Genomic DNA, 57,671 nt, shown 5'->3' with positions numbered 1-57,671 from the left:
CTATCCATGCCGAACAAATCCAGGTCGCTATGTATACAGCACATAATCAATAGATGAGGTGAACATGAAACGAATTTTAAAAAATACAATTATTATCTCAATTATTTTAATGATGCTACTTGGCGTACTTGCCCCGATATTTGCTAGTAATCGTGATGATTTCGAATCCAATCCTGGGAAGTATGACCAGCTTTGTAGCTCGTATTCTGAGTCGTCAGCGCAAGTTTGTCGTGAATACCGTGAGTACTTGTTAGAGCGTGCTCAAAACAATCAAGCAGTAAAAAATGAAATCTCAAATAAACTTAAAGATATTGAGACGAATTTGATGGAAAATCTTGGACTTATTCAAGATTTTGAAAATCAAATCACTGTATTAGACGCGAATATAAAAACGCTAGAACTCGAAATTGCGCAAAAGGAACAACATATTCAAGAACTCCAAGTTGAAATACAAACTCGTGAGACTGAGATTGCGAAACTTGAGGAAGAAATTAAGACATATATGGTTCAGAGTCAAATGAACATGCGTGTCAACGGATATATAGAATTCCTTATGGGCGCAACTGATTTCTCCGATATTATGCGTCGTGTTGTAGGGATGAATAGTATTCGTCGCTATAATGAATCGCTTATTGATAACTTTAAGACGCAAAAACAAGCGCTAGAAGAAACAAAATCCGCGGTCGCAACTGAAATTGAGAATATCGAACTTAATAAAAGTTTGGTCGTTGTCGACAAAGAAAATATCGTATATCTTCAAGCTGGTGTACAAAAAATTTATGATGAATTAGTCATTCAAAAAGTTAACTTTGAAATGCAGGAAGCACAAGTTCAAGCAGCAATCGAACTTGACCAAGCAACTGCCGATGCAATCAATGCAATCCCTCCAACTAATGGCTTATCAAGTCCTGTACCAACCGGAAGAAAAACCGAATCAGTATGGGGATATAGCTGGGGTGGAACGCACCTTGGAGTGGATTTATCTGCTGGTTATTTTGAACCAATCTATGCTGTTGGAAATGGTGTGGTTGTTGTAACTCAAGGTGGATGTGATACTTATTCAAGTTTTGGTTGCAATAGTGGTCTTGGAAATCATCTATCAATGATTTTCGAATCAAATGGAAAAGTCTATGGTGCGTTGATCATGCATATGGCGAATGGATCATTTAAGGTTGGTCCAGGTAGCGTTGTGAGCCAAGGTCAACAAGTAGGTGGTGTCGGAAACTCAGGAAATTCTATCGGATCACACGCCCATATCGAGATATTTGATCTAGGAGTCGGTTCGGTTTCAGAAGGAGTGTCAATGTGGAATAGCACATGGCGTACTGCTCAATTTGGTTTGGGTGGTTCTGACCGTGGTCAAAGCAGTCGTTGTGAATATAAAGGTTCAACACCGTGCCGTATTGACCCAGAAGCATTCTTAGGTGTTTAAAAAAAGGTGTATCAATGAACAAATTAGTTCATTGATACACCTTTTACTATGGCATCAACAATTGCTACTGATGTTGCTTCAAATTGAATTGCTTCAAGATGTGATGGGTACATAAATGTGTTGCTCACGGATGTTTTTAAGAAATCATGAATTCCGTCATAGTAACCATCAATATTTGCAAAACCAACTGGTTTGTTGAAATATTCAATTTGATTTAATGTAATCACTTCAAAAATTTCATCCATTGTGCCGCAACCTCCAGGAAATGCGACGAAGGCGTCAGACATCTCGTTCATCATCGTTTTACGAACACTCATGTCGTCTACAATTACAAGTTCTGTAAGGCCCGGATGCGCAATTTCTTTATCAACTAAAATCTTGGGCATGACACCAATGACTTTACCATTCAATGCGATCATCTCATCAGCGATTATCCCCATAATGCCTGATCGCGCACCACCGTACACCATCGTTATATCTCTAGATACCAATGTCTTTGCTAAATTTTTTGCTTCTTTCACAATATTGTGGTTGCTCGTATCGCGTGAACCACAGAAAACAGCTAACTTCATATAAACCCTCCACTTTTAAGGTCATTATACCATGTGCGGATAAGCGTGGTTGATAAAATAGACAATGGAGGAATCAAAATGAAAACAACAATCGTATATACACATCCATGGGATGGAAGTTTTAATCATCACGTTTTAGAAGTAACGAAAGCTCAATTGCTTGCGAAAGGTCACGACGTGGATGTCATCGATCTCCATCAAGACGGGTTTGATCCTGCATTTCACGTTGAAGATTTGAAATTGTTTGGCAAAGGTGAGTACAATGATCCAAAAGCAGAAGATTACATGAAGCGCTTGAAAGCAAGTGATGAAGTCATCTTTGTATTTCCTGTTTGGTGGTATGGCGCACCGGCAATGCTCAAAGGTTTTTTTGACAAGGTATTCTTAAAAGGACATACTTACGATATGGATGAAAATCATAATTTGGTTGGGAAATTGGATATCAATAAAGCTGCAGTTTTTACAACGGGAAACATAGGCAAAGAAATCTTTGAACACATTGGCGATCCTATCAACAAAACAATGATCGAAGCGTTGTTTGGAACTGTGGGTATTACGAATGTCACGTGGCTACATTGCAAGACAGTACACATGGAAGAAACACGAAACCAGTTCCTGTCAGAAATTGAACAATACTTGAAATAAATCCCTTAACTGGGATTTTTATTATGTGCTGTGATAAACTTAGTACATTGAGGTGGAATCGTGGATAAAGAAGAAAATAACAAACATCAAATTCGTCTAGAGCGTCATAAATGGCCTGACGAAATTAACCGAGAAAAAAAGAAAAAGAAGGTTATCATTGCGACTGCATCAGCGGTGGTTATTGCATTCTTGCTAGGATGGCAAGGAAATAGGCTTCTTAATAGTTTTATAGGTAATGGTAAGAACTCAGAGGCACTTGCTCTTTTTGAACGTGTCTACTCAGATGTCCGTTCAAGTTGGTTCTTTGTGAATGATATGGAAGATCCTGATAAGACGTTGGTTGAAAATGCCATCAAAGGAATGTTGCAGCGTAATGGTGACCAACATACTGTGTATATGACGGATGAAGAAACGAAGAAATTAAATGATTCGATCAATATGTCTTTCGTCGGTATCGGAGTTACATATATGGAAGCTGCTGACACAAATATGGTCACCAACGTTATCAAGGGGTCGCCTGCTGAAGCAGGTGGAATCTTGGCTGGTGATGTAATTTCAAAAGTGGACGGTGTCTCAACATTTTCAAGTGACATCCCCATTAAAGAAATGATTCAAGTGGAAGCGGGACAGCCGATTAAGGTGGAAGTCTTAAGAGCGGGCAAACCTGTTACTTTGGAGATCGTTCGTGGTCGTGTTGAAGCATTAGCGTTTGGTGAAGTTATTGAATCAGGGGTTGGCTATCTCGAAATGAAATCATTTGGACGTGGTCTTGCTGATGTAACGGAATCGATTTTAAAAGATTTTAAAGCCAAGGGCGTCAAGAATTTAGTTATCGATTTACGTGACAACGGTGGCGGCTATTTGGATGCGATTCAGGATGTTGCGCGATTATTTCTTGATGAAGGGGCCATCGTTTATCAAGAACATTTTACGAATGGTAAAACAGAAACTTATACGGTTAAAAATTCAGTCGCATCAAATTACAAGTTTGACGATATTACGATTTTGATTAATGAGGGGACTGCAAGTGCTTCAGAGGTCCTTACATTAGCCTTAACCGAAAATCTCGGAGCGAAGACAGTCGGTATGAAGAGTTATGGAAAAGGGACAGTCCAAACGCAACGAATATATGGCGACAGTTCCAACTTGAAAATCACAATTGCGGAATGGCGCAGTCCCAATGATATTAGTATCAATAATGTTGGTATTTTACCAGATCATGAAGTTAAGTTACCGGATGTATTCTACGCATCATATCCGCTCATTGGAACTTCAGAATTTGCCTATGATACGGTCAGTGTCGCAGCATCTTATGCTCAACATGCGCTAACATATCTTGGACATCATAATGGGCGCACGGATGGTTACTATGATAGTGCTACACGTGACGCGATTTTAACGTATGCAAATGCGGAAACAATAAATACTGATGGAACAATTAACCAAGCACTTTTACAACGGATGTATAGTTCTGTCTTATACACTTGGAATGGTAATCGTGCCGTTGATGACGTTCAACTCATTAAAGCATTGGAGGTCGCGAAACATGGATCATAAATTTAAACTAGAATCCCGTTTTGAACCAAAGGGCGATCAAATTAAAGCAATTAAGGAACTAACTGAAGGTATTCTTGCTGGTAAGAAAGATCAAGTACTGTTAGGAGCAACGGGTACTGGTAAAACGTTTACGATTTCACAGGTCATTCAGGAATTGAACCGTCCTACACTTGTATTTGTTCATAATAAGACACTGGCGGGTCAGCTGTATTCTGAGTTTAAAGAGTTTTTTCCACATAATCGTGTTGAGTATTTTGTTTCGAACTTTGATTATTATCAACCAGAAGCATATTTACCAGGATCGGATACGTATATTGAGAAGAGTTCGATGATAAACCAAGAACTTGATATGCTACGTCATGCGGCTCAAAACTCTGTCTTACAACGTCGTGATACAATTATTGTTGCTTCAGTTGCGAGCATTTATGCTACTGCCGATCCCGAGTACTATAAGGCAATGCTTTATGTCATGCGAGTTGGCCAAGAGATTTCGCGTGAAACACTGTTGATGGACCTTGTTAAGCGCCAATATGTTCGGAATGATATTGAACAATCACGGGGAACCTTTCGAGTTCGTGGCGATGTCGTAGAAATTGTACGTGGGGATACGGATGATATCGTTGTTCGTGTCGAATTCTTTGGTGATGAAATTGATCGTATCGTTGAAGTTGATCGCATTACAGGTAATGTAAAGCAAGGATATAAGATTTATGATATATTTCCTGCAAACGAATACGCTCGTGATATGGATCAAATTAAAATTGCTGCAGATGCAATTGAGGAAGAGTTAAAAGAACGTCTAGAGTATTTTAGAAAGGAAAATAAACTTGTTGAGTATCAACGACTTGAGCAACGAACAAAGTATGATTTAGAGAATCTTCGTGAGTTTGGGATAACTTCGGGTATCGAAAACTACTCAATGCATATTGATGGACGACCACCGGAGCAAAGACCATACACGCTGTTCGACTATTTCCCAGATGACTATTTGTTTGTGGTGGATGAGTCGCACGTTTCCCTTCCGCAAATTCGTGGAATGTATAATGGTGACCAATCCAGGAAACGAACATTGGTTGAATTCGGGTTCCGCTTGCCGAGTGCATTGAATAATAGACCGATGACCTTTGAAGAATTTGAAACCGTCCAAAATCAAACAATTTATGTCTCTGCAACACCGGGCGACTATGAGATGGAAAAGGTTAATCATGAAATTGTCGAGCAAATTATTCGACCAACAGGATTGTTGGATCCGACCTTAGAAATTAAGCCAAGTCGTGGCCAAGTTGATGATATTGTTGATCAAATTTTAGTGCGTCGCGAGCGTAACGAACGTGTGTTGATTACGACGCTTACTGTAAAAATGGCGGAAGATTTAACCAGTTACTTATTAGAAACTGGTATTAAAGTAGCATACATTCATCATGAGACCAAAACGTTAGAGCGTATTGAAATCCTTCGTGATTTGCGTTTGGGTAAATATGATGTTCTCGTTGGAATTAACTTACTTCGGGAAGGACTTGACCTCCCTGAGGTAAGTTTAATCACAATTTTGGATGCAGATAAAGAAGGCTTCTTACGTTCGTATCGGTCCCTTGTCCAAATCGTAGGACGTGCAGCGCGTAATGCGAATGGTCATGTTATCATGTATGCTGACAAAATAACTGACTCAATGCAACGTACAATTGATGAGACGAAACGTCGACGTGATATTCAAATTGCGTATAATGAGGAACACGGTATTACACCGACTACTATCATCAAACCAGTTCGTGATATTATTGCTGGAAAAGAAACTGCTGCTCTAACTGCCAAAGTTAGAAGTGGAAAACGTGATAAGAAAGCAATTGTTGAATTGATTGAGCGTCTGGAGAAAGAAATGCGTGAAGCGGCCGCTATTCTCGATTTCGAGCGCGCAGCGCAGCTTCGTGATGTCATCATGGAAATGAAATCAGAAAATCTATAGCAACCTTCGGGTTGCTATTTTTGAGTGAAACATTCTTGAAACATATAGTATTTATTGCAATTCGTTTTGCGAGCAACATGAATTGACCGTATAATGAAACAAATGGGAATGGAGAATCACTATGCACCAAAATGAACAGTTGATGGATATCGTTAAAGATATTGCGGCACAAAGCCCATACATCTATGTTGTAGCAATGAATGGCTCCCGCGTGAATACGAATGTAGGCGCTGATGCTTGGCAGGATTATGATGTGGTTTATATTGTTGAGGATGTTTCAATCTTTGTGAAAGATCGCAGTTGGTTGGATTTTTTTCCAAAACGCTTAATTATGCAAGTACCAACGGACATGGGAAGTGATCAACCATGGCCTACTTTTTTGATGCAGTTTGAAAATGGTGATCGTGTTGATTTAATGTTCGTCCCAGTTACAGATTTAGCGATGTATTTGCAATCAGATTCGCTTGTGAAAATAATCATGGATAAAGAGGGCATGATGGAGGGATATGACTTACAAGAACCCGATGATTCTAAATACTGGATTCAAAAAGCAACACACTCAGATTATCAAGATAGTGTTAATGAATTCTTGTGGCTATCGCTCTATGTAACCAAAGGATTGAAGCGGAAGGAGCTTTTGTACGCTATTGATCACTTATCAATCATGCGGGACGAGTTATTGAAAATGATGACATGGATGGTAGGTAACAAAACAAATCATAAAATCAGTCTTGGTAAGAATCATCGTTTGTTGAAAGTATTCATCGAAGAAGATATGTGGGCGCGATTTATGACGACCTATAATTTATCAGACGCAGAATTGATTTGGGATGCGTTAGAGACGCTATTGTCACTTTATGAAATTGTTGCTGATCGCGTGGCGGATAGCCAACATTTTACATATGATCGTGGCCAATATCACGCGATTCGAAATACAATTCTTGCGTTGCGCAGAGACACAAATCTCTACTCAATCCATGATATAATAAGAGATGCAAGTTTGGAGGTATTATGAACAACGATAAAATTGTAATTAAAGGTGCAAAAGAAAATAACTTAAAAAATGTAAGCTTGGAAATTCCACGTAATAAATTGGTAATCATGACAGGTCTATCCGGTTCCGGAAAGACCTCACTTGCTTTTGATACGATTTATGCAGAAGGGCAACGTCGCTATGTTGAATCACTCAGCTCATACGCACGTCAATTCCTGGGAAATATGGAAAAGCCTGATGTTGAGCTAATTGAAGGATTGTCGCCAGCAATTGCGATTGATCAGAAAACAACGAGTAATAACCCGCGTTCAACAGTCGGAACTGTAACTGAAATCTATGACTACTTACGTCTTATGTATGCCCGTGTTGGTGTTCCATACTGCCCAATTCATGGGATTGAAATTACCTCGCAAACAATCAAACAAATGGTTGATCGCATTATGGAATTTGAAGATCAAGCACGCCTCGAAATCCTAGCGCCAATTGTTAAGGATCAAAAGGGAGAGCACAAAGAGCTTCTAGAATCCATGCGCAAAGAGGGGTTTGTCCGCGCATATATTAATGGAGAAATGGTTCAACTCGATGAACCTTATACAGTTGAAAAGAATAAGAAAAATTCAATCTCAATTGTTGTCGATCGTATTATCAAGAAAGAAGACAGTCGCTTCCGCTTGAGCGACTCGCTCGAAACAGCAATAAAAATTAGCGATGGAATCGTAAATGTTAAAGTCGGATCGGAAATCCATGTTTTTTCTAGCAAATTTGCATGTCCAGTCTGTGGCTTCAGTGTTCCATCGATTGAACCGCGCCTTTTCTCGTTTAACTCTCCGATGGGAGCGTGTCATACATGTAACGGATTAGGTATTACTCAATCTGTTGATGTTGATTATCTCATTCCTGATCCTACGTTAACGATTATGGAAGGTGGCATTCGCTACTACAAAAATATTGTTGGTAGTCAAAATATTGAGTGGCAAACATTCGAACAATTGATGAAATTTGCGAAGGTTAATGCGGATACACCAATCAATAAAATTCCGAAAGCAAAACTCGATATTTTACTGTATGGATCGCAAGTCCCAGTGAAGTACATCATTGAATCACGTTCGGGGAATGTGTTCCATAGAACAGAAGTAATTGAAGGTGTTGTGAATCTTATTGAGCGTCGTTTCCAGGAAACAACCTCAACATCATCTCGTGAGTGGTATGGTTCATTCCATAGTGAATCAACATGTACAACGTGCCATGGTTCTCGTTTGAATCAAAGTGCACTGAGTGTCAAAGTTGAGAACACAAATATTAGTGAATTTACCCATCATTCAATTCGTGATGCACTTCATTTTATGGAGCATTTGGAACTTGAACCGATGAAAGCCGAAATTGCAGAACTTGTAATTCAAGAAATCGTAGGACGTTTGTCATTCCTAAAAGATGTTGGGTTGGATTACTTAACATTAGACCGAATAGCAGGTAGTCTTTCAGGAGGTGAATCTCAGCGTATTCGTCTCGCAACGCAAATTGGATCACGCCTTACAGGTGTTCTCTATGTTCTGGATGAGCCATCTATTGGACTTCATCAACGCGATAATGCCCGACTCATCGAAACCTTGAAAAATATGCGTGATTTAGGGAATACACTTTTAGTTGTTGAGCATGATGAAGAAACAATGGAAGAAAGTGACTGGATTGTTGATATTGGACCTGGTGCTGGAGCACTCGGTGGTGAAGTTATTGCGAATGGGCCATTGTCAGAAATCATTGATAATGAAGCATCATTAACTGCTGCATATCTAAGTGGTCGCCGTAAAATCCCAACTCCGACGAAGCGTCGTAAAGGAAACAAACTTGCGATTGAAATTGTTGGAGCAAGTGAAAATAACTTAAAGAATCTAACGATAAAATTCCCACTCGGTACACTTACAAGTGTGACTGGGGTTAGTGGAAGTGGTAAATCATCGCTGGTTAATGAAGTATTAAGCAAAGCAGTCTATCAATCATTAGGTCGTCAACGTATCAAACCAGGAAAACATAAGCGTATTAAGGGACTTGAAAACATTGATAAGCTAATTACGATTGATCAAAACCCGATAGGTCGAACACCACGTTCAAATCCGGCAACGTATACAGGTGTCTTTGATGATATCCGTGATCTCTTTGCGAAGACTCAAGAAGCGAAGATGCGTGGTTATGATAAAGGCCGTTTCTCATTTAATGTAGCAGGGGGTCGTTGTGAAGTCTGTAAAGGTGATGGTGTCAAACGCATCTCTATGCACTTCTTACCAGATGTTTATGTTAAATGTACAGAATGTGATGGGCGCCGTTATAACGAAGAAACCCTGCAAGTCCGATACAAAGATAAAACTATCTATGATGTCTTAGAAATGAGCATCGATGAAGGCGTTGTTTTCTTTGATGCAATTTCTAAAATTCGTAAAGGATTGCAAACGTTGAGTGATGTAGGACTTGGTTATATTAAGTTAGGGCAATCAGCAACAACACTATCAGGTGGAGAAGCACAACGTGTAAAACTTGCGAGTGAGCTTCAACGTCCATCAACAGGAAAAACAATGTTTGTTCTTGATGAACCAACAACAGGATTGCACAGTTATGATGTAGAAAAACTGATTGGTGTACTCCAACATATCGTTGATAATGGGGACACAGTCGTCGTTATTGAGCACAACCTTGATGTAATCAAGAATGCAGACTACGTTATTGATTTAGGACCTGAAGGTGGTGACGGCGGTGGAACACTTGTTGCCAAAGGAACACCGGAAGCTATTATTAAAGTGGCCGAAAGTCATACAGGACAGTATTTGAAAAAAGTATTAGATAAGGGGTAGTTATGGAAGAAAGAAAAACAACAACAGTACGTGTACTTGTTGAACATTTAAAGCTTACACAATTAACCGGAGATGATGCATCATTAAATCGTTTGGTCACAGTACCCAATACGAATCGTCCTGGACTTGAATTATCCGGATTCTTCGATTATGCGGAGAATAAACGGATCGTAATCATCGGTAAAAAGGAAACAGCATTTATTAAAGGTTTACCAGAATCTGAACAATTCAAACCATGGGATTTTCTGACATCGGAAGAAACACCGCTTATCTTAATTACAAGTAGTAATCCTTTGCCGAAAGTCCTAGCTGAAATTGCGACTGAGAAAAATTTCCCGGTATTCCGCACAGAACGCGCAAGTTCAGATGTCATGGTCGATATGGTAACATTTTTAGATGAAGAACTTGCTCCAACAACAAATGTTCATGGAGGACTCATGAATGTCTACGGTCGTGGTGTACTTATTATTGGTGGCAGTGGAATGGGGAAATCGGAGCTAGCTCTTGAACTCATCAATCGTGGACACTCATTGGTCGCTGATGATCGTGTTGATATTAGTCGTGTCAAAGATATGATTATTGGCTCAGCACCTGAACTTTTACGCGGAATGTTAGAGATTCGAGGAATCGGAATCATTGATATTACAAAAATGTTTGGGACTCATGCTTACCTCGAAGCGAAAGAAGTTGATTTCGTCGTCGAACTTGAAAAATGGGACGATTCAAAAGAGTACAGACGCGTTGGAATAGAACAAGATGCTCATTATGATGCCTTTGGGTTACAAATTCCACACCTAGTATTCCCAGTCCGAGAAGGTCGAAATATGGCCGTATTGGTAGAATCGGCAGTGCGTGATTTCATTCTGAAACAACGAGGCGTTGACACTGCTGCGGAATTTGATGCCCGCGTCATGAACTTTATTCAAAAACAAAATGAGGAGCATAAATAATGATTGAATTTTTTCCAAACACTAAAATATTTTTAGAAATAGGACCTGTATCGATTACGTGGTATGCAGTACTTATCATGACAGGAGCAATTATTGCTTTCGTTATCAGTAAACGTAATTTACTAAAAGTGGGTTATAAAGCGGATGATATTGATGATATCTTTATTGGAACGCTATTAAGTGGATTTGCTGGAGCACGTATCTGGTATATCTTGTTCTTTGACTTTAAACAATACCTCAAAGACCCAATGATGATTTTCAAAATTTGGGAAGGTGGACTCGCAATTCAAGGAGGCCTCATTGCCGGTGCAATTTTCTGCTATTTCTATATGAAGCGTAAGCACATTAATTTTGTTCAAGCGGCAGATCTAATTTTACCTAATGTTCTGATTGCACAAGCAATTGGTCGTTGGGGAAACTTCATGAACCAAGAAGCATTTGGTGGTATCGTTCCAGAGTCTTTCTTTAGTGGATTTCCAACATTTATCAAAGACATGATGTTTATCAATGGGAATTACCACCATCCAACATTCCTCTATGAAAGTGTTGCTAATATCGTTGGTTGGATTCTCATCGTGCTCGTTTTGAAACGCTTCAGTCGTGTCAAACGTGGTGATCTAACATTTGCATATCTTATGTGGTATGGTGCTACACGATTCTTTATTGAGGGGCTTCGAACAGACAGTCTTTATTTCTTTAATATTCGTATCGCACAATTAATATCCGTTATATTCTTGCTTGTTGGCTTGTTTGGATATCTTGGTGGATTTCAAAAAATTATTGGAAAACCAAAGCCAATTATCCTTTGGGATTTTGATGGAACGCTTGGAAACACACAAGAACTTATTATTAAAACATTTAAAAAAGTATTTGAAATCCATAAACCAGACTATAACTTAAGTGATGAAGAAGTTCGTTCATTCTTAGGGCCTACACTAGAAGATACGTTTAAGAAGCATTTTGATGCTGAACGCGTGGATGCCATTATTGATGAATACCGGGAAATAAATATTGCTATGCATGCGGATTACGTCACCGAAATGGAACACGCAACAGAAGTTTTAACAACTCTAAAAAATGATGGCTACCGTATGGGAATTGTCTCGAATAAACAAACTGCATCCCTTATGGTTGGTGTCGAACTTCTCGAAATGCAAGATTTCTTCGAAGTTGTATTGGGAAGCGATCTCTTCAATCCTGAGAAACCTGATCCTGCAGGAATTGATCTTGCCCTAGAACAAATGAATGTCGATAAAGGTGGTGTTATCTATATTGGAGATACCCCAAGTGATATCATTGCTGGACAGCGGGCAGGTTCATTTACAATTGGTTACGTATTTGATAAAATGCGTGAGAAAGAACTTCGTGAGACCAATCCAAATCGTGTGATTGATGACTTACGCGAAGTTCAAGAAATTTTGAAGGAGGATCATGAATGGACAATAACTATGATGTAATTATCATTGGAGCAGGACCTGCGGGGTTAACTGCGGCAGTCTACGCTGGGCGCGCTGGTTTGAAAACAGCAATGTTAGAATATGAAGCACCTGGTGGAAAAATGATCAAAACAGATATTGTATGTAATTATCCTGGAGTAGATAATGTTTCAGGTGTAGACTTATCCATGAAAATGTTCGAACATTCCACAGCCTACGGAGCTGAATACATCTATGGTGAAGTATCAGAAATCGTCGATGAAGGGGAATGGAAAATCGTTAAAGCGAGTGGCACTGAGTATAAGACACATGCTGTAATTATTGCAACCGGAACCAATGAACGCACATTAGGTTTTGCTGATGATGAACGTCTCTTAGGAAAAGGGTTGTCATACTGTGCAGTTTGTGATGGCGCATTCTTTAAAAACAAAGATGTCGTCGTCATCGGTGGCGGCAACTCTGCGCTTGAGGAATCGGTATACTTAACACAATTTGCAAACAAAGTTGACCTTGTAATCCGTCGTGACGTATTCCGTGGTGACGAAGCAAATCAACGTCAAGTACTCAATAATCCCAAAATTAATGTAATCCGTAAACACGTTCCTGTAGACTATATTGTTACAGACGAAGGAAAAGTTGGCGGTATCAAATTTAAAGATGTTGAAACCGGTGAAGAATTAGACGTTGCATCGGAAGGAGTCTTTCCATATATTGGTGCGATTCCAGCAACGGGATTCCTAGCAAATCATGAAGGTATGGTTGATGACGAAGGGTATTTAATTGTAAATGAACAATTGGAGACTGTCATTCCTGGAATCTTTGGTGCAGGTGATGTTATTCAGAAACACCTACGTCAAATCGTTACTGCAACAAGTGATGGTGCGATTACAGCACAAAACGCATTCCACCATATACAAAATCTAAAATCTAAGGTATAACCTTAGATTTTTGCTATAATAGAGGTAAGAGGTGTTAATATGAATCATCTAAATAAACCAAAAATTGTATTAGTAACCGGACTTTCAGGTGCGGGAAAAACCAGTGCAATGGCTGTCTTAGAAGACATGGGCTATCATTGCATAGACCGCTTCCCTGCTGCTTTGATTGATAATCTTATCGATGAAATTATTGCAAAGAAAACGCCTGGATATGAAAATGTTGCATTATCAGTAACTGCAAAAGATTTTTTTAAATTCTATAAACGTTTAAAAGGTATTGATGCCGAACTTACGGTACTCTTCCTGGATGCCTCAAAAGAACAGCTGCTTTTACGATACAAATACAACCGTCGTAACCATCCGCTTGTGGTGGCAGGGCTTGCAAATAGCCTTGAAGAAGGACTTGATGCGGAGATAACAGAGTTTTCAGAAATTAAATCATTCGCAAGTATTATCATAGATACGACATTCTTAACAGCGCAAAATTTAACACAAAGAATTCAACGCTTCTTTAGTGTCGAAGGAAAACAAACGCTAAATATTAGTTTCATTTCATTTGGGTATCGTAAAGGTTTACCACGCGATGCAGACCTTGTTTTCGATGTACGTTTCTTAAACAACCCATATTGGGAAGAATCGCTTCGTGAAAAAACTGGAAACGATGTCGCAGTTTACAACTACGTATTGGATGATCCCAAAACTCAAGAATACTTAGAATATTTGAAACCATTTTTGGATTATTCCTTTGATAAATACGTGGAAGAATCCAAACATTTATTAACTGTTGCGATTGGCTGTACAGGGGGGCAACACCGTTCTGTCTCAATTGTCAATTGGCTCTATGATCAATACCGTAAAGACTACACATCCTTCAAAAACCATCGTGATGTGAAGGACGAAAAAGTTGTATGAATGTTGTAGTTGTTGGTGGTGGAAAAGGGCAATCTGCACTGCTTCGCGGACTTAAGAACGTTGAAGGAATTAATTTAAAAGCAATCGTAACTGTCGCTGATGATGGTGGAAGTACAGGGCGTTTGCGCGAAGAATTTAATTTACCCGCAATGGGTGATATTCGAAACGTTATGCTTTCGCTTGCCGAGTCAGAAACGTTACTCTCAGTTATTATGAACTATCGCTTCGATGAAGGAACACGCTCGTCATTGGCGGGGCATAATTTGGGCAACTTAATTTTCACTGCGCTTGCAACAGCGTCTGGAAACTTTATGGAAGTCATCACGCAGCTGTCACAAGTTCTCAACGTTAAAGGGGAAGTCATCCCGGCATCTATGGATTTTATTACTCTATGTGCTCGTATGGAAGATGGCACCATCGTACGTGGAGAATCCAATATCCCTAAGTATAGCAACACCATTGATCACGTCTACTATGATGTCGATGTGAAAGCAACGGAGAATGCTGTTGCAGCAATTATGGAAGCGGACGTAATAGTGATGGGTGTGGGGTCTGTATATACATCGATTCTACCAAATCTCATCATTCCCGAAATTAAAGAAGCCATTCGTAAAACGAAAGCAAAAAAAGTCTATTACTGTAACGCAATGAGCCAACCCGGAGAAACTGATGGCTATACTGCAGAAGATCATGTTAATGCGATTCTCAAACACATTGATGCATCACTTGATCTAGTTGTAGCAGCTTCAGATCCTATTTCAAAAGAAGTCTTGGAACATTACGAAGAAGAAAATAGTTTCCCGGTTCTCTTTAGAACACAAAATCATACCTATCCTGTTCTACAACAAGATTTATTACATTTTGATAATAATCGTATCCGTCATGATCATGATAAAGTAGAAAAAGGATTCAAAGAAGTTTTGGAGGCATTAGGATGTCCTTTAGCAGTGAAGTAAAACATGAAATAACTACCGTTTTGTTCAAGCCATGTTGCGAACGTGCTTTATTGTCTGCATTTTTACATATAAACTCAAATTTACTGATTGTTAATAAGCAGATGCAATTACAAATTGAAACAGAAAATGCAGCGATTGCAAAACGAATGTATCAAATAATTAAGAATCGATACGAAGTTCAAATCGAATTAACGGTGTTACGAAAACAGCGACTCAACAAGAGCAATGTTTACGTCTTGCGAGTTTTAGAAAAGGGTATTGAAATTTTAGAAGATGTGGGAATCTATTCGTCCAAAGGGATGCGAGAAACACCGTCTAAGATCATAACGCTCAAAGAGTGTTGTGCAAAAGCTTATCTAGCAGGAGCCTTCTTAGCGAGTGGTAGCATTAATGCTCCCACAACCGCTAACTATCATCTAGAAGTCTCTACGGATGAAGAAGCGCTATCACGCTATATCATGCGTTTAATGAAAATGTTCGATATAGGTGCGAAGGTTACCGAACGTCGTGGACGCTACATTGTTTATGTGAAAGCGGCAGACCAAATAGCTGACTTCTTAAAAATAACAGGAGCACATTCAAAAACACTTGAATTTGAAGATGTTCGTATTCAACGAGATTTTAGAAATTCTCTAACTCGGCTTGATAACTGCGAAGTTGCGAATGAAGTAAAAACAATAAAAGCTGGGAATGCACAAATTGATGCAATCCAAAAGTTAATTGAACATAATCGATACAGTCATATTGAAGAACGTCTCATTCAGGTGGGTGATTTACGTATGGAAAACCCCGAGACTAGCCTCAATGAGCTTATCGATCTCTATCAAGAAAAGTATAATGAACCTATTAGTAAATCAGGACTACAACATCGCTTTAAAAAGCTGATCGAGTTAGCTGGAAAAATCGAAGAATCAGAACAATAGGTGGTGAAGTCTTAAGCAATGCTTAAGACTTCTTTAGAATTGCATGACAAGGAGACAGCATTACGAAATGATTTTTACATTACGAGAAGCAAAGCCGTCCGATGCCCAACGTCTTTTTGAGGTATCCTGTGATGAGGATGTCATGGAATATTATGGAACGGAAGCATATACAAGTATTGAACAAGCCTATCATGAACTTGATTGGTTTCATGAACTCTCAACAACAAAAACAGGTTTTAGATGGGTTATTGCTGATGAACATGATATGTACATTGGTAACATTGGCGTTTTTGGATTTGATCCTAAAAATAACCGGGTCGAAATGGGGTATCAATTAGATAAAGCATATTGGGGAAAAGGAATCATGACTGACGCAATTCAGACAGTGCTTTATCACTGCTTTAATCAATATTACTACAATCGTGTTCAAGCGGTAATTGATCCTTTGAACATTGGTTCGCGTCGGGTCCTCGAAAAAAATGGATTTGTGCGTGAGGGATTATTACGCGATTATGAGTTTGAACGTGGCCATTATGTCGATATTGAGATGTATGCAATCCTCGCTAAAGACTACATTATGTGATGGTTGCGTGAATGTTGCGATAATCACTCTGGCATCTGTTTTTTCATGATATAATGTGCGAAAGGTGGTATATTATGAGTTATTTAATTTTATTACTAATTATGGTGGTTTTTGTGATGCTATTGCCGCAGTTAGTGGGAATATTTTTAGTCATTTGGTTAGCCTATACAATTCTGAGAGTTTTTGGCGTAATCCGTCGGGAAAAACAACCACAACAAAATCAACAATATACGCAGTATACAAACAACCAAAGCAATTCACAGTATCAAAATCAATCAACGCAACGACCTAAAGGTGATGTCATTGATGTTGAATTTACCGAACATGAAGTAGACGATAAAAACTAATCGATTTGGAGGTATTCTATGTTACGCCATGCAAACCCAACAGATCTTGCCGATCTAAAAGCTAAGTTTGAACGAGAGGTCCATGAAAATGTGGATTCGATAGCAATCGGATCCTTTTTGACGCATGATAATACGTTTGTGTTTCAAAATGAATCCAGCAAAATGGGTCATGCAGTCATTATGCCCAAAGTACTCGAACTTCATGGCAAACGGTTGAAAGCTTCATATATCATCGAAATAGAAGATGAAGATGAAACAATCTTAGAAGAACTTGTTGCGGCATCATCGCATGAAGAGTTGGTAACATTGCTCCAATCGAGCGACGCACGAAAATATGAAGCCATCGGCTTTGAGCCTGTTGTAGAAATAATGGAGTACAACGTTCAAGCATCATCGCTTCCTGAGTTAGGTGTTGAGGGAATTGTTTTGGATCCCGTGAATCAAGATTTAGTGAGTGTTTATAATCGTTTTATGAAGCATTTTACTGGATACTTTATTCGTGATGCATCAAGTTTCGAAGCCATGAAGAAAGAATTAGATTCGATTCGTGGTGGGATTATTGGATTTAGCGAAAACGGAATTCTTGTTGGCTATGCAATCTATGAGAACAAAGGTAGCTTCATGAAAATACGAGAGTGCATCTATGAGAAGAGTGGACACTTGTTAAGAATGCTGTCATTTCTATCAAGAGGGAAATCACGGGTTATTCTTCAAACATCTGTTTCCGAACATATTAATCGACTCATTCCAGATGCAAAAAGAGTTAAGAAACACTTTCTTTTAGCCCGTATAAATGATAAACAATTATTCGAACGACTGTTTCACATAAAAATTATTAGTTCATACTCTGGCTTCAATGCGTTCGGAAAGCCACTATGGAATAGGGATTTTTACTAGATTGATAGCAGTATCACAATTGACAATAGATACCAATGGTATATAATATAAAGGTCAATAAGGAGGATTTATAGACTATGGCAGTAAAAGTAGCAATTAACGGTTTTGGCCGTATTGGACGTTTGGCAACACGCTTAATGATCGGTTCAGAAGATATGGAAATCGTAGCAATCAACGATTTAACAGATGCAGCAACATTAGCTCACTTGTTAAAATATGATTCAGCACAAGGACGTTTCGATAAAGAAATCGAAGTTAAAGACGGTGCATTCGTAATCGATGGAAAAGAAATCAAAGTTCTTAGCGAACGCGATCCTAAAAACTTACCTTGGAAAGAATTAGGAATCGACGTAGTTATCGAAAGTACAGGAATCTTCACAACTGAAGAAAAAGCTGGACTTCACCTTGAAGCAGGAGCACGTAAAGTTATCATTTCATCTCCAGCAACAGGAAACATCAAAACAGTTGTTTACAACACAAACCACGACATCTTAGACGGTTCAGAAACAATCATCTCAGGTGCTTCATGTACAACAAACTGCTTAGCTCCAATGGCTAAAGTATTACAAGACCAATTTGGTATCGTAAGTGGAACAATGACAACAATTCATGCTTACACAAACGATCAAAACACATTAGACGGTCCTCATCCAAAAGGTGATTTACGTCGTGCTCGTGCAGCAGCAGAAAACATCATTCCTAACTCAACAGGAGCAGCTAAAGCAATCGGTTTAGTAATCCCTGAGTTACAAGGTAAATTAGATGGTGGAGCACACCGTGTTCCAGTTATCACAGGTTCAATCACAGAACTTGTTGCTGTTGTTGAAAAAGACGTAACAGTAGAATCAATTAACGCAGCTATGAAAGCAGCAGTTAACGAATCATACGGATATACTGAAGATCCAATCGTATCATCAGACGTAATTGGTATGGCTTACGGTTCACTATTTGACGCAACACAAACTAAAGTTACAACACTTGGTGGTGTAAACTTGGTTAAAGTTGCTGCATGGTATGACAACGAAATGTCATATACAAACCAATTAGTACGTACAGCACACCACGTTGCTTCAAAATTCTAATTGATAGACAATTAACCTTTAAAGATACAGCGCCTGCTGTATCTTTTTTATGCCTATAAATCCAAAAGAAGAATACAATCAAAGTAGGAAAGATAGACTGCAATGGTGTATACTTAACACTATAGAAATGTATAACGATACATATTACTGGAGGTCCCATGAAACTATACAATTCAAAACATAATAAAATAGAAACGTTTAGCCCGATTGAACCTGGCAAAGTGATGATGTATGTCTGTGGACCAACAGTGTACAATCACCCCCATATTGGAAACGCAAGACCTATTGTTGTTTTCGATTTGCTACGACGCATTCTTGATGCAATTGGCTACGATGTGAAGATGGTTTCGAACTTTACAGATGTTGACGATAATATTATTAAAAAAGCACAACATGAAGGTGTTGATGAAACAGTTATTACACAACGTTACATTGATGCCTATAATAAAGTTCGTACTGAATTACATGCAGAAGGCATCGATGCAACACCTAAAGTAACTGAAACGATGGATCGAATCATCGAGTTTATCGCAGAGCTTGTCGATAAAGGATTTGCTTATGAAGCCAATGGCGATGTTTACTTCCGAGTAACTAAAGTTAAAGATTATGGGGAAATCTCCTCGCAACGTATTGAAGATTTAATGGTAGGTGCGAGAATTGAAGAAAATACTAATAAAGAAAATCCACTTGATTTTGCCTTATGGAAGTTTACTAATGATGACGGTATCAAATGGGATTCACCATGGGGAAAAGGACGTCCTGGGTGGCATACTGAATGTGTCGTTATGATTAATGATGAATTTAAGCAAGAGCGTATTGATATTCACGGTGGTGGTCAGGATTTGAAATTCCCACACCATGAAAACGAATCAGCACAATCCAAAGCAATTCATAATCATGATTTAGCGAACTATTGGGTTCATAATGCAATGTTGAATCTTGATGGTGCTAAAATGAGTAAATCTTTGGGGAATGTTCAATGGGCACAAGAGTATATTGATACACTGGGTTCTAATCTTACACGTTGGGTACTTTTATCAACACACTATCGACTCGTTCTCAATATAACTGATGCACTTGTGGAACAATCGCGGAAAGAACTTCAAAAAATTGAACAAGGTCTCAATAAAGCGTACATCGCCTTGGAACTTGCTAATGTTGAAATAATGGAACGTTATGATGTTGCTTTATATGATGCGTTTTTAGATGCATTAAAAGATGACATGAATGTGGCGAATGCGACAATGGTTCTTTTTGACGCAGTGAAGGCTCTCAATCAAGCCTTACGAACGAAGGAAATTGATGCGCAAGTGGTAAGCGATTATGTACAAACGGTAGAAAAAATGATAAATATCCTTGGAATAAAAATTCCAAGAATTACCCTTACAGAATCGGATAAAGCACTTTTTGCGAAATGGAATGAGGCTAAACAAGAAAAAGATTTTGAAGCCGCAGATAGTGCACGCGCAGCACTCATAGAACGAGGTTTAATCTAATGTCACAGCTCTCTGGAAACGTTTTAGCATTTATTGGAGATGCTGTCCTTTCGCTTCAAGTTCGCCAGCATTTAGTTGCGCAAGGAATCACGAAAACAAAACAACTGCAAGAATTGTCAACGCGATTTGTTAGTGCAAAATCGCAAGCACTGTTCATGAAAAACCTTTTAGAAAACGATGCATTAACCGAAGAAGAAATGGTAATGTATAAACGTGGACGAAATGCCAAAAGTACATCGATAGCCAAAAATGCAGATGTGACAACCTATCGCATTGCAACGGGATTCGAATCACTTTGGGGATATCTCTATGAAACACAACAAACTGAACGACTGGACCAATTATGGAACGCGTTCATAGAAACGGTAGAACTATAATGTCAGAATATATCTTTGGAAAAAATACAGTAACAGCATACTTAAAGAGTGGTCAAAAACCCAAGAACGTCTATTTGTTCAATAAAGGGAGTTATCCCGAAATTGTAGCGATTGCAAAAGAAAAGAACGTCAATGTCCAATTTGTGGATAAATTTCGTTTGGATAAAATGGTAAAAGGCGTCCATCAAGGAGCTGTCATTGAAATCCAAGACTATCGTTACGCTGACATTGAAACGATTGTTGAAAATGCAAAACATAAGTTAATTGTTGTCTGCGATCAATTGGAAGACCCACACAATCTTGGAGCTATTTTACGAAGCTCGGATGCTGCAGGTGTGGATGGTGTTGTTATTGGTAAACATCGAAGTGTTAGTTTAACTGCTACCGTTGCGAAGGTATCGACAGGTGCGATTAATACAGTACCAGTGGCACAGGTTACCAACTTAGTTCAAACGGTTCAGTACCTCAAACAACAAGGATATTGGGTTGTTGCTGCAGAAAATGCAGTGGATGCAGTATCGTATGATCAGTTCAATGTTGACATGCCGATCGCATTAGTCGTAGGTTCAGAAGGTAAGGGAATATCCCGACTCATGAAAAAAGAATGTGATATTCTCACGACAATTCCAATGTTTGGTACGGTTAACTCTTTGAATGTCTCTGTTGCGACAGGCATCCTTCTTTTTGAAATCGTCAGACGTCGAAACTTGCTAAAATAAGATAGGAGTTATTAATGCCTGGAGATTATGAATATCTTTACATGATTCGACAGAATCATACAGAAGCACTAACTACATTAATGAATAATTACAAAGGTCTTATATGGAAACGCACTCATGTTTATTGGCGAATGTATTCACCGCAAGGTATTGGTATCGATGATGTGTTTCAGAATGCGTCATTAGGCTTCATCGAAGCGATTTATATGTATAAAGAGAGCATGGATGTAGGCCTTGCTCATTTTATAGCCATATGTATCGATTCACATATTCAAAGTAGTCTTCGCAAGTGTCGTGGAAAGTCATACACACTTTTAGATTCAAAACGATCCTTAGATATGACAATAAATGAAGATACGTCACTTTTTCTTAGTGATATCCTCATTGAAAAAGATGTTCGCAAAGATCCGCAATTTATGTCACACTACTATGAAGCGCTGAGCGACCTCAATAGAATATTAGATGGTCTGAGTGAAGTCGATCGAACCGTTTATAACCTTCGTGAAGCAGGTTATAGTTATGTTGAAATTTCTGAGCTGCTAAACATTAGTAAGAAGCAGATTGATAATACTTTACAAAAAGTGCGTAGGATGGTTCATAAGTCATCAGAATGCAGTAAATAATAAAGATGATGATAGAGGAGTAACCTTTATCATCATTTTAAATTATAAAATCAAGAATGATCGTATCAAGATAACGGGTAGTGTAAAATTTAAGTTGTAAGGATAGTCTATATCCTGGCAACTTATTTTTTTATTTTTTCCAAGGAAAAACAACTGAAAATTGGAAGGGAGCGTAAATGAAAAAAACAAATATAAGCATCGAGATCTTAATTCGAGGAGATCATTCAAGTATCCAGGAAACGATAAACCAAATCGATGATGAATATTACAAGAGTGAGCAGTGGAAATTGGAAGGCTATCTATTCTATGGGAAACGTACACGAAAATTTAAAACAACTCGTGGTGAAATTGAGTACAGTCGCAACCTTTATTACAACCCTAAACTTAAATCCGGGAATTATTATATGGATACGATCCTGGGGATTCCAAAAAGTTCGCGATTCAGTGAAGAACTCAAAGACAGTATTGTACTTCTTTACGAGCATATCAGTATGCCAGAGATAACGCAGATGTATGAAATAACGAAACAGAGTGTTTATAACATACTAAAAGAACGAGGAGTTACCCCAAAAGAAAAGCGAATGTTCTAAGTAAATTTCAAAATTTCGAATACAAACTCACAAGCATGTAAGGACGGCAAGCCGTCGTTACCTTATTTTTAACATATACTTATTGGATTGGAGAATACATTACTATGAATAAACATTTGAATGGTGTTTTATCTGTAAGAATTAATGATGATAACCGTGCTGAAGCTATTGTTTATGGGCGACCTACACCGGTAAGGAAGTTAAAACGTCTTATGAATGCAAATTTTAAGAAACATCGCTTCATTAAGGCTAGTTGGAGTCGTGATGCAGGACAAAGTGATGTTATGAAGATGGTTGATTCATATTTAGAGTATGTGACGCAAAATAAACTTCGTAAGTATACCAAGCTAAGACCTTCAAATAAGACCTATGAAGCAATTCAAGGATGGAATTTAAATATCATGGTGGACCATCACCTGGACAAGCGAGGATTAATCCGATTTGTGGATACATTTATGAGTTTATTCTCTGGTGGTGAAAAACTTGCTTATGTTGCTTTTGAAGCTCACGAAGGAGAATTTGGACGCTATATACAGATATGGATCTGTGATTATGAATACACAGGAAAAGCACGTTTGATTAAAAAGCGCTATGAACGTAACGCTTATCGAAACAAGATTACGAAGCAATTTTGTAATAAGGATGATAAAAATGCAGAACAAATCTATAAAAGGGGTGATTTTGTCAAAGACAAGGATGGAAATACTATCGAATCCGAGGTTTATTTTGCAACACGAAAGTGCGCAACTCTAGCCCATGAGCCCGAATACCTTTACGGTAAAGTGCGACAGTGTATTCTCAACACCTACGCTGCACTTCAAACCAAACATAAGCCTAAATTAACGTTTAAACGGTTTCAGATCTGGTGGGGAAACGAAGCAAAACTGAATAAAATCTATACAGAAATCAATCGGACTCAAAATTTAATGGAACGTCTTTTGATGTATTACTTAGAAGATGAAATGCATGAAGATATTTTCGATGATGATGTTGGAACTGTTTTGTATTATAGTCAAGGGTATGATGAAAAAAGTTTTAAACTTAGCAAAATAGGAAGGCATATAAAATCAATGTTTTACCGTTACTATGGAGCATTTAAAAACCATCATTTTACCGATACTAATGGTGAACGTGTGTCACTTATTGCGAGTTATAAAGGGCGAGATACAATGTATGAAAACATAGAAAAGCTATGGCATCGATTTAAGACTGAAATGATGCGACTTGTGAGCTTATACAACTTAAAAGAAGTGCCTTTTATACTGACTCAAGCTTAAAGTGATAAAACATACTTAGACTTACGCGTTAGTGTATGATTGATTTATGAACATAGGGAGGCTTTTGGATGATTGAAAGAACAGCGAAGAATGGCCATAAAATTATTGAACTGAATCGAACTGAAGCGCAACGACTCCGATGGGGAGATATTTGTGATCAATGCAATGGTGACCTTATGGATCTTCGATACTACATTCCTGTACTAGATTATGGTGTTTGTGGTGAATGCGTTACTAACTGGGAGAATACAGCATCATTTTTTGAAGAAGAACTTACATTTGAACAAGCGTCAATCAATGTATTAAGAATGGTAAATATCGACTATAAAATTGAGGAGGAAAAGTACAATGACAACATACGACATCAAGAACAAACCTAAGAGAAAAGTCATTGCAGTTGCTAATCAAAAAGGCGGTGTGGGTAAGACAACGACCAGTATTAACTTATCAGCAGGCTTGGCATATTTAGGCTATAAAGTGCTTCTGAAAGATGCAGACACAACAGGTTCTGCAACACTGTGGGTTGACAATATTTACTCATCCTTAAAAGAGGATGAATTAGTTCCCTTTGATTTTGAAATTGCAAACAAAACATCGTTATCTCGAAATCGTGAAAAATATGACTTTGTCATAATTGATACACCTCCACAAGAAACAATGATTATGGATGCTGCAATCAAGGTTGCCGATTATGTGGTAATTCCCACAGCACCGACGTCACTGGATATTGATCGTGTTATTGAAATTCTAAGGCTCATTGAGAATAAACCATGTAAAGTCCTTTTAACACAAATTAAGGTCAATACGATAACCTATCGTGCTGCACGTGAAATGTTTGAAGACCAAGATATTCAATTCTTCAATACGGGTATTGCACACCGTGAAGCAGTTATCCATAGCATAGGGCAGTTGCCTAGTGAAGACGCCATGCGTGATTATCATAAGATTGTAAGTGAACTATTAGTAGACCTAGATTGCGAGGTGAGGACGTGATTAAATCAAATATTGAAAAATCAGGGCTTGGAATTCTTACATTCAATAGAACTCCAGTAAAATCAACTCGTGATATTCTAAATGACAATAGAGATAGTGACTATCTTGATATCCATATTGATGATATCGTGCCTAACACTAATAACCCATACCCGGTTACTGAACTCAGTGAAATGGTCGAATCGATAAAACTGTATGGACTCCAACAAAACCTAATCGTTAAACCCAATGATGATGGAAAATATGATATTTATGCTGGACACAAACGTTATACTGCAATACGGAAAATTCTTGATGGAGACACTAAGCTAGAATATGTTCATTTAGAAACAGTAAAGTGTCTTGTACTTAGTAAGAGTGAAAATGATATCATATCTCATATTCGAAAACATGAAACCAATACCCTTGCACGCTCTCTTTTAAAAATGAGTGATGAAGAGAAGTTAGAAGTCGTAGAAGATTTCATGTACTGGCTTGATAAAGCACGGACTGAAAATCTTGAAATTAACGGTAAGCCTGTAAAGGGGAAAACACGTGATTTGATTGCTGAACGGTTTAACATTAGCCCCAGAACTGCAAGTAGGATAATGGCAGATATTAGTGATAAAAACAAAAGGGTGCCAAATGGCACACCCCCTAAAGAACCAATCAGCGATGAAGCCAAAGCATATCGTGTTGGTACAAAAATCACGAAACAACTTAAAAAGATGTATGATGAACTCTTTGGCGTTGAAACCGAGTTGACCGATATCCAACGAGAAGAGATTCAACGATGGCTCAGTGATATTGGAAGCTTATTGTGATTAATGGATGAGGGTTGCAAAGCTGCTCCTTTGATGTAACTTGGTGTTGAAATAATCTAAGACAGAATACATGCCCTTCTCGTTAGATGATGATAATAATCGTATCTAAGGGGTTTAGGGGAGTCATAATAAAAAAGCGCTTAGGCTCAAGGTGTGATACGTTATCACGCTGCCTTTGCGAGCTAGAGAAGGAGACTTATATGTTTTTGGTGCGCTCAAAAAACGACCTCAAGTTTGAAGATGGTATGTTTGAAATTAAGACTGGACGACAACATATTGTGATCCCACTGAATACGATTGACCATTATGTGTTTAAAAGAAATCTTAAAATGACTGATGGTGATGTGGATACAATAACCTTATACAATCAATTTCATGATCAACTTTTTGAAATTCGAATTCAAGATTCAAACATTGCAGAGCAATGTAATATCGCATTGGCATATCAATTAAAACAGAAAAATCTAATAAAGGAGATTCAGGATGAACAAAGTACTTTTAACAGGAACAATCTATGACAAATCAATTTACTATAAACCTGCAGAAGACGGTAAGCAATCGTTTATCAAGTTTAGTCTTTCAATACAAAATAGTCATAAAAATAAGAAGACAAATAAATATGAAAGCAGCTATATACCATGCATCGCATTCAGAGATACTGCGGATTTCATCAATCGTAATTTTACGAAAGGTCAGGCAATGGAAATAACGGAAGCGAAACTCATTCGAAGTCATTATGAAAAGAATGGCGAGAAAGTCTATGAGACACTTGTTAATGTGAGTAAGGTTGAATTTGCACCTCGTAATTATGATATTACCCATAAGCCACAACCCCAATTCACAGACCCTAAAGAATATGAAGAAAATACTGTGTATCCAGCAGATGAAGAACTTGCAGGAATCTTTGACTTTGAATTGGATACTTCATTTTTCAACAATAACGACGAGTGATAAGAAAACCGTTCTGTGATACACTAACATTACGAAGCGTGATGTAAATTCAAGCAAGGAGGCGAACTATGAAGGCACTAAAAACATGGTTACAAAACAAAGACAATAAAGTGCATGCTGCTGGAGTTTTAGTGCTGGCGATTATAGCACTTGGATTAGCTTTATGGGTGATTAAAAATCCCAGAGCCGCAAAATATGAACTGGTATCGAAAACAGGGAGTCCCAAAATTATTTTTGTTGAATACGGAGAACCCGCAAATGAAAAAGACTATGTCAAATACTTTGAATTAAAACGTAATGGGCACGTCACTGAAGACTTATCAAACTATTCAGTGAATGTTGAAGCTATCAATCATGAACTTGTGAGTTTTCAGTTAACGCAAGCTCAACTTGAACTTGCGAAGGGCAACAAAAAAGAAAATCTGACCTTTAGTGATGAGCAAAAGAAAATCATTAATGAAAAGTCCAACTATAAAATTGATGTTTTCGATAAAGAAACCAAACTTGCTGGGGTTGTGATTACAGTGCTTGTGATTGATACCAAAGCACCGGAGATTGAAGCGGTTGGATATCTTGAAACTGAAGTTGGAACACCTATTAACTTTTCAGAAGTAATTAAAGCAAGTGATCCTATTGATGGCGCGATTGAGGTGAGTGTCGAAGGTGATGTGAACTTTGACCTTGCGAGAACTACAGATCTTAAAGCAGTTGCAATAGATAAGCATGGTAACAAAACGGAGTCCAAGTTTAAGCTAATTGTAAAGGAAAAGGAAGTTGCAGCGTCAACTGCCGAGCCTGAAAGCAACACTTCCAGTAATACTGCATCATCAAACAGCAGTACACCAGGTCGAGCCACAACACACAGCAATCCATCAAGCAGTAACTCGTCACAATCTGGAAGTAGTAGTAATAATGTGATAGTACCAAGCTCACCGAAACCATCTGAGCCTGTGAAACCAGTTGAGCCTACAAAACCCGCAGAGCCAAGTAAACCGTCTGAACCTGAAGAAGACATTCCAAGTGGTATGTTGCTATATAAGGATTATGGAAATTTCAATGCTTGTGCTGCAGTCATAGATGAAGTATCTGATCGGTATATTAGGGAATGGCAAAACAGTATTTGTTTTTCGGATGGGACATTGTACTATAGACCTAACTAAAGTAATCTAAGAGGCGAAAGCCTCTTTTTTAATACAGTCAAGAGGGAGGTGTGACTATGAATCGGGAGCGATCCCCATAAACATAGACAGGTGAAAACCTGTTTTTTGTTTTCCAATTTAAAATTAAGGAGGAATTTCATGAGAAAACACAGACATACAATTAAGCTTGTAAAAAAAGCCTTAAAAAGACTTAGCTTATTTACTTTTTCCATGTTGATTGTCGCGACAGTGATGACAACAGGAATATCTGCAAATACTGATGAAGTATATCACAATGAGGATAAAACTGTTCTCATTGCGGTAAACCGTAATCTAAATGAAGAAAAGAATGAGATCACACTTGATTTTACGATTTCAAATGATGAAAACGTGAAAGTGACGGATATTCAAATCGAAGGAACGTCTATTAAGAATGACGATTTTCTATACTCACATGCGGTTGGTGAAAATTGGGAATTTAAATTCTCTGTAATCACTACACGTATGGTCATGCTTGAAACTGAAAATGAAGAAGCAAAAGAGATAGAACGTCACGAAACCTTTATTTTCACCGTTAAAGTTGCTGAACTCAAGAGTGATGAGTCGCTTAATTATGAAGCGACTCTACCAGTAAATAATGAAAACGAAGTTTCAAAGATTGAAGAAAAGCCTTCAGATGTACCTGAAGAAGCTCAGACCAAGGAGGAGCATGATGCGCTTCAAGTAAGTGAGATTGATGGGAAACGCGTTCTAAATCGTTTACCCAACCCTGAGGAACTGGATACTATCATCGATAAGACCGAATATGTCATGATTGATAATGAAACAGGCATCATCAGTATTGAGACATTTACACATAATGAAGAAATAAGCTTTAGACGAGCTCTCGATGTCGTCACAACTGGAAAGAAAGTTACTACAGGAACTGTTCGTGTTGAATGGAGACAAAACCGTTCGTTTTTCTGGGAAATGTGGGGAGGCGTCAGTGAATTATTTGTCAATGGAAACAGAAGTTATTGTCTCGAACCCGCGATCATGGATGCAGTCGCTACAAGCGCTGCCTATGGAACCACATTTGATGATTTAAATGTATTACGAGTTCATCCTGATGGACGCTTAGCTTTCAAACCCACGAAGGCACAAGAGACTCAATTGGAACTTATCTCTAATTATGGACGTAAATATCCAGGTCATGAAACGGATGCGTATGAGTGGGCTACAAAAATCCTTATGTGGGAAGCACTTGGTTGGGATGTGGTATTACGCGGTAGTATAAACCCACAAGCTGAAATTAATGAAATCAATCGTCTCATTGCCAATCATACTGATAGACCATCTTGGCATGGGGAAGTTCGTAAAGCACGCATTGGCGAAGAAATCACCTTAACGGATCCGACGCTTTCACAGTTCAATGTCAATATGAACGTCACGACAGGCTTGACTGTATTATCCAAAACAGGTAATTCAATTACAGTTCGCATTGATGCGAAACAAGCTTCCTTAGCCTTCACCAAAATTGGAGGGAGTGCTGAAGGAACCTCCTACATTTATACTGATGGTGTTTCGCAACGCGCAGCACATCTGAAAATATTAGATCCTATGAAATCAATTATAGATTTTGAAGCAAAATCACACATGCAACGCTTCTACAAGCAAGGTGAAAATGGTGAACCACTTGCAGGTTTCAAATTTAGAACCTCTTACATTAATAAAGTGGATGAGAATGGAATTCTGAGTGGAGACGCCAACAACCACACCTGGGACTATATAACTGGTGCTGATGGGTTTACTGCATATGATGAGTGGAATAATGAAGAACGAACGGTATATGTACAAGAAATTGAAGCAAAGGCACCGTATACAGTAAATCATGAAATCAAAACCTTTATTGTTACTTCAGGAGCTGAAACAACAATGACCTTCACAAATAAAAAGGCCGTTGGACAAATTAGTTTGTTGAAACTTGATAATCATAGAAACCCACTCGCTAATATTAAGTTCAACATTCTCAATGCTTCTAATACAATTGTAGGGACACTTGTAACTGGAGCAGACGGTAAAGCCCTATCGGCAACACTTCCGCTTGGTACATATAAACTTCAAGAAACAAGCGTAACAAGTGGTATCGTATTGGATGAATCACTTAAAGAAGTGAAAATCGAATACGCAAACCAAACTACAGAAGTTGTCTTAGTCTCAAAAACTATCTCTAATAAGTACCAACGTTCTAATGTAACGATTACTAAAGTAGAGAATGATTGGGACACAACATTCCCTGAATATAACGGTATTAAGTTAAGTGATGCAACAATTGAACTCTTTGCTAAAAACGATATCTATGAAGGATCAACCCTTATCTATCGTGCAAATGAGTTACTCGGCACAGAAGTTACCAATGCAGCAGGTCAAGTAACCTTCCATAATCTACCTATTGGTGATTACTATGCAAAAGAAAAAGTCAGTCCAACAGGTTATGTCTTATTCCAAGGACAATGGGATATCTCGATTAAATATGACGACAACAATCCTAAAGTCGAAGTAACTCAAACTGGATTGACTGTTACTAACCAAGTGATTTATGGTAAGGCAACACTAATAAAAACAAATGGAGGTCGTGACCTCTTAGAAGGTGCTGTCTTTGGTGTCTTTACAAAAGACGGAGTTAAAATCACAGAACTTACAACCAATCGCTTTGGAATGATTATTACTCCTGACCTTCGTTATGGAGATTACTACTTCCAAGAATTTAAGGCACCTATCGGACACTGGTTTGATAACACAAAAATACCATTCACAATCTCTGAACATGAATCAATGCAGTATGTCACCATGCCTAACAAGCTCATCGAAGCAAAGATTTTGATTCATAAGGTTGATAGCGAAACACTTGCACCACTTGCTGGAGTTGGTTTCAAGATTTTAGACAGCAACAACAATATCGTTACAATTAAGTATCAAGATGGAAAAGATGTTGTTGAAAAGAGTGAATGGTTTACCGATGAAGACGGTGAGTTTATGCTTGAAGCATTCTTACCTTATGGTGAATATACGCTCATCGAATCTCATACCTTAGAAGGTTACAATCCAATTGACCCTATTAAGTTTACGATTGATGAAAACCAAGATTACATCAATCTTGAAGTAATCGGAAGTGTTCTTGATTTAGGACACATTGGAAATACTAAGATTTATGGTGACTTACTCATTAAGAAGATTAGTGCTGAAACTGGCCTATCACTACCTGGTTTTGTGTTTGATGTCTATAACGCTCAAATGGAACGTGTTGATACAATCACAACCGATGAAAATGGTGAAGCATCACTCAATCACTTAGTCTACGGCCAATATCACGCTGTTGAGAAATTTGCGCCATTCCCTTACGTCATCAACCCTGATAAAGCAAGACAGTCATTCTTTGTAAGTGAAGAAGGAAAAGTCTATGAACTTGTGTTCAAAAACATGACAACAAGTATCACAATTTTCAAAGGAGATCAAGACGGAAATCCGATTCCTAACACAGTCTTTGATTTATACAATAGTGATAAGAACTTCTTAGAAACTGTTACAACTGATGAAAGTGGGACAGCAGTTGTTGAAGGATACGACTTTGGAACATACTTCGTTGAAGAAATTGAAGTACCATTCCCATACGTCATCAATCCTGAAAACAAACTTCTAGAACTTAAGCTTACAGAAACTAACAATCATTACACGATTGAGTTTAAGAACGAGAAAGCAGTGGGTGAGTATCTCATCACAAAACTTGATTCGAAAACACAAGTTCCAATCGCAAATGTAAGCTATGGAATTTATGATGTTTCCCACATCTTACTTGCAGAAGGTGAAACATTTAAGTACGAGGACGTTAAAGGGCTTAAAGCTCACGAAATCGGCTTGACAGACACTAATGGTCATTTAGTATTTAACGACCTAGATATCGAGCGTAAATGGGCTATAATCGAGCTTGAAACTCCTTACGGTTATATTATTGATGAAACAGTCAGACTCGTAGAATTTGAGTACGTCGATAATAACACCCCAGTCATCACAGAAGAAGTGACACTTCTCAATGAAAGACTACAAGTAACGATTAAAGGTGTGAAGATTGATAGTGTTACTAGGTCTCAAATTATTTCTCAATACTTCGATTTAGTCTTACGTGACAAAGATGGAAATATTATTCCGCTCGATCATAAAGACGAAAATGGTGTTCATGTCTGGGTGGTGGATGCTTTAGAGTTCTACTTCATGAATGAAGAAAAAGCACCAACGGGTTATATTTTATCAAATGAAATCATTGAAATTAGCACCCATGAAGAAAAAGAAAATCACCTTTACGTTATTGAGTTCCCTAATGATGAAGAGCCAGCACCACTTCCAAAAACAGGAATGGCAGAATCACCATTTATGACACTTTCTTTCTTGATTTTAGCATTAGGTCTAATTCTTGTACTCTATACAAAACGTAAAGAGTCAACGAAAAAATCCGTACAATACGTCTTACTTGATTCAAAAGGGAATGTAGTACGTGATGTTTCAAATGTCAATGGACGAGGTTTCATTGACTTAGGAAAACTTGAAACGGACTCTTATGCACTGCTTGAAAAATCTGATTTTGAGAAAAACCAAGGGTCAGACCATGAAACGAAAAAAGACAAATTGGAGTAGATTAATTTGTGTTCTTGTTACTTTGATTAGTCTTACAGGATGTCAGAAGAGTTCACTCACATTTACGGATGTGAGTGAGCTACCCTATGATGAAAACTTCAATGCTTGCAGTCCTGTTGAAAGTATTAACGGTCAGAAGATACCTCACTTACTGATACAGAATGATGAAATTCATTATGATGGTAAGGTTGTGCATTGTAACAGTACCAATCAAACCATCACTGAAAATGAAGTGCTGTCTCTTTCTTATGAATTAGATGGTCGGGTATTTATTAAGGAAATACAGTTTGTCAAAGAATCTGAACCAAAGGACGAAGAAGTCTTACTTCCTCAAGTCCCATCAAACGAAGAACCAGAACAAGTAAATGAAATTGAAGAACCTGAACGAAACGATGAAGCACAAACGGAAGCCCCTGGAGAGAATATGGTTGAAGACGTTCCAAAGGTTGATGAACAACCTGTTCAAAAACCAAGCGAACCTCAAAAACCTATCGAGCAATCGAAACCACAAGGGGAAGTCCGCAAATTCTTAAGTTCAGAAACAGTAACAAATGCACAAGCACGTGAAGCGTGTGTTGCATACGCATCAAAATACAGTAATTTCTCGTCATGTGTACCATTACGTGATGAAACAACATTAATAATCGGGTTTATCCCTGAATAAGAAGGAGCTATTATGAAACTATTAAGTAAATTAAAAAATAAATCAATCGAATGGATCAAATGTAAAAAAGTTGCAATCATAGGTTTTGTGAGTGGACTCACGATTTCTGGAATGGGATTGACACTTGAAGTGAGTGCTGAAGAAGGGTCACTGGGTGGTATTGCGAAACCGTATGCCGATACAATTGTTAAAGAAATTCAAGGGCTTGCAAATGTCGTAGGTGTTGTACTTTTAATCATTGCTGCAGCACTTCTATTTACAGGTAAAAGACAGGAAGCTAAAGCTGCTGCTATTGGTACTGTAATTGGTTATATTGTCATTATGGCCATTGCTACAATCTGGGGCATTATCCAAGGCGCTTGATGATGAAATCAAAGATACATAAAAAACAATGGATGGAGGTGTCTTTCGGCATTGTGTTGATGGCCCTATTTATTATCTATACAGTGAATGATATTTATGCAGATGGGATGACAGACTTAAGTACTGTCTCCCACTTGCAAAAGTATTTGAAACTCGATGATTTTATTACGTATCTTGTAAAAGGAGTAGCACACCTTATATACATTGGCTTATCAGCACTGACCAATATGGTAGAAAGCGGGTTTATGCTTCTTGCACGTTTTGATATGTTTGCATCCATCAAAGAACTTTCAATCTTTAGAGATAATATAAATATCCTCATCGGGTCAGTCTTCATGATTGGTCTTGGTGGAATTGTCTTAGTGAGAATGTTTCAACTTAAAGAAACAATGTCAGTGCTCTACAATGCCTTCATTGTCGGGTTTGCGCTCTTACTCTTCAGTACGTTTGTAACGCTTGCAAATGATGGACGAATTGCGTTTACCAGTGAAATTGAACAAGCAATCGGACAAAACGCTACAACCTCACAACGTGTTTTTCTTGATCAAACCTATGACTTAAAGTATCTTATTGCACAAGCTAAGGATGGAAATAAGGTAACGCTAACACTGATTGAACAAGGACTGAGTGAAGCTCAGCTTGAATACATTCGGTGGGATGAACGTTTAAGTAAGGACGATTTAGGGTATAAATATGTATTGAATGAAAGGACTGGTGAAAAAGAAGCGGTTAGAGTAATTGATGGGATGTGGGGAATTGGAGATGAGCGTTATTTTAGATATCATACTCAATACTTCAATATTAATGTCATTTTAGCAGTTACGTTCTTTGTGTATTTTGTGGCACTTATTAAACTTGGCGGTCTTGTGTATGACCTTGTTACCAATGAGTTACTTGGAAAATTTGGAGTTCTAAAAGGACTGGATGACTTGAATGCGGCAGGAAAACCATATTTAACCTTTGTGCAAACTATTGTATCTATCTTAATATTAACAGTCTTAGCCAGTATTTATCCCACCATTGCAAGTGGCGTCTTGTCACAATCAGATGAAGCTTTACCATTTTTCATTAAGGTTATTGCTCTTTTTGCAGCAGGACTTGTGATTTTACATGGTAGTGATTTTCTGGATAAGGTATTTGGCTTTCAAAATGGACGACGGACGATGGCAACAGCATTCGCAATGGCTGGAGCAGGAGCATTATTATATCGTGGCGCTAAAAAAGCAGGACGAGGAGTTAAGAATAAATTATCTGGAGATGGTAAGGGACAGGATGACCATGATAACGATCCCAATAAAGGACCAAGTAATGACACTTCTGATACCGATAATTCAAAACCAGTCGAGAGTCCTGAAGGCATTATCGCCAATGGAAAAGGACCTGAAGAAACAACCACAAATGGGTTGGTAAGTGAAGAGGGCAAACCATCTGAAAGCCCTGAAGTACCAGTACATGGTGAAGGTTATATACCAAAAGATGGTAAAGACGAACAGTATAAGCCCGAAGATATGGCAAATCCTCAAAGAGTACCTAGCGATGAAACGTTACGGGAAGACTGGAAAGATAGCGAAAGCTCCTCTAATAAGCATGATTTATCAGATCAAAATGATAAACCGCTATCACATATGGAAGACTGGGAAATTGATGAGTATAACTTATATGAAAGTAATTTGCCACTACATGATAAGAAATATGGTGGTGCAACGACAGCTGAAGAAAAGAAAGCACGTTATGAGGCTTATGAGCGTAGCAAAAAGGGCGATTCAAAACCTGTTTCTAATCCTGAAAAACAAGTCAAACAAACTCAAGCAAAACAATCCGTACCTAACGATACTTCATATCACAAGGCGCAAGAAACAAAAACATCTGAAGCAATTCAAGATTGGTACAACGAGCATTTAGCTAGTGATGAAAGACATAGCCGAATTGGAGGTGATGATGAGTGAAAAAATGGATCCCAAAATTAAATAAGAGCGGCCTTAATCTAAAATCAATCAGTGTCGAAGCACTCATTCTATTAGGGCTCTTTGCAATGGTAAGCAATATCGTGATTATTCCACGTATTCATAGCAAACTCGGTGTCCCTACAATCATTGGAATTGTCTTATTTGCGGTAATCCTTGCACTACCAAGTCATACAAACGAACAAAAATCAACCTTATCCGCTTTGATACTCTTTCTCAAGTTCAGAATTAGAGATAATCAAAGGGCAAATAAGCAACAAAGAACAGGGGGTGTCCGTTTGAAATTTATGAACTTCTTTAATCGAGATAAGGTTAAACTTAAAAAAAATATTCAACACAATAAAATGCGACTTGATGCAAGTGCTCTAGAAGACAGTGGTATAGAAACGGTGGGTGACGAGACCTATACCGATAAAGCGGGAAATGAGTATGCTGTCTATATGTATGAATACATCAATATTAATGGCATCAGTCGAGAGATTGACGAAGAAAACAAAGATCATCAAGCGACACTATTTGATAGCCTTGAAACACGTGGCAAACTACACTTCCCCGTTTATAACAATCGTCCACTTCAAGACTCATTCGACTACTTTAATGACTTGATGGGGTCAACACCGTATCAAGAAGAAGTGGAAGAAATGTTAATGTGGATGAACTACTTTAACAATCAAACACAAAACACTAAAACTATTGACGTTCATGTTAATGATCTAGATAGCTTCCATCGTAACAATGCACACCTTGAAGTGACACGATTTACAGGTGATGACTTAATAAAGCATTTACATGATCGACAGTTAGGAGGTTTTGAAAACTCATGAAACTGTTTAAGAAATTTAAAGAAATTAGGAATAAAAATACCCAGCTTATTACATCCAAGAATGCACCAGCACTCGCAAAGATTGCTTCACAAAGTGGTATCTCATGGCATGAACTTTACTATGTTAATGAGAATCGTTATTTTACAGTCTTTCAGATTGTAGAGTTTCCAGAAAGCAGTAGCACCAATATGTTTGCAAGCATCAATAAATCAAATTTTGCTTTTCTCAGTATCGACTTTGAACATGTTGACTCAAAAGAATTTGCCGATATTGAAGACAAGACATTTGAAAAGTCTGAAAACAAAAAGGAAGATGCGAAAACACGAACGCAATACAAGCGTGCAGGTCTCAACCAGAAAGAAATGGAACGTTTCTCACGATACATTGATGCAAGTAAAAATTCTGTGAAGTCAATGAGTGTTCGAGTCTTTGTGTTTGGTAGCACCTTTGACGAATTACAGGACAATTCTAAAAAAGTGACAAACCTTTTAGTGAAAGCGAAAATGCGAGGTGTCATACAAACCAATAACTTACTTGAAGACTATCAGGGATTGACACTGTTTTCTAACCCACAGGCTCAACTTGTGTCAAGTGGTAACCTTGCGGACATGACATTGAGTAGTAACGTAAATATTGTGGACTATCATGCAGCAGTGCTGGGAATGACAGAAACTGGGGTCTATGCTCCTAATCCCTTCAGCTTTAAAAATAGCAGTTATAACATTGCATTCTTAGGTGGTATGGGTGCTGGTAAGTCTGCACTGTTAAAGAAATTATTTAAGAATATGCTCATTAGAGGAAATTACATTCCACTCATTTTTGATATCCACGATGAGTATGATTTGATTTGTGAAGTGTTAAGAATTCCACGCGTGAGTTACAGTGAAAACAACAACATCAACTTTATGGCATTATTCTATGTTGAGAGTGAAGATGGCATGATACGAATGAATGACGTTCAAACCAAGATTTCAAGCATCAAAGAGACGTTTAAAGGATTTACCGGCATTGAGCGTGAACAAACGATACTTCGCCTAGGGCACTTCTTAAACATCTTCTATCGGGACTATATAGCCCGCTCATTTGATGATATTGAACATAAGCTCTGGGGAACACTTGATGAAGTGTTGAAAGCAGTCAATGAAGAGATCGTTCATATCCAAGATAAAAATTGGAATGGTAAAGATACTGAAGGCGAACCTGTGGTACTTGGTGAGTATCTCAAAGACTTATACAACCTTCAAACAGGCTTACAAGAAATGTGTAATAACTATGGATACCTTTTCAATCGTAGAACGAATATTGATTTTGATTTAACGAAACCACTTTGCTTTGATATTAGCTTTTTGCGTAATAACTCGGATGCTAAAGTTAAAGCAAGCTATGTGTCACTACTTATGAGTTATGCTTCGTATGGTGTGTATCTCAACCTCCAACGCAATCAAGCTAAAGAGATTGAAACTGGTGTGAAAATGTATGAACGTGAAGAGCCTTACTTTATGTTTCATCTCATACTTGATGAATTTATGCAATATGCAGAAAGTAGAGCATTCTTAAACGATGTCTTGAACTTCCTTAAATATGCACGTAAAGCGTATAGCGGTTTGGTAATTGTCATCCATACAACTGACGATACACAAAACTCACTTGCAGAAGCTGGTGATTTACTACGCGCAACCTTTGACCTTATTACAAACAAGTATGTAGGAAGAACCGGTGTTGGAAGTGCTGCGAATTTACCAAAACTCTTACGGGGTGTTACTGAAAATGATGCGATTGCCGTTACGAAATTTGTAAAGGGTGAAAAGGGAGAACGTAAGTTTTTGGTTGTGGATGATCAGGGGCGAAAGATTTACTTTACTAGCATTGTAACCAATCGAGAACGCGGCTATTTTAAAGGTGGAGTATAGTGAAAAAACTTCTTGCATTAGGGAGTGGTGCACTGATTGCATTTGTGCTACTTCCATACTCCCTTATGATGTATGGTTTTAGAAGTAGTGGCGATACAGGAATACAATCAACACAACACTGTGCCATCGATACCGAAGCGCTTTATGAATCCTTAAGTGAATCGGAAACGCTTGATTTAAACACGCTTCAGGATGAGACGTTTAAAAATGAGGTTGTAATGATAACCTTGCATCAAGAACGTTCATCATCACTACTTGATACGGTACATAAAGCAAACGCCATTCAAAACTATGCGAAGGATAAAGACTTCAAACTATCGAAATCAGTCTTCATTCAAAGTATGCAGTATGGAACATCATTTCTTGATTTTCTTATCCGTAGTGGTCTTAGTGAAACAAGTGTTGAAGTCAATGAAGCTTATGAGAAAACAAGTGACACTGAAGCAAACTCAAAGGAAACAGACAGTAAGTATTACTCAATCATTCAAACAGAATTCATGAAGGCTTATTGTGAATATGGTACGCTTGGGTTACCAGTACAAAAACCGTATCGAATTACAGGCTGGTTTCCTAGCTATAACATTGATGGAACAGGTGGCTATCATGATGGTATTGATTTTGGCCTTGACATTGGAACACCTGTATTTTCTGTGAGTGATGGTGAAGTGGTATTAACAGGTAGCCGATGTGATAATAATGGATCAATGAGGGATGAGTGTGGCGGTATTGCAGATAATAACATGATGGGTATTAGAGGATTTGGAAACTTTGTGATTATCAAAGTGAAAGATTCAGAGCAATTTGTCGCCTACGCCCATTTATCAGCACCTCTTGTATCGATAGGCGAACATATTAAGTTGAACCAACAAATTGGCTTAAGTGGCCATAGTGGTAAATCGAGTGGCCCTCATCTTCACTTTGTAGTTGCGAACAGTAGTAACATGTATGATGTGGTCAACTCTAACAAAGTCATAAACCCTTGTGATGTCATTGAGGGCCTATGTGAAGAATAGAAAGTGAAGGTGTGTAAGAATGGTTAAACGAAATAACCGAAGCATGATAATACAAACGTTAAAAAACAGTGGCCATAAAAATATTATTATTGATCCAATAGATGAATATAACCAGGTAATAAAACAAATGAATATTAACAAGAAGGAAGGGAGTAAAAACGATAATGAAGAATCCGTTTAAACAAGAAGGCAGTGGTCGTTATGTTGAACTAAAAAGCCCTAAGAATAAGCGCTACTTATTACTCATACTTGCAATGGCCATATTTGTGGGTGTGCTTGTTACGAGTAATATGTGGCTACCTGATGGAAGACGTGATGTCACAACACACAGCGAGAATAAGGCGTATCAATTCTCGGCAAGTGAATTGATTGTGGAACGTGTTGCTTACAATCCAACACTTATGATTGGGGAAGTTCGGGTTAAAGAAAAAATTAATAACGCGTTCAATTATAAAGATCTGGAGTTTGGTGTTGTAAACGATAAAAAAACTGAACTACCGATGAAAGTGATCCAGTCAGAATTTACATCAACAAGCAAAGACAATAAGTCAGGATATAAATGGACACTGATTCAATTCACAATCACTCCTGAATATTACTACTTTACACTTAATATCAATGATAAGGGCTATGCACAGCGTGGCATAAGCTTTGATTATCGTAAGGTGCCTCACGTTGAACTAATCGAGAAAGGCGATGATTACTTAAAAACAGCTCCAGCACTTTTCATGTCGATTGACTTACTTCAAACACAAGTAGAAACCCTGGAGCGAAAAATACAGGACATCGAACCAGAAGTCAATAAGGCAAAAAATGAGCTTGAACTTGCAAGTGATGAAATCAAAGCGGTGAAGCAAAAAGCCTACGATACACTCGTGGCCGATAAGACTCAACTTGAAACTGAACACAAAGCCAAAACAGCAGAGCTGAAGCAATACACCGATAAGCTCGAAGAAAGGGAGAAACAATGAAATTTCAAGAATTCACAAACATCATACTAACACTTATACTATCATCACTTGTTCCGGTTATGATTGTAGGATCTCTCATTGGACTTGTATTTATTGTTTATTCAAAGGGTGGTGAGTTTAGTACACGAATGGAGTACTTTTACCAAAAGACCCAATTCAACATCTACAACATTGCTTTCCTATTCTGTTTGTATTTAGCGATCGTGTTGTTTTTACTAAGGGATAAAATAAAAGTAGAAAATTTTATGGAGCTTTACGAAACGGCAAAAACTATACAAATTAAATCACTGAGTTCTATGCTTGTTAATGTGAATGTTTTTGAGTACTGGGTCATCGGCAGTGTGCTTGTAGCTGTAATTAGCCTTAGAATTTACGCAGAGACATGGCGAACAGCCAAAGCAAAGACCCAACGTAAAAGACGTCGTGAAATGTGGAAAGCAACATGGTTCTCATTTCGAAAGCCCTCAGAATTAATTGATGATAATACCATCGTTTTAGGAGCAACACGAGCTGGTAAGACAGCGTGGATACGAAGAGTCATTCAAGCGCTTTTAAAGAGTGGACGCCCTTTAATCATCGTTGATGGTAAGGGTGATATTGCTGATCGATCTCTTTACGAAGGTGCTGCAAAACTTGCACGATTATTCAAACGACCGCTCTATGTTATCGACCAAACAAACATTAAGAACTCTGATTCGTACAATCCGTTTAAGCGATGTCGTGCAACAGAAATTAAAGATATGCTTCAAGAGATGGGAGATTGGTCCGTAAATGCTGCACACTATAAAGAGCTGGCTGGGCGGTACTGGCAAATGATGGCATCGTACATGATTACTTTTGGTATACCTCGTAACTTTAAAAATATCATTAAGTATTCAAACCCTTATGAACTTGCAGAGCATATCTTAAAAAACAGTGAGCTTGATGGGCCACATGATGATTATATTTCGTTGCACTTGCGCAATCAAATTTTAGATAGATATGGAGAAAAAGGACTATCCAATTTACGAACACCGTATCTAAAAATTATGGTTGAAAGTGCTGAAGGCGTTGAAAAAAATACGGCATCATTTGCGACGGTTTATGAAGGAGAAGGGCGTGCAATGTTTGGCGAAAATGAAGGCTTTGATATCGAGGATGTCATCCGTAATAATGGGGTACTCATTGTGCTACTCAATAGTATGACGTATACCGACTTTTCGATTTCAACTGGAGCACTTGTGATTCAAGATTTTAAGAATACAATGGGGCGAAGAATGTCACGAAAAGAGACTGAAAAAGTGACGGCAATTTTTGAAGAATTAGGGGCTTTCTTTTCAGATTCTGTGGTTGATTTATCAGCACGCATTGGGTCCTTAGGAGGCAACGTCATTTATTCAATCCAGGGCTTCAGTGATATGGATGTTCATGATAAAAATATACGTCGCCAAATTGTGAACAATACCAATCGTTTCTTTACGTTTCGTCTGAATGATCCAGATGATGCGATAGCAATGTCAGATATACTGGGGACAGTTCACGCAACAAGTGAAACACAGCAAACAGAAAGTAGTGGAGTAGGAGACCGTAGTACAGGCATGGGAACGTCGAAATCAGAACGAGAGTATGTATTCAGTCCTGAAGTCATAAAAACACTCCCTACAGTTCGTGGTATCTTTTTGGTTAAAGATAACATTTATTCCAAACCTTATATTTTCAAAGTTAAGTTTTTGAATCTTGATGACATCAAAGAACCTACAAAAGCAGAACGACAAAACCGTATAAAAACAGGTGATTGGTTGATGGTTGAGGACCATCAATCATAAAAAGTAAGTGGTGGTTCGCCCCCCTAATTCTGTGATGGTTTCCGACCACCACAATAATTACAATCTAGAATACCATTTCACCCACTCCTACCGCCCTTTGTATGACTTTGTCAACCTTTCTGCGAAACGTTGACAAAGTCATACAATCATAATATACCTAATGGTATATGTATGAACGGGTGGTGGGAGTGGATGAAGTTGAATAATATAAAGAAGAATTAAGAAGGATTGTGTGAGGGGCGGAGGTAGAATATAAAATAAAAAAACAAAACAAAAGACAAACCAGCAGCAACGACTAAAGGTGAAAGAAAAAGGAGGGTCGATGCTGCTTATGGCAAACGATAAGAAAAGCGTTTATCGTTTGATGGTAGAAATGGAACGTGTGCCATTTCTAAAAAAAACAGAAGGAGTGATGATCCTGGTGATGAAAATTGAAATTACTGGAAGAGATGAATATTTGTTTAAACTACTTAATAAGTTTCGTGTTCTCGATGCTGAATTGATATTGAAATTTTCTGATTACACTGATTTGAAACATGTTCAACGACGTTTAATTCAATTAACTGAAGAGCGATATATTGGTCGAGAACGCGATGGAAATACAACCCCGTATATTTATTTTTTAAGACAGCGTGGTATGAATGTTTTGAATGAAAAAACAGGGGACCATGAACGTCCTTATGTCATCCGAAATTTCAGCCAATCGAGTCTATCTCATGAGTTGCTTGTAGCTGAAATTTGTTATACAATTTTAGCAAATAATAAAGAGCTTGAACTTGATGATATTCAGACCGATAGGGAGCTTCGAAAACTTGGGTATGATCCAAAGAGAATTGGGGATATACGCATTCCAAAATTCAAAGTAAATATCGAGGTTGAAAATACTCAGAAGACGTTCAAGCGCTATGTTAAGAAATTTGCAATGACAGAAGATGGCTTTGGCCATTTATGGATACTGAATGGCTTCAGTACTTTAAAATTTAAACTGAATGATTATATTCGGCTTCGTATCACTGATCGCCATCTTCGGGCCATTTTGTTAACTGAAGTCGCAACAATGGATTTTGATTTAAGAGAATATGCAGAGCGTTATCAACGCCAACAACAATTCATCTTTGATGAACAGAAACGAGAACGTGAAGCTTACTTTGAAGAAGAGAAACGAATGGAGCATGAAGCCAAAGAAATGGCTGAGCGTGAACGTCGTATTCTTGAAGAAAACATGAAGAAGAAACCATTTTGGCGGAAGTAATGACAAAAAAATTAGACAAACAATATCACAAAACCATTGCACGATGGAAGCGTTGGACTGGAACACGGGCCATTAACTTTAATACGCTGACTCGAGATACTTTAGTGCTTATGGTTCATGTTCATAATTTAAGTGATGGTGTGATCGCGGATATCTTTGATGTTGATCAATCTGAAATTGTGTCGTTATGTAGAAAATGGGAAATATATTAAGGATTGTGGCTGCACATATAATGTGCGGCCACTTTTTATTTATCCAGGATATTTCAAAACCAGTACTTTCACAAAAAATACTATCAGGTGCCACCGCCACATTAACACAAACATTCGTTGTGCAAGATTCATAAAAGATTACAGAAGCCCACAGTAATCTTTTTATTCTCACGCTGCACTTCATAAATGATCCGCTCGCTATGCTCACACTTCACCCGCACTTGTGCGACTACCGTTCATTTACTCCGTTACGTCTTGCACCACTCATTTGATTTTGTGTTAAGGATGGGGTGGCTAAGGGGTAAGAGATTAGACCTAGAAGGGAGCAATTATGAAAAAAGACATACCAATGATTGAAATACCACTTGAATTATTCCTTGCATTGATAAGTGGCAATGTAGAGATTGAAATGGAAGTTGTACAGGAAATTAAGTTAAGCCGTAACTAGGCTAAGGAGCAGAACATGAAACATTATATTGTACGAGAAATTGAATCAGGTCGTGAAGTATTATGCGTAAGTGAGAAATCACTCAAAAAAGATGATTATATTGTAATCGCAAGTTATGAAGATTTGCCGGTAACCGCGGTAGTGGTTGAAACAATTAGTCATTATAAAGCAATCCGGTTAAATCAAGAGCCAGAAATCATCATTGATACGGTGAACGTAAAATCATGGTTAGAGCAACGAGAAGAAGAAGTCGCGAAATCCGTATTGCTTTCAAAAATGCAGAACAAAATCTCAGAAATCAAAATGGTTGAAACACTTGAAAAGTATGCAGGGCGTGACCCCGAAATGCTTTCACTGCTTAATGAGTATAAGGGTAATCATAATCATGACGAAGAATAGGGGCATTGCCCTTATTTTTTGCCGCACGCACCTTATACCAATTCTTAACGTGATTCATTCATAAAACCGTTACACTGATAAGGGTCTTTGACACCTTATCTTTTATGGATTGTACCACTAAATTGGTATAAGACGCTTCAAACAAATGGAAGTTCGTAATTGGGATACAAATAGGAACTATCAATAGTGGGGCATTTTCCGATTGTAGAGTGGGCCAAATTTGGATTGACAAATACAGATATTGAATAGAGTACACTTAATAATAAGAGATGCTTAAATGAAGTCAACAATCAGAGTGTATTATTTTATGGGCAAAATACGTGGTCTGAAAATAATCTTCCTCTTAGACCAGGACACACAAACCGTGCTCTGGTCTTTGTTGACTTCATTTATTTTTCACCAGGACTTGTCTTAACGCCAAGTCGAACGAAAAAGTTAATTGCTTTCACCAATCACCTTTTTTCATTCGCTTGTCTGACAATTCTATATGAAAAAAACGCGAGACAAACGTGCATGCTGCAAGTTTTCAGCTCATTTGTTTATTGATACCGTTTCGTCCTAACAGCTATCATGTTTGTGATTTCACACAAGGACTGTGCAAGTTGCTTCGCAATCCTTGTATTCAACCAAGCTACAAACATGAATCATGACGGCCGTAAGCGGTCTTTTCAATGAAACAAATGAGAAAAGCTTCAAAGCAAGAAGCCAGTCTCACAAAAAAAGTTAATTGGAAAGAACGCAAAAGAAAGCCAGACGGTGGCCTGAAAGGTGTGATACTGAACATAATTTTCTTTAGAACTATGAGAAATGTACTTTGTGTATTTTATTTAGGGTCGATGATCCGGTTTCTTGATCGTTTTTTGAATTGTTCGATTATAAGGCGCGATATCTAGAATGACACACTTTTTCTATTTGGACATCAAAAAACCACAACATAGGTTTTCATAATGCGCAAAAGGAGGCATGTATGAGCCGAATGTTGTGGTTGGGGGGGATCCCAGAGAGTTAACTTTTGAAAAGTAACGAGGAAATATATCTGGGAATGCTCTAACGAAGGTCTGTATTAGGATACACAAATACAAATTGTAGAGACACCCCGATTATAAATTGAACGTGACATACTATCAAGTGAAAGTATTTGTTTTCACAAAACTTTTACATGATTTTATATAACTCGAATATCTTTTCGCGAATGAACTTAACTGGAAAAGATGGAAAATCGGTATTATCCGTTGTAGCCATCAAACGTATCCTTGTTCATTAAAAAGTAAAAGGGTAATAAGAGTAGAGGAGAATTCTTTGCTCAGCTTGATAAGGCAGATAAACACCATAGATCTTAAGAAGTGACCTATAATAGATGTCATGCTTTCTTTATTAATGAAAAATAATCTAGGAGGTTAGTTACAATGGATTATTACTATTTGCTCAATAAGTTTCGTGCTAAACAATCACTGAATCTTCGAATAAAGGCACAGCGTGAAGCAGACAGAATTGATAAGAAATTTTATAAAAATAAGAAGTGGCGTAAACAAGGGTATGTATGTTATGGGAAACGAGAACGTACGCTACTTTTAAAAGATGGACCCATCACGATTTATCGTAATTATTATTACAACTGCAAAACCCGTCATGGTTTTTATCCGGTTGATGATAAATATGAACTTTCAAAGAGTATAAGAATCAGTGCAGAGGTGGAAGCATATATTTATGATGCGTATGGTAATGTAAAGATAGAATATTTAGCAAAGACCCTCGGTGTCTCGAAGCAAACTGTCTATAATGTCTTAAATCGTTTGGGTATGAAAGAGATAAGGCGATCAATCGCTCAAAATTTTACAGTAGATAGAATATTCATTCAAGCTGACGAGGATCATGTAAAGACTCAGAAAAGCAGTAAGAGAAACAGTCAAATCAGAATGATGGTTTCATATACTGACTGCGTTGAGGAGTGCAAGGGAAGAAATAAGCTTATTGATAAAAACTATATTTTATTTATGCAAGGTGAAGATATTGATGCGAAAGCCGAAGAGCTTCTCGATTTCCTATCATTAAAATATCCAAATTGTAATCAGTTTGTGGTTGGAGGAGATGGTGGATCATGGATTCAACAAGTCTTTAATACCTTTCCTCGTAATAAAACAAAATTCGTATATGATTTGTTTCACTTGACGCAATCACTGATGCGTATCTTTGGTGGTGGCAAGAAGGGAGAGATACTTCGAACAAAAGCATTGAATTATATCGAGCACGATATGAAAAATGATTTTAAAGTACTTGTAGAAGATTGGATTGATAACGCAGACAAACGTTATACCAAAAAAAGTATAAAATATCGTCGTAGTGAATTCAGGAAAATCTTGAACTTTTGGAATGAGAGTCGTAATAATTGGCTCATCGATGGATACCCTGGTACTTCTGCAGAAGGTCATGTGTCTCATTTTCTTTCCGATCTATACTCAAGTAGACCCAAGGCTCTATCAGAGAGTAGACTCCCCAATTACGTAAGGCTTCAAGAATATAAATTGAATGGTATTGATTACGAAACGTATCGTGAGGCACCAGTTAGAAAACCTGGAGAGAGTAAGTTTGTGATAGATGGTGAAATTGAAGATCATTACAATTATGAAATATCACCCTATTCAGGAAGAACTTCGAATATACCAGCATTCAATCATTCAACTGATACAGGGTTCAGAACATTTCTTCGAACGATTGCTACTGGATCCATAACTTAATACATAGATAGAACACAGTTTAATAAGAGTAAATGGACGTGTTGTTTTTAGTGTGTCCGAAATTCGGAAAAACGTGAAAAATTTCTAGAAAAATTAATTGAACGCAAAAATAAATGGTATAATGGCCATAAATACAGTGTTTTAGCACTAAATTCTTCAAAAATATAAAGAAAATGGTAACAAAGTATTGACTCTATCAGATAACGTATCAAATTGACACTCAGTTTCGATTATGATAAAGTTATAGAGCACGAAAGTGGGTTTTTTTATAATGTCAAACAAAAGAGAAAAAGTGATTCTAATTTGTACGGAGTGTCTCTCAAGAAACTACTCAACAAGTCGAAATCATACAAACGCAAGCGAGCGTTTAGAGATTAAAAAGTTTTGCAAACGATGCGGAAAACATACATTGCATCGCGATTCTAAATAGGAGGTTTTAGTTATGAGTTGGTTTACAATTGCAGGAATTAAAGAAGAAATTCGTAAAATCCATTGGCCAAGCCGAAAAGAACTTTCAAGCAATACGGTTATTGCGATTTCATTTATTCTTTTCTTTGTAGTCTATTTCCTATTCACAGAAATTGTGTCAATCGAAGCATTAAAATTACTTGGAATTGGTGGATAATAAACTATGGAAGATAAACAATGGTATGTCGTTAATACTTATGCTGGTCATGAGAACCGTGTTAAGGAAAATTTAGAACGACGAGTTGAGTCAATGGGAATTGAGGATTCATTATTCCGCATTCTTGTTGCTGAAGAAAAAGAAATTGAATATAAAAATGGTAAAAAAGTAGAGAAGATGCGTAATCTTTTCCCAGGATACCTTTTCGTTGAAATGATTATGACTGATGAAGCATGGTATGTTGTTCGTAATACACCAGGTGTCACAGGATTTATCGGATCATCAGGTGGTGGAGCGAAGCCGTTCCCAGTTTCACCAGAAGAAATTGAATCAATCTTACAACGTATGGGTATGAGCGATCAAAAACTTATCGTAGATTTCGAAATTGGAGATACAGTTCGAATTTTATCCGGACCGTTTGCCGGAATCGAAGGTACAGTTGACAGTATGAATGATGATTCACAGTCAGCGATGGTTCTTACAATTCTCTTTGGACGTGAAACACCTACAGAAATTTCATACACAGATATTGAACGTATCTAACACTAACTCTCTAACCATCTGGGCTAGAGAGTTTTCTTTATGTAATTTCATGAATTTATGTGAAGCGATTATTTGTAAATAAAATGATGTATAATAGATACGGATGGTAAATATGAATCAAATTGGAATCGGAATCGCAACAGGAAAAATAATCTTGATTGGTGAGCATGCTGTCGTTTATGGTAAACCAGCAATTGCTTTACCTTTTTATGCTGCGAAAATTGAAACAACAGTAACAATAACACAATCAGAATCAACCATAGATTGTGTCTTTTATACAGGGGAATTGAATACAGCACCAGAATCGATAGAAGGAATAACTACCTTAATTCATGCTGTTTTAAAATATTTAAATAAAGAAAATGTCAATATCGATATCAACATCAATTCAATGCTTCCAGCATCACGAGGACTCGGGTCCAGTGCAGCAGTATCTGTATCGATTGTCCGTGCATTGTTCGATGCTTTTGAGATTAAAATTACAGAAGATATTATGAAAGAACTTGTCTTGGTAGCGGAGTCAATTCACCATCTTAATCCAAGTGGCTTGGATGCAAATACAATTACACGTGGTGTACCAACGTTATTTGAACGGGATAAACTCATGGACTCAATTGCCATGAACATGGATGGTTACTTGGTTGTTGCAGATACAGGTGTATTAGGAAATACAAAAGAAGCAGTTGCTACTTTTGGAACCCAACTGGAAAGTGAACCTGAAAAAATGAAACCTTATTTGGATGAGTTCACACAACTAGCAATGAAAACAGTCCGTGGTCTTGAACTCAATGATATTTCGAGTGTAGGTGAAGCAATGAACCGTGCGCATGAGATATTGCGCCTCTTTGGTGTGTCTGACCCGACTTTGGATACTTTAGTTAATGCAGCGCGTCGTGCAGGTGCAGTCGGTGCTAAATTAACGGGTAGTGGTCAAGGTGGATGCATGATTGCACTTGCTCCTAATTTAACAGTTGCCTCGGAAATTTCAGCAGTCTTAACAGGTCATGGAGCAGTTCAAACATGGCAATATCACTTAAAGGAAATGGTGTAATATGAAAACAGTACGTGCACATACAAACATTGCGTTGATTAAGTATTGGGGCAAAAAAGACAATGCGTTAAAAATTCCGCATAATTCAAGTTTGTCATTGACACTCGATCAATTTTATACTGAAACACGGGTTGAGTACGATGCTTCATTAACGCAAGACCAATTCATGTTGGATGGAGAATGGGTTGATGATAAAACCAGTCAACGCGTTTATTGGTTTATGGACCGAATTCGTGAGCGATACGGTATTCAAGAGTATGCTCGCATCATATCGGAAAATCATGTACCGAAAGAAGCAGGACTCGCATCAAGTGCATCAGCTTTTGCTGCGCTCGCTAAAGCTGCGACTTTGGACTTAAATCTCGACGATGGAGAAATATCAAGACTTGCTCGTTTGGGCTCGGGAAGTGCGTCACGATCGGTTTATGGGGATTTCGTACGATGGAATCGTGGTACTTCCGATGAAGACAGTTTTGCCGAACCGATTGCCATGGAACCCTGGTCTGATTTTAGAATGATTGTTTGTATCTTAAATGATCAGATAAAACTTTTTTCGAGTACGGATGCAATGAACACAACCGTGGCTGATTCACCATATTATGAATCATGGGTTGCATCAACAGAAGCAGATCTTATACAACTTGAAGAAGCTGTCAAAAATCATGATATTGAACGTGTCGGTGAAATTGCACAGACCAATGCATTGAAAATGCATGCTTCTTTAATGGCGGTGAATATGTGGTATTTTGAACCAATGACGGTAGATATTATGAATCGAGTCCGTCAACTCCAAAAATCAATTCCTGCATACTTTACAATGGACGCAGGACCAAATGTCAAAATTATGACAACTGCAGCTCATGTAGAATCAATTTTAGAAGCACTGCCATCATCAGTTACAACAGTTGTTTGTAAGTCAGGGCCAGGTCTTATTATTTTATGAGATTCCCTGGGAAATTGTTCTTAATGGGCGAATATGCAGTGATGGAACCAGGATTTGCATCGGTTGTAATGGCTGTTGATAAAACAATTAATACGAAAATTTGCGCGGCTAATGAATTTACAATCGTGAGCCAGTATGGTCGGTTATCAGGTAACACGCTCTTTACTGATACTGAAGGTATGCGTTATGTGTCTGCAGCATTACGTACCGTCAATCGATTTTATCCACTTCAAGAACCGTTTCACCTCACCATTGAAAGTGAGTTAGAATCGGTCTATCATCAGAAGTATGGATTTGGTTCATCAGGAGTTGTAATTGTCGCGGTAATTGCGTCGGTTCTTGATTTTTACCAAATTTCGACATCAAAAATAGAATTATTTAAGATGGCGGTACTAGCACAACTTGAGATGCATGAATTGAGTTCAGGTGGTGATTTGGCTGCAGCGGTCTTTGGTGGTCTTATTATCTATGAACGCTATGATGTCCAGTGGCTGAAAACTCATCAGTCTTCATCAGAAATTCTCCATTTAGAATGGCCCCTTCTTAAGATTGAACCGTTGCAAGATGATATTTTTAATATTCATGTTGGCTGGACGCAGTCCGTCAATAGAACAGTCTCATATCTTAAAACGTACTTTCGACGTGCTGATGAGGATCCTTTGACGTACCGAGCATTATTGTTGGGCTCTAAATCGTGTGTTGATTCATTTATTAAAGCTTGGAAAGATAATAATTATGAAGGTATTCGATCATCAATGCGTTATTATCGCAAATGGATGCAAGCAGTTGCATCATGGACTCAACTTGATATTGAAACGGTAGCACTGACATCTCTTATTGAAAAAGCAGAAACCTTAAACTTAGGTGCGAAAATCTCTGGATCTGGTGGTGGTGACTGCGGAATCGCAATTTACGAGTCACATAATTATGAAAAAATTATCAAATTAGACATGGAATGGAAAAAAAATGATATTGTATCATTAGATGTAGAGGTATTTAGACATTATGAGTAGTATACGATCCCAACGAAAAGACGATCACGTCGCACATGCATTGCAACAAAACGGTTTCAAAAACGATTTTGAGTTAGTGCGTTTTATCCACAATAGTTTACCGAATATGAATTTTTCGGATGTTGACTTAAGTAGCCATTATTTTGGCCATGCTTTTGAGTATCCGGTTTATATTAATGCGATGACGGGTGGTAGTGATAAAACACGTGAAATTAATCAAAAACTCGCAATGATTGCGAAGCATTTTGGTCTTGCAATGGCCGTTGGTTCGCAGCATGTTGCCCTGGATGACGCATCACAAATTCCAAGCTTTTCAATTGTTCGTGAAACAAACCCAGATGGATTTATTATTGGTAATATTAATGCGAATGCATCGGTCGACGATGCAATCCGTGCGATTCAAATGATTAAAGCGGATGCTTTGGGTATCCACATTAATATTGCGCAAGAAATTACAATGGATGAAGGTGACCGTGACTTTGCACACTGGTTGGATCATATTGAGGCAATTATTCGCAGTGTTGATGTTCCAGTAATCGTAAAAGAGGTTGGCTTTGGCATGAGTGATGAAACAGTCCGTCAATTGCTTGATCGCGGCGTACGCTATGTTGATGTAAGTGGTCGCGGTGGTACCAATTTCATCATGATTGAAAATGCTCGTTCTGAACGAAAACGTTATGATTATCTTGCGGATTGGGGTTTAACACCGGTTGAATCCTTACTTATGACGCAGCCGTATCACCATCAAGCACAGATGTTAGCCTCAGGGGGTGTAACGAATCCCTTGGATGTCATGAAACTGCTTCGATTGGGAGCGCATGGTGTTGGTATTTCAGGATACTTCCTCAAAGCAGCACACTTAGAAACAGAAGCAATGTTTGATGAAGTCGAACTTTTCCTTGAGGATTTAAAGAAACTCATGGTGCTGATTGGTGCTTCAGACTTAACAGCATTGCGTAAACGTAAAATACAACTATTAGAGAGATTGGTGATGTACGATGAAACAAAATAAACCCACAATAATAGGGATTGTCCTTGTTTTAGTTGTGGCTTTATTTGCAACATCGTACTTTGTGATTGCGAACCGATGTACTTTAGATGGACAATCGGTTTGTTATGACAAAGAAACAGAACGCTTCTTGATCGAAGAAAATGCAACATTAAAGATTCAAGTCGAAAGTGAAGCATTGGGTGAATATGTCGTTGCGACATGGAATGAGGCACATCCTAATCATATTGATGCCATCACCTACGAAGTTGCAGCCCCACTAACTGCAAAGCAATTGAATGAACCATTTCAAACAGATATCTTGGTAACAAAGCAGAATGATGCCGCGTACTTCCTTGATAAATTCCATGATATGGGAGGGAAACTCGACTCGATCGTTGGATCGAAAATCCCTGTTCAAATACAGGATACCATCAACTTGACGGGCTATTATTTTATCCAAAATAGTATCTCAGGTCCGACTTTTGCATACAATGAGACCTTAATGAAATCACTCGGCTATAATATCGAAGACAGTGATACATCGGGACTTCCAGATGTTTTTGATTCATGGACAAAAATCATGAATCAAAGTAAAACATTGAATGAACAAGTAGATGTTATTTTTCCTTTGACTTTCACCGATCAACAAAGTTTTTATCCAATGTTAACGGCGGGTCGTTGGACATTGAATTTCACTAAAAAAGGATCCAATCCTGGATTTAATACACGTGAGTTTCGAGAAGGACTAGAACTCATTGATGCGATGGGAGATATCGTTTGGGATCGAACAGTTGCTAAGGATTTCCCAGATCCCAATGCGCCAATTCCAGCAGAAGCAAAACAAGATGACCATGCAAATGCAAAAGATGGCGAATCAGACGCTCAAAAACCAAGCACTACTACAGATAAACTAAATGATTCTGAAAACACGACTGAAACGAACACAGACCAAGCTACACCAACAGATGGAGATTCTGATGTGAAAGCACCAGTAGTTCCTACAGTTAAACGAAATGTTGCTGAAGAGTTAACATGGCAGTATGAAAAAGCGTTCTATGAAAACCGAGCTCTTTTCACAATTATTAACGACTTTGACATGGCCGCACAATATGAGGAAAGCACAGGGCAAAAATATGTCTATGCACCATTCCCATCCTATCAAGATCACCGTTTGTCTCCGATGGCAGAGACAGATGGTTATGTCGTTTCAATAGAGGTACAATATCCTTCGGCTGCTGCAGAAGTCATTCGAATTCTGCGTTCGCCAGAAGCTGTCTCAATTCACAATACATCAACAGGAAAAATTCCGGTCTATCATAAAACATATATTGATGAATTGAATATTGGAGACAGACATACGAAAGAACGTATTTTTGCTTACAATACTAGCGATACTCCGCCTGTCATGGCATTGGATAACAATCCTAATGTTCTCGCGCGTACGTTGTATTCAGAGGTCGATATCATGCAACCCTTGCGTGACCTTTATAATGGAAAAATAGATGTCAAAAAAGCTCAAGAAGAAATTCAAAAGCTTGCTGACGAATGGATTGCGAAAAATGATATACTAAAAGAAGCGTAAGCTTCTTTTTTAATGGAGGTGTCTATGAGTACTTGGCAAGAACTACTTCAAGAAGAATTTGAAAAACCTTACTTTATTTCATTGGCGCAATTTGTTCGTGAGCGCCGCCTGGAAGTCCCAGTCTACCCGCCCGAACAAGATGTTTTTGCTGCATTTGATGATACCCCGCGGGATGACGTAAAGGTCGTGATTTTAGGACAAGACCCTTACCATCAACCAGGGCAGGCAATGGGTCTTAGTTTTTCAGTACATAAAAATATCCCACTTCCGAAAAGTCTCATCAATATATATAAAGAATTAGAACGAGATTTAGGAATCGTTAACACACACGGTGATTTATCCTCGTGGGCAAAACAAGGGGTCTTCATGCTTAATACAATTTTGACGGTAGAGGAAAGTCAACCGTTGTCTCATCAAAAAAAAGGATGGGAGACATTTACGGATACCGTTATCGCAACGCTTGGAAATCAAGATAAACCAATTGTTTTCGTCTTGTGGGGTAAGAAGGCACAAGAGAAAAAAGCACTGATAAAAAAGCATCATATTTTTGTTGAAAGCAGTCATCCTTCACCGTTGGGTGCCTATCGCGGATTTAATGGATCGCGCCCTTTCTCAACCATAAATCATCATTTAGAAGAACTTGGCGAAACGCCAATTGATTGGAGTCTCAATGTATAACGATATTCATATAGCTTTAGATGCATTGATGCAACGTAAGAACCAAACATACGGCATCGATCACTTTAGAAAACTTTTAAAAAGTATGGGCAATCCTCAAGACCAACTGCAGACCATTCATATTGGAGGAACCAATGGGAAAGGATCAACTACAAACTACACACGCTCAATCTTGCAAGAAGCTGGGTTTCGTGTGGGAACATTTACATCACCGCATCTCATTGTTCACAATGATCGAATTCGCATCAATAATGTGCCAATTGCGGATGATATCTTTTTAAACTATATCAATCAAACATATCCTCTATGGGATGAACATCACCTAAGCATGTTTGAAATTGATATGTTGATTTCAATTCTCTATTTTTTAGATGCAGGTGTTGATTATGTTATCTATGAAGTAGGTTTAGGCGGTCGTTTGGATGCAACCAATGTAATTAATCCAGAGATATGTGCCATTACGAACATTGGTTTAGATCACCAAGGAATATTAGGTGACACGATTGCAGCGATTGCGCATGAAAAGGCGGGTATTATCAAAGAGGGAGTACAGCTTGTAACAACAATTCAAGATCGCGAAGCTTTGGATGTGATGATTAATACGGTGCACGACCACCATGGAAAATTGAAACAATTATGCATTCCTCGTTACAAGCGAGTTGACAAGTCCTATTATTTTGAACATGAAAATGTTGCGTATACACTTACGAATCAGGGTAGTTATCAAGTCGGTAATGCTGCGTTAGCGGCGTCAATCGTTCGGTTCATAATTCCGGAATTAGCAGCCGATGTCTTTCAACGAGGTGTCCGTCTTGCATCATGGGCAGGACGTTTTGAAGAAGTATTACCCAATGTCTACGTTGATGGTGCACACAATGAAATGGGAATTGATCGTTTGGTTCAAAGTGCTGAAATTTTACCACGTCCACATGTTGCCGTTTTCGCAGCACTTAAAGATAAAGAATATGGGAATATGGTGCATCAACTTACGGAAGCATTTGATACAGTGATTGTGACAGAGTTTGATTTTTTCCGTGCTGCACGAGCAAAAGAACTTGCAGAAAATCAAAATGTCCAAACAATGACACCCTACACGCAAGCGATTGATACAGCCCTTGAGAATCAAGGAACAGGGAGCATCATTGTAACGGGTTCACTCTATTTTATTTCTGAAGCACGCGAGTATTTAATGAAAAAGGTCAAGGAATGACCTTTTTTTCGTTCTAATGGCAAAAATGGAATCGATAATGTTTTTGTCTGTTTATTCAACACCTTCTTGGTTGCAATTTTTTACGCGTTGTATATAATGAACATGAGGAAAACGTTTTCCCCGGAGGTTTGCATGAAACGTATTTTATTACAAAACTTTGAGTGGTATATGAAACCAGAAACGAATCTATGGGCAGAAATTGCACGGGATGCTTATCAGTATGCGCAAGATGGAATTACGGAATCTTGGTTGCCACCAGCATATAAAGCTAAAAATGGAATCCATGATGTTGGGTATGGAGTCTATGATTTATACGATCTTGGTGAATTTAATCAAAAGAACACGGTTCGGACCAAGTATGGAACATGTTCAGAATATGAGCAAGCAATCAAAGCACTGCAAGCGCAGAAGATTAAAGTCTATGCAGATATTGTCTTAAATCATAAAATGGGTGCTGATGGTGTTGAGCGTGTGAATGCAACGGTATCACATGCAACCAATCGCTTAAATATGAAGCACCAAACAGAGATTGAAGCATGGACGGTTTTTAATTTCGATAATCGTAATAATATGTATTCAGATTTTAAATGGAACAAGCACCATTTTAAAGCAGTCGACTTTGATCATCGTTCGAAGACATCTGAAATCTATCTTTTTGATGGTAAGTCTTGGTCAGAAAACATCGATGTTGAGCTTGGAAATTATGACTACCTTATGGGTGCAGATATTGATGTGTCGAATCCTGAAGTGCGCCACCATTTAAAAGATTGGGGTCACTGGTATACCAAGCGGTTTGGTTTGGATGGCTATCGAATTGATGCTGTTAAGCATATTGATTTTGACTTTTATTATGAGTGGCTTCAGGAAATGCAGTCTGAAGCACCGAAGTATGCAGTCGGTGAATATTGGAGCCCTGATTTGCGAGCGCTTCATAACTATCTTCAAGAAACACAGTATAGTATGTCATTGTTTGATGTCCCGTTACACTTTAACTTTCATATTGCGAGTTTTTTAGGGGATAACTATGATTTACGAAAAATATTCAACGGCACACTCGTTGCAACACAACCCGAATATGCGGTTACATTTGTGGACAATCACGATACACAAGTGGGTCAATCGTTGGAGTCGTATGTCAAACATTGGTTTCGTTATCATGCGTATGCATTGATTCTACTGCGTACAGAAGGTGTACCGTGTGTATTTTATCCTGATTATAAAATGCATCTTCCCAAATTGGCACGCATGATGCGCGTATCGCATCAACTGAATGGTAAACAGTTCGACATGATTGATGATACTCATGTTATTGGCTGGAGTTTTGATGGCGACTTTCCTGGTGCGGTCGTTATGAGCAACCGCTATAATAGTATTAAAAAAATGTATGTTGGAAAGCAACATGCAGGTAAAGAATTTGTTGATTTAATGGAACACACTGAAGGTGTGGTAACGATCAATGAGAAGGGAATTGGTTTGTTCCCGGTTGCTGCTAAAGTATGCAGTGTCTATATTACAAAGGAGAATTATCATGAAAGTATTTTATGATACACTTGGAAAATTAACATGGCGTGAACCCATTAATTTATATTATCACGGTGTTCTCATTGAAAATGGAATCGTACCTAATTTAGAATTGGGAGTTGATCATGTTGTGACGGATCAATTCGGTACGGTATACCCAATTATCTACCGTGGTATTGTACATACGGCTTGGTTTGATACTACCTTTGATGCGACGCATGAGCGCTTAGGTAGTTACGTTGAAGCAGATGAAACGACTTTTAGTGTTTTTGCTCCAACGGCAATTGC

55 protein-coding genes (2 of these 55 cut by a window edge) are annotated in these 57,671 nt (G+C 38.1%); 54 read left to right on the top strand and 1 reads right to left on the bottom strand.

Translation table 11 applies throughout. The features are described 5' to 3' along the window. Positions 1–46: the end of a murein hydrolase activator EnvC family protein gene (locus GVV22_RS11135; protein ID WP_159649818.1), read on the top strand. Its footprint begins 1,445 nt before the window's first position; 46 of the gene's 1,491 nt are visible here — the last part of the coding sequence; the start codon falls outside the window, past its left edge; it ends in the stop codon at positions 44–46. Between the two features lie 18 nt (positions 47–64). Then, a complete protein-coding gene (locus GVV22_RS09175) occupies positions 65–1,432 on the top strand; it encodes a murein hydrolase activator EnvC family protein (protein ID WP_159649817.1) in 1,368 nt (455 codons plus the stop codon). 23 nt (positions 1,433–1,455) lie between these two features. Here GVV22_RS09175 and GVV22_RS09170 read toward each other — a convergent pair whose 3' ends face one another. Further along, complete coding sequence (locus GVV22_RS09170) at positions 1,456–2,004, bottom strand: TIGR00730 family Rossman fold protein (RefSeq protein WP_159649816.1); 549 nt, start codon at positions 2,002–2,004, stop codon at positions 1,456–1,458. A gap of 78 nt (positions 2,005–2,082) precedes the next feature. On the opposite strand from GVV22_RS09170, the gene GVV22_RS09165 reads away from it, so the two are divergent. The 52 genes from GVV22_RS09165 to GVV22_RS08910 all read left to right on the top strand — a co-directional run. Next, on the top strand, positions 2,083–2,649 hold the full coding sequence (locus tag GVV22_RS09165; RefSeq protein WP_159649815.1) for an NAD(P)H-dependent oxidoreductase: 567 nt from the start codon (positions 2,083–2,085) through the stop codon (positions 2,647–2,649). Positions 2,650–2,709: 60 nt separating this feature from the next. Then, the gene (locus GVV22_RS09160; protein WP_159649814.1) at positions 2,710–4,206 is read left to right on the top strand and encodes a S41 family peptidase; all 1,497 of its coding nucleotides are present in this window, start codon (positions 2,710–2,712) and stop codon (positions 4,204–4,206) included. Next, a complete protein-coding gene (gene uvrB / locus GVV22_RS09155) occupies positions 4,196–6,169 on the top strand; it encodes an excinuclease ABC subunit UvrB (RefSeq protein ID WP_159649813.1) in 1,974 nt (657 codons plus the stop codon). The genes GVV22_RS09160 and uvrB overlap by 11 nt, the downstream gene beginning before the upstream one ends. A 121-nt stretch (positions 6,170–6,290) precedes the next feature. Continuing rightward, entirely contained in the window at positions 6,291–7,184 is an 894-nt protein-coding gene (locus tag GVV22_RS09150) for an aminoglycoside 6-adenylyltransferase (protein WP_159649812.1), read from the top strand. Further along, positions 7,181–10,006, top strand: a complete 2,826-nt coding sequence (uvrA, locus tag GVV22_RS09145) for an excinuclease ABC subunit UvrA (protein WP_159649811.1) — start codon at positions 7,181–7,183, stop codon at positions 10,004–10,006. The genes GVV22_RS09150 and uvrA overlap by 4 nt, the downstream gene beginning before the upstream one ends. Before the next feature lie 2 nt (positions 10,007–10,008). After that, the gene (gene hprK / locus GVV22_RS09140; RefSeq protein ID WP_159637734.1) at positions 10,009–10,956 is read left to right on the top strand and encodes an HPr(Ser) kinase/phosphatase; all 948 of its coding nucleotides are present in this window, start codon (positions 10,009–10,011) and stop codon (positions 10,954–10,956) included. Further along, complete coding sequence (gene lgt, locus GVV22_RS09135; protein WP_159649810.1) at positions 10,956–12,413, top strand: prolipoprotein diacylglyceryl transferase; 1,458 nt, start codon at positions 10,956–10,958, stop codon at positions 12,411–12,413. Before hprK ends, lgt begins: the two co-directional genes overlap by 1 nt. Next, complete coding sequence (locus GVV22_RS09130; protein WP_159649809.1) at positions 12,392–13,330, top strand: NAD(P)/FAD-dependent oxidoreductase; 939 nt, start codon at positions 12,392–12,394, stop codon at positions 13,328–13,330. Before lgt ends, GVV22_RS09130 begins: the two co-directional genes overlap by 22 nt. A gap of 39 nt (positions 13,331–13,369) precedes the next feature. Next, on the top strand, positions 13,370–14,242 hold the full coding sequence (rapZ, locus tag GVV22_RS09125) for an RNase adapter RapZ (protein WP_159649808.1): 873 nt from the start codon (positions 13,370–13,372) through the stop codon (positions 14,240–14,242). Continuing rightward, positions 14,239–15,198, top strand: a complete 960-nt coding sequence (locus GVV22_RS09120) for a gluconeogenesis factor YvcK family protein (protein ID WP_159649807.1) — start codon at positions 14,239–14,241, stop codon at positions 15,196–15,198. Before rapZ ends, GVV22_RS09120 begins: the two co-directional genes overlap by 4 nt. Continuing rightward, on the top strand, positions 15,177–16,121 hold the full coding sequence (gene whiA, locus GVV22_RS09115; protein ID WP_159649806.1) for a DNA-binding protein WhiA: 945 nt from the start codon (positions 15,177–15,179) through the stop codon (positions 16,119–16,121). The genes GVV22_RS09120 and whiA overlap by 22 nt, the downstream gene beginning before the upstream one ends. Before the next feature lie 67 nt (positions 16,122–16,188). Next, positions 16,189–16,704 carry a GNAT family N-acetyltransferase gene (locus GVV22_RS09110; protein ID WP_159649805.1) on the top strand — a complete coding sequence of 172 codons (516 nt, stop codon included), beginning with the start codon at positions 16,189–16,191 and terminating at the stop codon, positions 16,702–16,704. Positions 16,705–16,778: 74 nt separating this feature from the next. After that, the gene (locus GVV22_RS09105) at positions 16,779–17,051 is read left to right on the top strand and encodes a DUF4834 family protein (protein WP_159649804.1); all 273 of its coding nucleotides are present in this window, start codon (positions 16,779–16,781) and stop codon (positions 17,049–17,051) included. Positions 17,052–17,069: 18 nt separating this feature from the next. Continuing rightward, entirely contained in the window at positions 17,070–17,948 is an 879-nt protein-coding gene (locus GVV22_RS09100) for a hypothetical protein (RefSeq protein ID WP_159649803.1), read from the top strand. Positions 17,949–18,025: 77 nt separating this feature from the next. Continuing rightward, positions 18,026–19,030, top strand: coding sequence for a type I glyceraldehyde-3-phosphate dehydrogenase (gene gap, locus GVV22_RS09095; protein ID WP_159649802.1), 1,005 nt, complete (start codon positions 18,026–18,028; stop codon positions 19,028–19,030). Positions 19,031–19,188: 158 nt separating this feature from the next. After that, a complete protein-coding gene (cysS, locus tag GVV22_RS09090; RefSeq protein ID WP_159649801.1) occupies positions 19,189–20,526 on the top strand; it encodes a cysteine--tRNA ligase in 1,338 nt (445 codons plus the stop codon). Then, entirely contained in the window at positions 20,526–20,903 is a 378-nt protein-coding gene (locus GVV22_RS09085; protein WP_159649800.1) for a Mini-ribonuclease 3, read from the top strand. Before cysS ends, GVV22_RS09085 begins: the two co-directional genes overlap by 1 nt. Next, the gene (rlmB, locus tag GVV22_RS09080; protein WP_159649799.1) at positions 20,903–21,622 is read left to right on the top strand and encodes a 23S rRNA (guanosine(2251)-2'-O)-methyltransferase RlmB; all 720 of its coding nucleotides are present in this window, start codon (positions 20,903–20,905) and stop codon (positions 21,620–21,622) included. The genes GVV22_RS09085 and rlmB overlap by 1 nt, the downstream gene beginning before the upstream one ends. Before the next feature lie 14 nt (positions 21,623–21,636). Then, positions 21,637–22,245, top strand: a complete 609-nt coding sequence (locus tag GVV22_RS09075) for a sigma-70 family RNA polymerase sigma factor (RefSeq protein WP_159649798.1) — start codon at positions 21,637–21,639, stop codon at positions 22,243–22,245. A 176-nt stretch (positions 22,246–22,421) separates the two neighbouring features. Further along, complete coding sequence (locus GVV22_RS09070; protein WP_159649797.1) at positions 22,422–22,835, top strand: UPF0236 family transposase-like protein; 414 nt, start codon at positions 22,422–22,424, stop codon at positions 22,833–22,835. Between the two features lie 104 nt (positions 22,836–22,939). Next, positions 22,940–24,112: a hypothetical protein gene (locus GVV22_RS09065; RefSeq protein ID WP_159649796.1), complete on the top strand. Its 1,173-nt coding sequence runs from the start codon at positions 22,940–22,942 to the stop codon at positions 24,110–24,112. 68 nt (positions 24,113–24,180) lie between these two features. Further along, the gene (locus GVV22_RS09060) at positions 24,181–24,492 is read left to right on the top strand and encodes a hypothetical protein (protein WP_159649795.1); all 312 of its coding nucleotides are present in this window, start codon (positions 24,181–24,183) and stop codon (positions 24,490–24,492) included. Continuing rightward, on the top strand, positions 24,461–25,105 hold the full coding sequence (locus tag GVV22_RS09055) for a ParA family protein (protein ID WP_159649794.1): 645 nt from the start codon (positions 24,461–24,463) through the stop codon (positions 25,103–25,105). The genes GVV22_RS09060 and GVV22_RS09055 overlap by 32 nt, the downstream gene beginning before the upstream one ends. After that, complete coding sequence (locus GVV22_RS09050; protein WP_159649793.1) at positions 25,102–25,908, top strand: ParB/RepB/Spo0J family partition protein; 807 nt, start codon at positions 25,102–25,104, stop codon at positions 25,906–25,908. Before GVV22_RS09055 ends, GVV22_RS09050 begins: the two co-directional genes overlap by 4 nt. Before the next feature lie 200 nt (positions 25,909–26,108). Next, positions 26,109–26,426, top strand: coding sequence for a hypothetical protein (locus GVV22_RS09045; protein WP_159649792.1), 318 nt, complete (start codon positions 26,109–26,111; stop codon positions 26,424–26,426). Next, positions 26,392–26,859 carry a single-stranded DNA-binding protein gene (locus tag GVV22_RS09040; RefSeq protein ID WP_159649791.1) on the top strand — a complete coding sequence of 156 codons (468 nt, stop codon included), beginning with the start codon at positions 26,392–26,394 and terminating at the stop codon, positions 26,857–26,859. The genes GVV22_RS09045 and GVV22_RS09040 overlap by 35 nt, the downstream gene beginning before the upstream one ends. 68 nt (positions 26,860–26,927) lie before the next feature. Further along, on the top strand, positions 26,928–28,019 hold the full coding sequence (locus tag GVV22_RS11020; protein ID WP_201290714.1) for a hypothetical protein: 1,092 nt from the start codon (positions 26,928–26,930) through the stop codon (positions 28,017–28,019). Between the two features lie 138 nt (positions 28,020–28,157). Beyond that, positions 28,158–32,666, top strand: a complete 4,509-nt coding sequence (locus tag GVV22_RS09030) for an LPXTG cell wall anchor domain-containing protein (protein WP_159649790.1) — start codon at positions 28,158–28,160, stop codon at positions 32,664–32,666. After that, on the top strand, positions 32,638–33,330 hold the full coding sequence (locus GVV22_RS09025) for a hypothetical protein (protein WP_159649789.1): 693 nt from the start codon (positions 32,638–32,640) through the stop codon (positions 33,328–33,330). Before GVV22_RS09030 ends, GVV22_RS09025 begins: the two co-directional genes overlap by 29 nt. A 12-nt stretch (positions 33,331–33,342) precedes the next feature. Next, positions 33,343–33,693 carry a hypothetical protein gene (locus tag GVV22_RS09020; RefSeq protein WP_159649788.1) on the top strand — a complete coding sequence of 117 codons (351 nt, stop codon included), beginning with the start codon at positions 33,343–33,345 and terminating at the stop codon, positions 33,691–33,693. 2 nt (positions 33,694–33,695) lie between these two features. Continuing rightward, positions 33,696–35,639 (top strand): hypothetical protein, encoded by a 1,944-nt coding sequence (locus GVV22_RS09015; RefSeq protein WP_159649787.1) that lies wholly within the window; start codon positions 33,696–33,698, stop codon positions 35,637–35,639. Further along, on the top strand, positions 35,636–36,481 hold the full coding sequence (locus tag GVV22_RS09010) for a hypothetical protein (RefSeq protein ID WP_159649786.1): 846 nt from the start codon (positions 35,636–35,638) through the stop codon (positions 36,479–36,481). The genes GVV22_RS09015 and GVV22_RS09010 overlap by 4 nt, the downstream gene beginning before the upstream one ends. Continuing rightward, positions 36,478–38,391 carry a hypothetical protein gene (locus tag GVV22_RS09005; RefSeq protein WP_159649785.1) on the top strand — a complete coding sequence of 638 codons (1,914 nt, stop codon included), beginning with the start codon at positions 36,478–36,480 and terminating at the stop codon, positions 38,389–38,391. The genes GVV22_RS09010 and GVV22_RS09005 overlap by 4 nt, the downstream gene beginning before the upstream one ends. Further along, positions 38,391–39,404, top strand: a complete 1,014-nt coding sequence (locus tag GVV22_RS09000; protein WP_159649784.1) for a M23 family metallopeptidase — start codon at positions 38,391–38,393, stop codon at positions 39,402–39,404. Before GVV22_RS09005 ends, GVV22_RS09000 begins: the two co-directional genes overlap by 1 nt. Before the next feature lie 164 nt (positions 39,405–39,568). Next, complete coding sequence (locus GVV22_RS08995; protein WP_159649783.1) at positions 39,569–40,375, top strand: hypothetical protein; 807 nt, start codon at positions 39,569–39,571, stop codon at positions 40,373–40,375. After that, positions 40,372–42,180: a type IV secretory system conjugative DNA transfer family protein gene (locus tag GVV22_RS08990; protein WP_159649782.1), complete on the top strand. Its 1,809-nt coding sequence runs from the start codon at positions 40,372–40,374 to the stop codon at positions 42,178–42,180. Before GVV22_RS08995 ends, GVV22_RS08990 begins: the two co-directional genes overlap by 4 nt. Positions 42,181–42,511: 331 nt before the next feature. Further along, entirely contained in the window at positions 42,512–43,432 is a 921-nt protein-coding gene (locus GVV22_RS08985; RefSeq protein ID WP_159649781.1) for a replication-relaxation family protein, read from the top strand. Continuing rightward, positions 43,432–43,644, top strand: coding sequence for a hypothetical protein (locus tag GVV22_RS08980; RefSeq protein ID WP_159649780.1), 213 nt, complete (start codon positions 43,432–43,434; stop codon positions 43,642–43,644). Before GVV22_RS08985 ends, GVV22_RS08980 begins: the two co-directional genes overlap by 1 nt. A gap of 463 nt (positions 43,645–44,107) precedes the next feature. Continuing rightward, complete coding sequence (locus GVV22_RS08975) at positions 44,108–44,491, top strand: hypothetical protein (RefSeq protein ID WP_159649779.1); 384 nt, start codon at positions 44,108–44,110, stop codon at positions 44,489–44,491. A 1,406-nt stretch (positions 44,492–45,897) separates the two neighbouring features. Beyond that, positions 45,898–47,226, top strand: a complete 1,329-nt coding sequence (locus GVV22_RS08970; RefSeq protein WP_159649778.1) for a UPF0236 family transposase-like protein — start codon at positions 45,898–45,900, stop codon at positions 47,224–47,226. Positions 47,227–47,497: 271 nt separating this feature from the next. Further along, positions 47,498–47,656 (top strand): 50S ribosomal protein L33, encoded by a 159-nt coding sequence (gene rpmG / locus GVV22_RS08965; RefSeq protein WP_159637706.1) that lies wholly within the window; start codon positions 47,498–47,500, stop codon positions 47,654–47,656. Positions 47,657–47,668: 12 nt separating this feature from the next. Beyond that, on the top strand, positions 47,669–47,851 hold the full coding sequence (gene secE / locus GVV22_RS08960; protein ID WP_159637704.1) for a preprotein translocase subunit SecE: 183 nt from the start codon (positions 47,669–47,671) through the stop codon (positions 47,849–47,851). Positions 47,852–47,857: 6 nt separating this feature from the next. After that, entirely contained in the window at positions 47,858–48,394 is a 537-nt protein-coding gene (gene nusG, locus GVV22_RS08955) for a transcription termination/antitermination protein NusG (RefSeq protein ID WP_159637702.1), read from the top strand. 112 nt (positions 48,395–48,506) lie between these two features. Continuing rightward, positions 48,507–49,445, top strand: coding sequence for a mevalonate kinase (gene mvk / locus GVV22_RS08950; protein ID WP_159649777.1), 939 nt, complete (start codon positions 48,507–48,509; stop codon positions 49,443–49,445). 1 nt (position 49,446) lies between these two features. After that, positions 49,447–50,388, top strand: coding sequence for a diphosphomevalonate decarboxylase (gene mvaD, locus GVV22_RS08945; RefSeq protein WP_159649776.1), 942 nt, complete (start codon positions 49,447–49,449; stop codon positions 50,386–50,388). Beyond that, a complete protein-coding gene (locus GVV22_RS08940; RefSeq protein WP_268890722.1) occupies positions 50,385–51,401 on the top strand; it encodes a phosphomevalonate kinase in 1,017 nt (338 codons plus the stop codon). The genes mvaD and GVV22_RS08940 overlap by 4 nt, the downstream gene beginning before the upstream one ends. Next, complete coding sequence (gene fni, locus GVV22_RS08935) at positions 51,394–52,413, top strand: type 2 isopentenyl-diphosphate Delta-isomerase (protein WP_236261945.1); 1,020 nt, start codon at positions 51,394–51,396, stop codon at positions 52,411–52,413. Before GVV22_RS08940 ends, fni begins: the two co-directional genes overlap by 8 nt. After that, positions 52,400–53,974, top strand: coding sequence for an ABC transporter substrate-binding protein (locus tag GVV22_RS08930; protein WP_159649774.1), 1,575 nt, complete (start codon positions 52,400–52,402; stop codon positions 53,972–53,974). Before fni ends, GVV22_RS08930 begins: the two co-directional genes overlap by 14 nt. A 12-nt stretch (positions 53,975–53,986) precedes the next feature. Then, positions 53,987–54,652: a uracil-DNA glycosylase gene (gene ung, locus GVV22_RS08925; RefSeq protein ID WP_328603018.1), complete on the top strand. Its 666-nt coding sequence runs from the start codon at positions 53,987–53,989 to the stop codon at positions 54,650–54,652. Next, positions 54,645–55,862 carry a bifunctional folylpolyglutamate synthase/dihydrofolate synthase gene (locus GVV22_RS08920; protein ID WP_159649772.1) on the top strand — a complete coding sequence of 406 codons (1,218 nt, stop codon included), beginning with the start codon at positions 54,645–54,647 and terminating at the stop codon, positions 55,860–55,862. Before ung ends, GVV22_RS08920 begins: the two co-directional genes overlap by 8 nt. Before the next feature lie 132 nt (positions 55,863–55,994). Further along, positions 55,995–57,407 carry an alpha-amylase gene (locus GVV22_RS08915; protein WP_159649771.1) on the top strand — a complete coding sequence of 471 codons (1,413 nt, stop codon included), beginning with the start codon at positions 55,995–55,997 and terminating at the stop codon, positions 57,405–57,407. Continuing rightward, a protein-coding gene (locus GVV22_RS08910) for a hypothetical protein (protein WP_159649770.1) crosses the window boundary here: on the top strand, positions 57,391–57,671 show its 5' portion. 1,474 nt of this gene lie beyond the right edge of the window; 281 of the gene's 1,755 nt are visible here — the first part of the coding sequence; it begins with the start codon at positions 57,391–57,393; its stop codon lies beyond the right edge, outside the window. Before GVV22_RS08915 ends, GVV22_RS08910 begins: the two co-directional genes overlap by 17 nt.

Origin of the sequence: Erysipelothrix aquatica (assembly GCF_009828825.1) — a bacterium.
GTDB classification, from domain to species: Bacteria; Bacillota_I; Bacilli_A; order Erysipelotrichales; family Erysipelotrichaceae; genus Erysipelothrix; species Erysipelothrix aquatica_A.
This window is presented reverse-complemented; position numbering and strand designations above follow the sequence as displayed.

What these genes read in the sequence shown, in the direction of transcription:
- GVV22_RS09060 (WP_159649795.1), top strand. Translation starts at nt 24,181, where the DNA reads ATGATTGAAAGAACAGCGAAGAATGGCCATAAAATTATTGAACTGAAT.
- GVV22_RS09130 (WP_159649809.1), top strand. Translation starts at nt 12,392, where the DNA reads ATGGACAATAACTATGATGTAATTATCATTGGAGCAGGACCTGCGGGG.
- rapZ (WP_159649808.1), top strand. Translation starts at nt 13,370, where the DNA reads ATGAATCATCTAAATAAACCAAAAATTGTATTAGTAACCGGACTTTCA.
- cysS (WP_159649801.1), top strand. Translation starts at nt 19,189, where the DNA reads ATGAAACTATACAATTCAAAACATAATAAAATAGAAACGTTTAGCCCG.
- GVV22_RS08930 (WP_159649774.1), top strand. Translation starts at nt 52,400, where the DNA reads ATGAAACAAAATAAACCCACAATAATAGGGATTGTCCTTGTTTTAGTT.
- GVV22_RS09165 (WP_159649815.1), top strand. Translation starts at nt 2,083, where the DNA reads ATGAAAACAACAATCGTATATACACATCCATGGGATGGAAGTTTTAAT.
- GVV22_RS09070 (WP_159649797.1), top strand. Translation starts at nt 22,422, where the DNA reads ATGAAAAAAACAAATATAAGCATCGAGATCTTAATTCGAGGAGATCAT.
- GVV22_RS09075 (WP_159649798.1), top strand. Translation starts at nt 21,637, where the DNA reads ATGCCTGGAGATTATGAATATCTTTACATGATTCGACAGAATCATACA.
- GVV22_RS08990 (WP_159649782.1), top strand. Translation starts at nt 40,372, where the DNA reads ATGAAATTTCAAGAATTCACAAACATCATACTAACACTTATACTATCA.
- GVV22_RS09100 (WP_159649803.1), top strand. Translation starts at nt 17,070, where the DNA reads ATGTTACGCCATGCAAACCCAACAGATCTTGCCGATCTAAAAGCTAAG.
- gap (WP_159649802.1), top strand. Translation starts at nt 18,026, where the DNA reads ATGGCAGTAAAAGTAGCAATTAACGGTTTTGGCCGTATTGGACGTTTG.
- rpmG (WP_159637706.1), top strand. Translation starts at nt 47,498, where the DNA reads ATGTCAAACAAAAGAGAAAAAGTGATTCTAATTTGTACGGAGTGTCTC.
- uvrA (WP_159649811.1), top strand. Translation starts at nt 7,181, where the DNA reads ATGAACAACGATAAAATTGTAATTAAAGGTGCAAAAGAAAATAACTTA.
- hprK (WP_159637734.1), top strand. Translation starts at nt 10,009, where the DNA reads ATGGAAGAAAGAAAAACAACAACAGTACGTGTACTTGTTGAACATTTA.
- GVV22_RS09110 (WP_159649805.1), top strand. Translation starts at nt 16,189, where the DNA reads ATGATTTTTACATTACGAGAAGCAAAGCCGTCCGATGCCCAACGTCTT.
- GVV22_RS09040 (WP_159649791.1), top strand. Translation starts at nt 26,392, where the DNA reads ATGAACAAAGTACTTTTAACAGGAACAATCTATGACAAATCAATTTAC.
- GVV22_RS09175 (WP_159649817.1), top strand. Translation starts at nt 65, where the DNA reads ATGAAACGAATTTTAAAAAATACAATTATTATCTCAATTATTTTAATG.
- GVV22_RS09150 (WP_159649812.1), top strand. Translation starts at nt 6,291, where the DNA reads ATGCACCAAAATGAACAGTTGATGGATATCGTTAAAGATATTGCGGCA.
- ung (WP_328603018.1), top strand. Translation starts at nt 53,987, where the DNA reads ATGGAGGTGTCTATGAGTACTTGGCAAGAACTACTTCAAGAAGAATTT.
- GVV22_RS08980 (WP_159649780.1), top strand. Translation starts at nt 43,432, where the DNA reads ATGACAAAAAAATTAGACAAACAATATCACAAAACCATTGCACGATGG.
- GVV22_RS08995 (WP_159649783.1), top strand. Translation starts at nt 39,569, where the DNA reads ATGAAGAATCCGTTTAAACAAGAAGGCAGTGGTCGTTATGTTGAACTA.
- whiA (WP_159649806.1), top strand. Translation starts at nt 15,177, where the DNA reads ATGTCCTTTAGCAGTGAAGTAAAACATGAAATAACTACCGTTTTGTTC.
- GVV22_RS08915 (WP_159649771.1), top strand. Translation starts at nt 55,995, where the DNA reads ATGAAACGTATTTTATTACAAAACTTTGAGTGGTATATGAAACCAGAA.
- GVV22_RS09085 (WP_159649800.1), top strand. Translation starts at nt 20,526, where the DNA reads ATGTCACAGCTCTCTGGAAACGTTTTAGCATTTATTGGAGATGCTGTC.
- GVV22_RS08970 (WP_159649778.1), top strand. Translation starts at nt 45,898, where the DNA reads ATGGATTATTACTATTTGCTCAATAAGTTTCGTGCTAAACAATCACTG.
- mvk (WP_159649777.1), top strand. Translation starts at nt 48,507, where the DNA reads ATGAATCAAATTGGAATCGGAATCGCAACAGGAAAAATAATCTTGATT.
- GVV22_RS08920 (WP_159649772.1), top strand. Translation starts at nt 54,645, where the DNA reads ATGTATAACGATATTCATATAGCTTTAGATGCATTGATGCAACGTAAG.
- mvaD (WP_159649776.1), top strand. Translation starts at nt 49,447, where the DNA reads ATGAAAACAGTACGTGCACATACAAACATTGCGTTGATTAAGTATTGG.
- GVV22_RS09045 (WP_159649792.1), top strand. Translation starts at nt 26,109, where the DNA reads ATGTTTTTGGTGCGCTCAAAAAACGACCTCAAGTTTGAAGATGGTATG.
- GVV22_RS09120 (WP_159649807.1), top strand. Translation starts at nt 14,239, where the DNA reads ATGAATGTTGTAGTTGTTGGTGGTGGAAAAGGGCAATCTGCACTGCTT.
- uvrB (WP_159649813.1), top strand. Translation starts at nt 4,196, where the DNA reads ATGGATCATAAATTTAAACTAGAATCCCGTTTTGAACCAAAGGGCGAT.
- GVV22_RS09105 (WP_159649804.1), top strand. Translation starts at nt 16,779, where the DNA reads ATGAGTTATTTAATTTTATTACTAATTATGGTGGTTTTTGTGATGCTA.
- GVV22_RS08985 (WP_159649781.1), top strand. Translation starts at nt 42,512, where the DNA reads ATGGCAAACGATAAGAAAAGCGTTTATCGTTTGATGGTAGAAATGGAA.
- lgt (WP_159649810.1), top strand. Translation starts at nt 10,956, where the DNA reads ATGATTGAATTTTTTCCAAACACTAAAATATTTTTAGAAATAGGACCT.
- GVV22_RS08975 (WP_159649779.1), top strand. Translation starts at nt 44,108, where the DNA reads ATGAAACATTATATTGTACGAGAAATTGAATCAGGTCGTGAAGTATTA.
- GVV22_RS11020 (WP_201290714.1), top strand. Translation starts at nt 26,928, where the DNA reads ATGAAGGCACTAAAAACATGGTTACAAAACAAAGACAATAAAGTGCAT.
- GVV22_RS09170 (WP_159649816.1), bottom strand. Translation starts at nt 2,004, where the DNA reads ATGAAGTTAGCTGTTTTCTGTGGTTCACGCGATACGAGCAACCACAAT.
- GVV22_RS09015 (WP_159649787.1), top strand. Translation starts at nt 33,696, where the DNA reads ATGAAATCAAAGATACATAAAAAACAATGGATGGAGGTGTCTTTCGGC.
- GVV22_RS09020 (WP_159649788.1), top strand. Translation starts at nt 33,343, where the DNA reads ATGAAACTATTAAGTAAATTAAAAAATAAATCAATCGAATGGATCAAA.
- GVV22_RS09030 (WP_159649790.1), top strand. Translation starts at nt 28,158, where the DNA reads ATGAGAAAACACAGACATACAATTAAGCTTGTAAAAAAAGCCTTAAAA.
- GVV22_RS09005 (WP_159649785.1), top strand. Translation starts at nt 36,478, where the DNA reads ATGAAACTGTTTAAGAAATTTAAAGAAATTAGGAATAAAAATACCCAG.
- fni (WP_236261945.1), top strand. Translation starts at nt 51,394, where the DNA reads ATGAGTAGTATACGATCCCAACGAAAAGACGATCACGTCGCACATGCA.
- secE (WP_159637704.1), top strand. Translation starts at nt 47,669, where the DNA reads ATGAGTTGGTTTACAATTGCAGGAATTAAAGAAGAAATTCGTAAAATC.
- GVV22_RS09055 (WP_159649794.1), top strand. Translation starts at nt 24,461, where the DNA reads ATGACAACATACGACATCAAGAACAAACCTAAGAGAAAAGTCATTGCA.
- GVV22_RS09065 (WP_159649796.1), top strand. Translation starts at nt 22,940, where the DNA reads ATGAATAAACATTTGAATGGTGTTTTATCTGTAAGAATTAATGATGAT.
- GVV22_RS08940 (WP_268890722.1), top strand. Translation starts at nt 50,385, where the DNA reads ATGAGATTCCCTGGGAAATTGTTCTTAATGGGCGAATATGCAGTGATG.
- nusG (WP_159637702.1), top strand. Translation starts at nt 47,858, where the DNA reads ATGGAAGATAAACAATGGTATGTCGTTAATACTTATGCTGGTCATGAG.
- rlmB (WP_159649799.1), top strand. Translation starts at nt 20,903, where the DNA reads ATGTCAGAATATATCTTTGGAAAAAATACAGTAACAGCATACTTAAAG.
- GVV22_RS09025 (WP_159649789.1), top strand. Translation starts at nt 32,638, where the DNA reads ATGAAACGAAAAAAGACAAATTGGAGTAGATTAATTTGTGTTCTTGTT.